Origin of the sequence: Microbacterium hydrocarbonoxydans (assembly GCF_011752045.1) — a bacterium.
Taxonomy (GTDB): Bacteria; Actinomycetota; Actinomycetes; order Actinomycetales; family Microbacteriaceae; genus Microbacterium.
This window is the reverse complement of the sequence record NZ_JAAKXW010000006.1, coordinates 56,929-112,038: the sequence shown is the minus strand read 5'-3', so window position 1 is coordinate 112,038 and position 55,110 is coordinate 56,929. Positions and strand designations below refer to the sequence as shown.

57 protein-coding genes and 1 tRNA gene (2 of these 58 cut by a window edge) are annotated in these 55,110 nt (G+C 70.5%); 12 read left to right on the top strand and 46 right to left on the bottom strand.

Going from position 1 to position 55,110, the window contains the following annotated elements:
• From G6G98_RS16910 to G6G98_RS16860, 11 genes are all read right to left on the bottom strand, one after another.
• On the bottom strand, positions 1–935 hold the 5' portion of the coding sequence (locus G6G98_RS16910) for a proline racemase family protein (RefSeq protein ID WP_164234839.1). The gene continues 67 nt to the left of window position 1, outside the view; only the first 935 of its 1,002 coding nucleotides appear in the window; the start codon lies at positions 933–935; its stop codon lies off the left edge, out of view.
• Positions 936–1,011: 76 nt separating this feature from the next.
• On the bottom strand, positions 1,012–1,944 hold the full coding sequence (locus tag G6G98_RS16905) for a dihydrodipicolinate synthase family protein (protein WP_067357432.1): 933 nt from the start codon (positions 1,942–1,944) through the stop codon (positions 1,012–1,014).
• A complete protein-coding gene (locus G6G98_RS16900) occupies positions 1,941–3,380 on the bottom strand; it encodes an NAD(P)/FAD-dependent oxidoreductase (protein ID WP_164234840.1) in 1,440 nt (479 codons plus the stop codon). The genes G6G98_RS16905 and G6G98_RS16900 overlap by 4 nt, the downstream gene beginning before the upstream one ends.
• Entirely contained in the window at positions 3,377–3,622 is a 246-nt protein-coding gene (locus G6G98_RS16895; protein WP_067357438.1) for a (2Fe-2S)-binding protein, read from the bottom strand. The genes G6G98_RS16900 and G6G98_RS16895 overlap by 4 nt, the downstream gene beginning before the upstream one ends.
• Complete coding sequence (locus G6G98_RS16890; RefSeq protein WP_243842180.1) at positions 3,619–4,779, bottom strand: NAD(P)/FAD-dependent oxidoreductase; 1,161 nt, start codon at positions 4,777–4,779, stop codon at positions 3,619–3,621. Before G6G98_RS16890 ends, G6G98_RS16895 begins: the two co-directional genes overlap by 4 nt.
• Before the next feature lie 80 nt (positions 4,780–4,859).
• Positions 4,860–5,525, bottom strand: a complete 666-nt coding sequence (locus tag G6G98_RS16885; RefSeq protein ID WP_067357444.1) for a GntR family transcriptional regulator — start codon at positions 5,523–5,525, stop codon at positions 4,860–4,862.
• A gap of 57 nt (positions 5,526–5,582) precedes the next feature.
• Positions 5,583–6,338, bottom strand: coding sequence for a GntR family transcriptional regulator (locus tag G6G98_RS16880; RefSeq protein ID WP_067357446.1), 756 nt, complete (start codon positions 6,336–6,338; stop codon positions 5,583–5,585).
• A gap of 9 nt (positions 6,339–6,347) precedes the next feature.
• Complete coding sequence (locus G6G98_RS16875; protein ID WP_164234842.1) at positions 6,348–7,175, bottom strand: inositol monophosphatase family protein; 828 nt, start codon at positions 7,173–7,175, stop codon at positions 6,348–6,350.
• 67 nt (positions 7,176–7,242) lie between these two features.
• The gene (locus G6G98_RS16870) at positions 7,243–8,268 is read right to left on the bottom strand and encodes an extracellular solute-binding protein (protein WP_067357452.1); all 1,026 of its coding nucleotides are present in this window, start codon (positions 8,266–8,268) and stop codon (positions 7,243–7,245) included.
• 60 nt (positions 8,269–8,328) lie between these two features.
• Positions 8,329–10,026 (bottom strand): ABC transporter permease, encoded by a 1,698-nt coding sequence (locus tag G6G98_RS16865; RefSeq protein ID WP_164234843.1) that lies wholly within the window; start codon positions 10,024–10,026, stop codon positions 8,329–8,331.
• Positions 10,023–11,105 (bottom strand): ABC transporter ATP-binding protein, encoded by a 1,083-nt coding sequence (locus G6G98_RS16860; RefSeq protein ID WP_164234844.1) that lies wholly within the window; start codon positions 11,103–11,105, stop codon positions 10,023–10,025. Before G6G98_RS16860 ends, G6G98_RS16865 begins: the two co-directional genes overlap by 4 nt.
• Positions 11,106–11,308: 203 nt before the next feature.
• On the opposite strand from G6G98_RS16860, the gene G6G98_RS16855 reads away from it, so the two are divergent.
• Complete coding sequence (locus tag G6G98_RS16855; RefSeq protein ID WP_164234845.1) at positions 11,309–12,322, top strand: proline racemase family protein; 1,014 nt, start codon at positions 11,309–11,311, stop codon at positions 12,320–12,322.
• Positions 12,319–13,260: an ornithine cyclodeaminase family protein gene (locus G6G98_RS16850; RefSeq protein WP_164234846.1), complete on the top strand. Its 942-nt coding sequence runs from the start codon at positions 12,319–12,321 to the stop codon at positions 13,258–13,260. Before G6G98_RS16855 ends, G6G98_RS16850 begins: the two co-directional genes overlap by 4 nt.
• A gap of 19 nt (positions 13,261–13,279) precedes the next feature.
• Here G6G98_RS16850 and G6G98_RS16845 read toward each other — a convergent pair whose 3' ends face one another.
• The 13 genes from G6G98_RS16845 to infC all read right to left on the bottom strand — a co-directional run bounded on the left by G6G98_RS16845 (position 13,280) and on the right by infC (position 25,024).
• Positions 13,280–14,245 (bottom strand): NAD-dependent epimerase/dehydratase family protein, encoded by a 966-nt coding sequence (locus G6G98_RS16845; protein WP_164234847.1) that lies wholly within the window; start codon positions 14,243–14,245, stop codon positions 13,280–13,282.
• Between the two features lie 68 nt (positions 14,246–14,313).
• Entirely contained in the window at positions 14,314–15,030 is a 717-nt protein-coding gene (locus G6G98_RS16840) for a DUF402 domain-containing protein (RefSeq protein ID WP_164234848.1), read from the bottom strand.
• 47 nt (positions 15,031–15,077) lie between these two features.
• Complete coding sequence (gene pheT / locus G6G98_RS16835; protein WP_164234849.1) at positions 15,078–17,582, bottom strand: phenylalanine--tRNA ligase subunit beta; 2,505 nt, start codon at positions 17,580–17,582, stop codon at positions 15,078–15,080.
• Positions 17,582–18,622, bottom strand: a complete 1,041-nt coding sequence (gene pheS, locus G6G98_RS16830) for a phenylalanine--tRNA ligase subunit alpha (protein WP_164234850.1) — start codon at positions 18,620–18,622, stop codon at positions 17,582–17,584. Before pheS ends, pheT begins: the two co-directional genes overlap by 1 nt.
• Positions 18,623–18,673: 51 nt before the next feature.
• Positions 18,674–19,321 (bottom strand): hypothetical protein, encoded by a 648-nt coding sequence (locus G6G98_RS16825; RefSeq protein WP_067357477.1) that lies wholly within the window; start codon positions 19,319–19,321, stop codon positions 18,674–18,676.
• A 1-nt stretch (position 19,322) separates the two neighbouring features.
• Positions 19,323–20,246 carry an amino acid ABC transporter permease gene (locus tag G6G98_RS16820; RefSeq protein WP_067357481.1) on the bottom strand — a complete coding sequence of 308 codons (924 nt, stop codon included), beginning with the start codon at positions 20,244–20,246 and terminating at the stop codon, positions 19,323–19,325.
• Positions 20,243–20,899, bottom strand: a complete 657-nt coding sequence (locus tag G6G98_RS16815; protein WP_067357485.1) for an amino acid ABC transporter permease — start codon at positions 20,897–20,899, stop codon at positions 20,243–20,245. The genes G6G98_RS16820 and G6G98_RS16815 overlap by 4 nt, the downstream gene beginning before the upstream one ends.
• A 75-nt stretch (positions 20,900–20,974) precedes the next feature.
• The gene (locus G6G98_RS16810; RefSeq protein WP_067357488.1) at positions 20,975–21,889 is read right to left on the bottom strand and encodes a glutamate ABC transporter substrate-binding protein; all 915 of its coding nucleotides are present in this window, start codon (positions 21,887–21,889) and stop codon (positions 20,975–20,977) included.
• 38 nt (positions 21,890–21,927) lie between these two features.
• On the bottom strand, positions 21,928–22,677 hold the full coding sequence (locus tag G6G98_RS16805) for an amino acid ABC transporter ATP-binding protein (RefSeq protein WP_067357492.1): 750 nt from the start codon (positions 22,675–22,677) through the stop codon (positions 21,928–21,930).
• A 113-nt stretch (positions 22,678–22,790) separates the two neighbouring features.
• The gene (locus G6G98_RS16800) at positions 22,791–23,603 is read right to left on the bottom strand and encodes a TrmH family RNA methyltransferase (RefSeq protein ID WP_067357495.1); all 813 of its coding nucleotides are present in this window, start codon (positions 23,601–23,603) and stop codon (positions 22,791–22,793) included.
• 99 nt (positions 23,604–23,702) lie between these two features.
• Positions 23,703–24,089: a 50S ribosomal protein L20 gene (gene rplT / locus G6G98_RS16795; RefSeq protein ID WP_067357499.1), complete on the bottom strand. Its 387-nt coding sequence runs from the start codon at positions 24,087–24,089 to the stop codon at positions 23,703–23,705.
• A 31-nt stretch (positions 24,090–24,120) separates the two neighbouring features.
• Positions 24,121–24,315 carry a 50S ribosomal protein L35 gene (gene rpmI / locus G6G98_RS16790; protein WP_067357502.1) on the bottom strand — a complete coding sequence of 65 codons (195 nt, stop codon included), beginning with the start codon at positions 24,313–24,315 and terminating at the stop codon, positions 24,121–24,123.
• A gap of 73 nt (positions 24,316–24,388) precedes the next feature.
• Positions 24,389–25,024 (bottom strand): translation initiation factor IF-3, encoded by a 636-nt coding sequence (gene infC, locus G6G98_RS16785; RefSeq protein ID WP_084788474.1) that lies wholly within the window; start codon positions 25,022–25,024, stop codon positions 24,389–24,391.
• A 232-nt stretch (positions 25,025–25,256) separates the two neighbouring features.
• Here infC and G6G98_RS16780 point away from each other — a divergent pair, with 232 nt between their 5' ends.
• Complete coding sequence (locus tag G6G98_RS16780) at positions 25,257–25,649, top strand: DUF1844 domain-containing protein (RefSeq protein WP_067357509.1); 393 nt, start codon at positions 25,257–25,259, stop codon at positions 25,647–25,649.
• A 182-nt stretch (positions 25,650–25,831) separates the two neighbouring features.
• Here the strand turns inward: G6G98_RS16780 and G6G98_RS16775 are convergent, their stop codons facing one another.
• The 6 genes from G6G98_RS16775 to G6G98_RS16750 form a co-directional block, all read right to left on the bottom strand.
• On the bottom strand, positions 25,832–26,629 hold the full coding sequence (locus G6G98_RS16775) for an SseB family protein (RefSeq protein ID WP_164234851.1): 798 nt from the start codon (positions 26,627–26,629) through the stop codon (positions 25,832–25,834).
• On the bottom strand, positions 26,613–27,359 hold the full coding sequence (priA, locus tag G6G98_RS16770; RefSeq protein WP_067357516.1) for a bifunctional 1-(5-phosphoribosyl)-5-((5-phosphoribosylamino)methylideneamino)imidazole-4-carboxamide isomerase/phosphoribosylanthranilate isomerase PriA: 747 nt from the start codon (positions 27,357–27,359) through the stop codon (positions 26,613–26,615). Before priA ends, G6G98_RS16775 begins: the two co-directional genes overlap by 17 nt.
• 96 nt (positions 27,360–27,455) lie before the next feature.
• Entirely contained in the window at positions 27,456–28,091 is a 636-nt protein-coding gene (gene hisH, locus G6G98_RS16765) for an imidazole glycerol phosphate synthase subunit HisH (RefSeq protein ID WP_164234852.1), read from the bottom strand.
• The gene (hisB, locus tag G6G98_RS16760) at positions 28,088–28,705 is read right to left on the bottom strand and encodes an imidazoleglycerol-phosphate dehydratase HisB (protein ID WP_164234853.1); all 618 of its coding nucleotides are present in this window, start codon (positions 28,703–28,705) and stop codon (positions 28,088–28,090) included. The genes hisH and hisB overlap by 4 nt, the downstream gene beginning before the upstream one ends.
• A complete protein-coding gene (locus G6G98_RS16755) occupies positions 28,702–29,796 on the bottom strand; it encodes a histidinol-phosphate transaminase (protein ID WP_208321530.1) in 1,095 nt (364 codons plus the stop codon). The genes hisB and G6G98_RS16755 overlap by 4 nt, the downstream gene beginning before the upstream one ends.
• Before the next feature lie 54 nt (positions 29,797–29,850).
• Positions 29,851–30,213, bottom strand: a complete 363-nt coding sequence (locus G6G98_RS16750; protein WP_164234855.1) for a LysM peptidoglycan-binding domain-containing protein — start codon at positions 30,211–30,213, stop codon at positions 29,851–29,853.
• Positions 30,214–30,500: 287 nt separating this feature from the next.
• On the opposite strand from G6G98_RS16750, the gene lexA reads away from it, so the two are divergent.
• Positions 30,501–31,187 carry a transcriptional repressor LexA gene (lexA, locus tag G6G98_RS16745; protein ID WP_067357533.1) on the top strand — a complete coding sequence of 229 codons (687 nt, stop codon included), beginning with the start codon at positions 30,501–30,503 and terminating at the stop codon, positions 31,185–31,187.
• Positions 31,188–31,255: 68 nt separating this feature from the next.
• Here the strand turns inward: lexA and metE are convergent, their stop codons facing one another.
• Both metE and G6G98_RS16735 read right to left on the bottom strand, forming a co-directional pair.
• A complete protein-coding gene (gene metE / locus G6G98_RS16740; RefSeq protein WP_164234856.1) occupies positions 31,256–33,568 on the bottom strand; it encodes a 5-methyltetrahydropteroyltriglutamate--homocysteine S-methyltransferase in 2,313 nt (770 codons plus the stop codon).
• Positions 33,569–33,684: 116 nt separating this feature from the next.
• The gene (locus G6G98_RS16735) at positions 33,685–34,662 is read right to left on the bottom strand and encodes a methylenetetrahydrofolate reductase (RefSeq protein WP_166706147.1); all 978 of its coding nucleotides are present in this window, start codon (positions 34,660–34,662) and stop codon (positions 33,685–33,687) included.
• A gap of 194 nt (positions 34,663–34,856) precedes the next feature.
• Between G6G98_RS16735 and G6G98_RS16730 the strand changes: the two genes are divergently transcribed.
• Positions 34,857–36,716 carry a S9 family peptidase gene (locus G6G98_RS16730; protein ID WP_164234858.1) on the top strand — a complete coding sequence of 620 codons (1,860 nt, stop codon included), beginning with the start codon at positions 34,857–34,859 and terminating at the stop codon, positions 36,714–36,716.
• 16 nt (positions 36,717–36,732) lie between these two features.
• Here the strand turns inward: G6G98_RS16730 and smpB are convergent, their stop codons facing one another.
• The 3 genes from smpB to ftsE are packed head-to-tail and all read right to left on the bottom strand — an operon-like array spanning position 36,733 to position 39,252.
• Positions 36,733–37,209 (bottom strand): SsrA-binding protein SmpB, encoded by a 477-nt coding sequence (gene smpB, locus G6G98_RS16725; RefSeq protein WP_067357542.1) that lies wholly within the window; start codon positions 37,207–37,209, stop codon positions 36,733–36,735.
• 58 nt (positions 37,210–37,267) lie between these two features.
• Positions 37,268–38,182 (bottom strand): permease-like cell division protein FtsX, encoded by a 915-nt coding sequence (gene ftsX, locus G6G98_RS16720; RefSeq protein ID WP_164234859.1) that lies wholly within the window; start codon positions 38,180–38,182, stop codon positions 37,268–37,270.
• On the bottom strand, positions 38,179–39,252 hold the full coding sequence (gene ftsE, locus G6G98_RS16715; protein WP_164234860.1) for a cell division ATP-binding protein FtsE: 1,074 nt from the start codon (positions 39,250–39,252) through the stop codon (positions 38,179–38,181). The genes ftsX and ftsE overlap by 4 nt, the downstream gene beginning before the upstream one ends.
• A 183-nt stretch (positions 39,253–39,435) precedes the next feature.
• On the opposite strand from ftsE, the gene G6G98_RS17260 reads away from it, so the two are divergent.
• Both G6G98_RS17260 and G6G98_RS16705 read left to right on the top strand, forming a co-directional pair.
• Positions 39,436–40,722: a DUF2510 domain-containing protein gene (locus tag G6G98_RS17260; RefSeq protein WP_208321529.1), complete on the top strand. Its 1,287-nt coding sequence runs from the start codon at positions 39,436–39,438 to the stop codon at positions 40,720–40,722.
• Positions 40,723–40,745: 23 nt separating this feature from the next.
• The gene (locus tag G6G98_RS16705) at positions 40,746–41,885 is read left to right on the top strand and encodes a DUF2510 domain-containing protein (protein ID WP_164234861.1); all 1,140 of its coding nucleotides are present in this window, start codon (positions 40,746–40,748) and stop codon (positions 41,883–41,885) included.
• A 56-nt stretch (positions 41,886–41,941) separates the two neighbouring features.
• Here G6G98_RS16705 and prfB read toward each other — a convergent pair whose 3' ends face one another.
• Positions 41,942–43,051 (bottom strand): peptide chain release factor 2, encoded by a 1,110-nt coding sequence (gene prfB, locus G6G98_RS16700; protein WP_067357558.1) that lies wholly within the window; start codon positions 43,049–43,051, stop codon positions 41,942–41,944.
• A gap of 108 nt (positions 43,052–43,159) precedes the next feature.
• Here prfB and G6G98_RS16695 point away from each other — a divergent pair, with 108 nt between their 5' ends.
• Positions 43,160–44,392, top strand: a complete 1,233-nt coding sequence (locus G6G98_RS16695; protein WP_164234890.1) for an MFS transporter — start codon at positions 43,160–43,162, stop codon at positions 44,390–44,392.
• Positions 44,389–44,934: an NUDIX hydrolase gene (locus G6G98_RS16690; protein ID WP_164234862.1), complete on the top strand. Its 546-nt coding sequence runs from the start codon at positions 44,389–44,391 to the stop codon at positions 44,932–44,934. The genes G6G98_RS16695 and G6G98_RS16690 overlap by 4 nt, the downstream gene beginning before the upstream one ends.
• Positions 44,935–44,986: 52 nt before the next feature.
• On the opposite strand, the gene G6G98_RS16685 is transcribed toward G6G98_RS16690, so the two are convergent.
• From G6G98_RS16685 to G6G98_RS16645, 9 genes are all read right to left on the bottom strand, one after another.
• Positions 44,987–46,558 (bottom strand): amino acid permease, encoded by a 1,572-nt coding sequence (locus tag G6G98_RS16685; protein WP_164234863.1) that lies wholly within the window; start codon positions 46,556–46,558, stop codon positions 44,987–44,989.
• Positions 46,559–46,613: 55 nt separating this feature from the next.
• Positions 46,614–47,321: a FadR/GntR family transcriptional regulator gene (locus G6G98_RS16680; protein ID WP_067357567.1), complete on the bottom strand. Its 708-nt coding sequence runs from the start codon at positions 47,319–47,321 to the stop codon at positions 46,614–46,616.
• Positions 47,322–47,403: 82 nt separating this feature from the next.
• Positions 47,404–47,826, bottom strand: coding sequence for a pilus assembly protein TadG-related protein (locus tag G6G98_RS16675; protein WP_164234864.1), 423 nt, complete (start codon positions 47,824–47,826; stop codon positions 47,404–47,406).
• On the bottom strand, positions 47,823–48,278 hold the full coding sequence (locus G6G98_RS16670; protein WP_164234865.1) for a TadE family protein: 456 nt from the start codon (positions 48,276–48,278) through the stop codon (positions 47,823–47,825). The genes G6G98_RS16675 and G6G98_RS16670 overlap by 4 nt, the downstream gene beginning before the upstream one ends.
• A complete protein-coding gene (locus G6G98_RS16665) occupies positions 48,247–48,648 on the bottom strand; it encodes a TadE/TadG family type IV pilus assembly protein (protein WP_164234866.1) in 402 nt (133 codons plus the stop codon). The genes G6G98_RS16670 and G6G98_RS16665 overlap by 32 nt, the downstream gene beginning before the upstream one ends.
• Before the next feature lies 1 nt (position 48,649).
• Positions 48,650–48,847, bottom strand: coding sequence for a hypothetical protein (locus tag G6G98_RS16660; protein ID WP_067357580.1), 198 nt, complete (start codon positions 48,845–48,847; stop codon positions 48,650–48,652).
• A gap of 21 nt (positions 48,848–48,868) precedes the next feature.
• The gene (locus G6G98_RS16655) at positions 48,869–49,807 is read right to left on the bottom strand and encodes a type II secretion system F family protein (protein ID WP_164234867.1); all 939 of its coding nucleotides are present in this window, start codon (positions 49,805–49,807) and stop codon (positions 48,869–48,871) included.
• Positions 49,804–50,661 (bottom strand): type II secretion system F family protein, encoded by an 858-nt coding sequence (locus tag G6G98_RS16650; protein ID WP_164234868.1) that lies wholly within the window; start codon positions 50,659–50,661, stop codon positions 49,804–49,806. The genes G6G98_RS16655 and G6G98_RS16650 overlap by 4 nt, the downstream gene beginning before the upstream one ends.
• A complete protein-coding gene (locus G6G98_RS16645; protein WP_166706145.1) occupies positions 50,658–51,848 on the bottom strand; it encodes a CpaF family protein in 1,191 nt (396 codons plus the stop codon). The genes G6G98_RS16650 and G6G98_RS16645 overlap by 4 nt, the downstream gene beginning before the upstream one ends.
• Positions 51,849–51,959: 111 nt before the next feature.
• On the opposite strand from G6G98_RS16645, the gene G6G98_RS16640 reads away from it, so the two are divergent.
• A tRNA-Leu gene (locus G6G98_RS16640) sits at positions 51,960–52,041 on the top strand.
• Positions 52,042–52,082: 41 nt separating this feature from the next.
• Positions 52,083–52,835 (top strand): DedA family protein, encoded by a 753-nt coding sequence (locus G6G98_RS16635; protein ID WP_067357636.1) that lies wholly within the window; start codon positions 52,083–52,085, stop codon positions 52,833–52,835.
• Positions 52,836–52,838: 3 nt separating this feature from the next.
• On the opposite strand, the gene G6G98_RS16630 is transcribed toward G6G98_RS16635, so the two are convergent.
• The gene (locus G6G98_RS16630; RefSeq protein ID WP_067357640.1) at positions 52,839–53,699 is read right to left on the bottom strand and encodes a Ku protein; all 861 of its coding nucleotides are present in this window, start codon (positions 53,697–53,699) and stop codon (positions 52,839–52,841) included.
• A 58-nt stretch (positions 53,700–53,757) separates the two neighbouring features.
• On the opposite strand from G6G98_RS16630, the gene G6G98_RS16625 reads away from it, so the two are divergent.
• On the top strand, positions 53,758–55,110 hold the 5' portion of the coding sequence (locus tag G6G98_RS16625; RefSeq protein ID WP_164234869.1) for an ATP-dependent DNA ligase. It continues 1,041 nt past the right edge of the window; 1,353 of the gene's 2,394 nt are visible here — the first part of the coding sequence; the start codon lies at positions 53,758–53,760; its stop codon lies beyond the right edge, outside the window.

Genomic DNA, 55,110 nt, shown 5'->3' with positions numbered 1-55,110 from the left:
CAGGCTCGTCCGGTGATCGTCGGGATGACCGCAGGACGGTCGCCCACGGTGGTCTCCCCCACAAGCCGGCCGGTGAACTCCGTGCCGATGAAGGACTCGTTCACGAACGGGGTGTCGAGGGCGAGCTCGCCGCGTGCGTGCAGCTCTGCCATGCGCGCGCTGGTCCCGGTTCCGCAGGGCGAGCGGTCGAACCATCCCGGGTGGATGGCCATTGCGTGGCGCGAGCGCACGGCATCCGATCCGGGGGCGATGAACTCCACGTGGTGGACGTGGTCCGTTCCCTGGATCTGCGGATGCTTCGGCGGCGCCTGAGTGTTGATGGCATCCATGATCCGCAGCCCCGCCTCGAGGATGTCGTCCTTGCGGGCGCGGTCGAACGGCAGCCCGACCTGATCGAGATCGACCAGGGCGTAGTAGTTCCCGCCGAAGGCGACGGAGTAGGTGATCTCGCCGATGCCGGGCACCTCGATGCGCTCGTCGAGCCGGTCGACGAAGCTCGGGACGTTCTCGATCGTCACGTCGACCGCACGGCCGTCCTCGACTCGGACCCGGGCGATCACGAGACCGGCGGGCACCTCGAGGCGGATCTCGGTGATCGGCTCGGTGACCTCGACCATGCCGGTCTCCACCAGCACCGTGGCCGCGCCGATGGTCCCGTGGCCGCACATCGGCAGGAAACCGGACGCCTCGATGAACACGATGCCCCAGTCCGCGTCATCTCGGGCCGGTGGCTGCAGCAGGACTCCGGACATCGCGGCGTGGCCGCGGGGCTCGTCCATCAGGAAGCCGCGAAGTCCGTCGAGGTGCTCCATGGCGTACAGGCGGCGGTCGTTCATCGTGGCACCGGGGATGAGGCCGACGCCGCCGGTCACGACACGCGTCGGCATGCCCTCGGTGTGGGAGTCGACGGCCTGGATGGTGCGTCTCGCGCGCATCAGCTGCCTCCGTTGAAGATGAGGGGACAGCGGGGACGCCGCAGTGCGGCGCCCCCGCCGAGAATCGTCACATGCGTCACGCGACCGCCGCCGAGCGCGCGGCGAGTGCGGCGAGCGCGCGCTCGGTGTCGGCCGTCACCTGGGCTCGCTGCTCATCCGAGAGCGGACCGCGCGGGGGACGCGTCGGTCCGCCATAGGAGTTGCCGCAGATGTCCATCGACAGCTTGATCGCCTGGACGAACTCGGTGCGCGAGTCCCAGCGGAACACCGCGACCAGCTGCTCGTAGAGCGCCTTGGCCTCGTGCCACTTCCCGTCGCGGCAGAGGTTGTAGAGCTCGACGGCCTCACGCGGGAACGCGTTCGGGTAACCGGCGAACCAGCCGACGGCTCCGTTGACCATGAGCTCGAAGAGCACGTCGTCGGCACCGGCGATGATGTCGATGTCGCAGAGCTCCTTGATCTCGTAGACGCGGCGCACGTCGCCGGAGAACTCCTTGATCGCGACGACCTCCGGGATCTCGGCGAGCCGCGCGACCAGGGACGGCACCAGGTCCACCTTGGTGTCGAACGGGTTGTTGTAGGCCATGATCGGCAGGCCGACCTTCGCGACCTCCTCGAAGTGCGCGATGACCTCGGAGTCGTTCGCGCGGTAGATGGTCGGCGGCAGCAGGAGCACCCCGTCGGCGCCGTCCTCGCGGGCGTGCTCCGCCCAGGTGCGCGCCTGGTGGCTGCCGACGCCGTGCACGCCCGCGATCACGATGCCGCGGCCGTCGACCGCCTCCACGGCGACCTGGATCACCTTGCGGCGCTCCTCGTCGGTCAGAGAGGAGTACTCGCCGAGGGAGCCGTTCGGCCCGACGCCGCGGCATCCGTTCGCCATCAGGAAGTCGACGTGCTCGGCGAATCGGTCGTAGTCGACGGCGAGGCCGGCCGGCGCGGATGCGTCCTCCTTGAACGCGAGGGTGGTGGCAACGACGACGCCGCCGAGGTCCATGGTCTGCTCAGTCATATCTGCTCCTGTGTGCTGTGAGCCTGTGTGGGGTGAACTGCTTCGGCGTGTGTGGCCGATTCGGCCGCATGCCCGGGGTCGAGGGCGGCGGTGGTGCAGTGCGCGGCGAGTTCGCCGATGCGCACGGAAGACAGGACCGGTCGGCGGTCGATGCCGATCGGGGTGCCGAGGATCTCCTCGACGCTGCGGCCGCAGGTGCGGCCCTGGCAGGCGCCGAGACCGGCGCGGGTGGCGAGGCGCATGCCCCGCGAGGAGGCGTGCGCGTACTCCCGGACGGTCGCCTTCGTCACCGATTCGCAGCGGCAGACGACGGTGTCCTCGTCGAGCCACGCCGTCCAGCCCTGGTGGATGCGGTGCACGCCCAGCCGGAACGCGAAGGCGCGCATCCGGCGTCGCGCCGCCAGCGGCGCGCGATAGCGCAGGTCGGCCTCGGCGACGCCCGCCGCAGCGAGCCCGGCGATCTCGCCCTCGGCGAGCGCGGCATCGGCTCCGCCGATCCCGGTGACCTCTCCCGCGGCGTACACGCCGGGGACGGAGGTGAGCTGCTGGGAGTCGACGCGCACGAAGCGGTCGGAGGTGATCTCGCAGCCGAACTGGATCGCGGTCTCCAGGCGCGGCGTGAACCCGTGCCCGAGGGCGACGGCGTCGCAGTGCACCGTCCGCTCCGTGCCCGCGATCGGGCGCCAGCGCGCGTCGACGCGCTGCACCGTGACCGCCTCGACCGACGACACGCCGTGGATGCGCGTGACGGCGCTGCCGAAGCGGTAGGGCGTGCGGGAGCGCACCAGGGAGGCCAGATACGAGCCGAGCTCGCCGGCCTTGCCCGCCGCTGCCGTGAGCTCCCAGGGCCGCGCACCCCAGCCCCGCAGGACGGTGCCGGCGGATGCCGCCTCGACCACCTCCGCCACTTCTCCGCCGAGCAGGGAGATGCTCTGCGCCACAGGAAGCAGGAACGGCCCCGCTCCGGCGACGACGGTGCTCCTGCCGAGCGCGATGCCGTCGCGCTTGGCCAGCGCCTGCGCCGCGCCGGCGGAGGTCACGCCGGGAAGCGTCCAGCCGGGCACGGGGAGCACGCGGTCGTGCGCGCCGGTGGCGACGACGACGGCATCCGCCTCGAGGATCTCGCCGCGGCGATCGGCGGCATCCGCCGGGCCGATCAGGGCGTAGACGCGCAGGGGCGACCCGGGTTCGACGCGCCACACGCTCGCCGACGACAGCACCCGGACGCGGTCGAGGCCTCGCCGGAGCTCGTCGAAGCGACCGAGCTGGTGCTGGAGGCGGCGGTCGGTGAACCGGGGATGATGACGCCAGAACTGCCCCCCTGCCCGCTCGCCCTCGTCGACCAGCACGACGTCGGCCCCGCCTCCCGCCGCCGCGGCAGCAGCGGCCAGGCCCGCAGGCCCGGCGCCGATCACGATGACGCGCGCGCCGCTCATGCCCGCGTCTCCCGCTCGACCACGTCGCCGTCGCACGCGGTGCGCTGACAGGCCCGCACGCCTTCGACGCCGTTGACGGTGACGATGCAGTCCTGGCAGATGCCGATGCCGCAGAAGATGCCGCGCTCCTGCCCTGCCGCGTCCCGCCACGTCCGATGCCCGCCGGAGAGCAGGACGCCGGCGATCGTCTGGCCCTCGCGTCCGGTGAGCGCTTCGCCGTCGAAGCGGATGCCGACGCTCATGCGGCCGCTCCCTGGAGGCTGCTGCGCGAGGGCAGGAAGGGGGTCGGGTCGAGCGGAGCCGCGGTGCCCAGGACGGCGTGCGCGATGAGCGCGCCGGTGGTCGGGGCGAGGCCGATGCCCGCCCCCTCATGCCCTGCGGCGTGGAAGAGGCCGGCGACGCCGGGGTCCGCGCCGATCGCGGGCAGGTGGTCGGGCGCGTAGGGGCGGAAGCCGAAGTAGGTGCGCAGCAGCATCGTGTCCCGCAGAAAGGGGAAGAGGCGGGTGGCCTTCGCGGCGATCTCGGAGAGCGGCGGCAGCAGACCCTCATCGGAGAAGCCGACCCGCTCCCGGCTCGAGCCGATCAGCACCGTTCCCGAAGGGGTCGACTCCACCACGGTGGACGTCTGCAGCGCCGCATCCCCCGATCCGACGGCGCTGACATAGTCCGCGTCGTACACCTTGTGGAACACCCGCTGGGGCATGGCCGTTGTCACGAGGATCGTTCCCCGCCGAGGGCGGATGTCCAGGCGCGCGCCGAACAGGTCTGCGGTGGCGCCCGCCCAGGGCCCTGCGCAGTTCACCACGGCGTCGGCGTCGATCCGGCCTCCGGACGTGAGGACCGCGCGCACGCGGCCGCCGTCGACCACGGCGCCGGTGATCTCCGCGATGCGGAGCCGGGCGCCGAAGTGACGGGCACGGGCGAGCATGGCCTGCGCGGCCAGGCTGGGCTGCACCTGCGCGTCGTCCGGGTAGTGCACGCCGAGGGCCACGTCGGGCGCGAGGTTCGGCTCCGCCGCGCGCAGCGCCGCGTCGTCCAGCACCTCGGCGCGGATGCCGATCTCACGCTGCTTCTTCGCGAACCGCTCCAGTGCCGCGGCACCCCCGGCGAAGGCGACGACCACGCCGCCCTTCGCCTCGAACTCGGTGGCGGGCTGACCGGGCACCCGGTCGGCGTCCAGCCGGGCGGCGAGCTCACGCCAGGCACGATTTGCCTCGATGGCCATCAGCGCCTCGGCGCCGGGCTCCTTGTCGGAGACGAGGATGTTGCCCTCGCAGCGGCTCGAGGTCTCGCCGGCGACGCCGACGCGGTCGACCACGATCACCTCGGCGCCGGCCTCGGTCAGCGCGAGCGCGCAGGCCGCGCCGATCGCACCCGCACCGATCACGACGATCCTCATCGTCCGCCCTTCCTCATCGAAAACCATGTGACACGTGACATATTACTCTCCCGGAGCGATGATCACCACCCCCAGCGGACTCAGCGCTCGTCGCGCCCGCTCCACACTCCTCCGACGTGGCGGATATGGCGGCGCATGAGCTCCTCGGCGGCCTCCCCGTCACCCGCCACCAGCAGGTCGACGAGCTCGGCGTGCTCCAGCGCCGTGGACATCAGCTCGTCCGATTCGGCCAGGTGAGCCAGGCCCAGGAGCCGCGTCTGCTGACGCAGCTCGCGCACGACCTCGACGAGCCTACCGTTGCCTGTGGCCTCCAGCGTGCACAGGTGGAAGGCCGTGTCGGCCGCCAGATACTCGGCGAAGCGGCCTTCCCGGCCGGCGGCGACGATCTCTTCGGCGAGTCCGCGCAGCCGGGCGACGGTCTCGGCATCCAGTGTTCCGGCGATCTGCCGCATCGGCGGCGCCTCGAGGAGCAGGCGGACCTCGCACAGCTCCTTCAGCTCCTGATCCGAGACCTCCGTGACCTCGAAGCCGCGGTTGCGGAGCGGACGCAGGAACCCGCGCCGCGCCAGGTTGAGCATCGCCTCCCGCACGGGCGTGGCGCTCACCCCGAAGTCGCCCGCGAGTGTCGGCACCGTCAGCACGTCTCCTGGCGGGATCTCGCCGGAGACGATCCGTGACGCCAGCTGCTCCTCCACCTGCTCGCGGAGGCTCTCCGCCGGCGTGGTGATCGCCGTGAACCCGCTCACCGCTCTCGTCCCTGGAATGTCATGTGGCACATGCTACTCTCGCGCGACCGGCGCTTCTCAGGCGCCCTCGGGCACCTGGGTGGTGAACGGGCTGGGGCTGGCCGCGGCGTTCTCCACGACGAAGGTCGCTCGCTCCGGCAGATAGCGATTGTCGGTGACGTCGATGATGCGGCCGCCCTGATCGAACGACGTGCGCCGCACCCGGAGCAGCGGCCCCCCTTCCGGCACCTCGAGCCAGCGCGCGTCCAGCTCGTCGGCCGCCACCGCATCGATGACGTTGCGCGAGCGGGTCGGGACGACCCCGTGCTCGCGGAAGATCCGATAGATGCTGCTCGATTCGAGGTCGGCCGCGAGCAGCTGCTCGCCCACCTCCTTGATGTAGACGCTCCGCTCGAGCATGACGGGCTCGTCCCCGAAGCCGCGCATGCGCACGACCGCCACGACGGGGCTCGCCTCGGGCACATCCAGCGCGAGGGCGAGGGACGGATCAGCGAGCTTGCGACTCACCTCGATCACCCGCCCGCTCGGGACCCGGCCCATCGACTCCGCCCATTCAGTGAAGGAGATGTAGGTGTCGAAAGGCTGGGACGGCACGATCTTGCGGATCCTCGGCGGCGCCCCGCGCCCGCCGGTGATGAGCCCCTCCGCCCTGAGCAGGCCGAGGGCCTGACGCACGGTGCCGCGGGAGGCGTCGAACTCGTCGCGCAGCTTCTCCTCGCTCGGCAGCCGCATCCCCTCGGCCCACTCCCCCGACCGGATGCGGTCGGCCATCACCGCGTAGATCCGCGAATAGAGGGGATGCTGCGACGCCATGCCGTTACCCTACCGTCCGGCTCCGGACGGCATCGGGCCGGCAGGCGTCGGAGTGTTGAGGACGTGGATCACCCGGGCGTGCAATGCCGGGGTCGCCGCGGCGACGCAGCCGCGGGGCGGTGCGAGCGTGAGCGGGGAGCCGTCGGCATCCGTGATCCGCCCCCCTGCGCCCTCGACGATCGGCACGAGCGCGCACACGTCGTAGGCTCCGATCCCTCCGCTGTACGCGGCGACATCGATCGCACCGGCGGCGAGGCGACCGAATCCGTAGGACGCAGCGCCGAACACGCTCCAGGCTGCGAGCGCGCTGAGGCTCCGGAATCCCTCCCGGTGCTCATCGAGCACGTTGTCCGGCTGGCTCCAGCTCAGTGTCGCCCCGGAGAGGTCCTTGCGCCCGCTGGTGCGCACCGGCTGCCCGTTGAGCGTCGTCGCCCGCCCCTGCACGCCCACCCAGCGCTCGCGCGACACCGAGGCGTCGATCATCCCGATCACGGGGACCCCGTCGCGGCACAGGGCGACGAGCGTCGTGAACACGGGGACGCCGGCGACGAAGGACTTCGTGCCGTCGATCGGGTCCATGATCCAGACGAACTCCGCGTCCGCCTGCTCCGGCTCGAACTCCTCCCCGATGATGCCGTGCTCGGGGAAGCGCCCGCGGATCATCGAGCGCAGATCCGCCTCCACGCCGCGGTCGAACTCCGTGACCGGGCTGCGGTCGGCCTTCGTCTCGAACCGTCCGTCGTCGTGCCGCTCGGTGAGGACGCGGCGCGCCGTGTCGCCGAGTTCCTGGATGAACTCGAGGAACTCGGCGAGCTGGGGGTGCTGGGCGAACGTCATGCCCTGCCTTTCGATCGTCGTCGTTGCGGCGGTGCGGGACCTGTCCGGTCCCGCACCGCCAGGGGTCTCAGAGCGCGGACCAGTAGGAGAGGAAGTCCTGACGGCCCTGGACGTCCTCCTCGCCGTGGATGTCCACGATCTCGAGATCGTCGAGAGGCGTGAACTCGACGAACTCGGTCACGTCGATGTCCTCCCGACTGGGGCGGCGGAACGACTGCGCGAGGTTCTCCTCCTGCGTCTCCTTGGCGAGGATCACGTCGACGAGCGCCTTGGCGCCCTCCGGGTTCGGGCCGCCCTTGACGATCAGCACGGCGTCGTGCTCGACGAAGGTGCCGTCCTCCGGGTACACCATCTCGATGCCGGCCTGACCGCCGGCGACGTAGGGGTAGATGTTCGACTCGTAGCCGATCGACACGGCGTACTCGCCCTGCGCGACCGCGGGGTACACGTTGCTCGAGCTCTCGGTGATCTCGAGGTTCGCCGCCAGTTTGGCGAAGTCCTCCTCGCCGAGCACCTTGTAGGCGCCGTAGAGGGCGGTGAGCGCCGTGGACGACTGCGCGGGGTCGGCGGAGATGATCTTCCCCTTCCACTCCGGCTCCGTGAGCTCCTGCCAGGTGGTCGGCGGCTCGCCGCCCTCGATCTGGTCGGTGTTCACCATGAGAGCGACGACGTGGGTGTTCGTCGCCGTCCAGCGCTCTTCAGGGTCGACGAGCTCCTCGGGGATCGCGTCGGCCTCGGGCGACCGGTACGGCTCGATGAAGTCGGCATAGGGCTCCAGCACGGCCGCGGGAGCGCTGTAGAAGACGTCGGCCGCCGGCTCGGCCGCCTCGGACTCGATGCGCTGCAGAAGCGGGCCGGAGCTTCCGGCGACGGCGTCGACCTTCAGAGCCGGGTCGTGCGCCGAGGCGGCGTCCGTGACCACGCCGATGACGGTCTCGTTGTTCGAGCTGTACATCACGGCGGAGAGCGGGCCGGTCTCGCCGCCCCCTCCGGAGCCGCCGGCGTCGCCGGCGTCACCGGACGCGCAGCCGGCGAGAAGGAGCGCCGTCGCGGTGGCCAGGGCGCCGAGGGTGGTGATTCGTCGAATGGGCATCATTGCTCCAATGTGTCGGGATTCGGGTGTTCGGGATGTGAGGATTCGATGCTCGGGGGGTCAGGTGAAGAGCCGGATCTTGAAGACCTTGGTCGCGATGGCGATCGGCACGATCGCGAGGAGGATCAGGATCAGTCCGTAGGCGGCGGCCTGGGCGTTCAGCCCGGTGTTCATGAGCTGGAACACCTTGATCGTGATCGTCTCCCTGCCCGCCGAGTACACGACGAGCGACGCCGAGAGCTCGCCGATGATGGTGACCCAGGTGAGGACCGTGGCCGCGGCGATGCCGGGGATCATGAGCGGGAGCACGACGTTCAGGAACGAGCGGAACGGCGGCACGCCGAGGCTGACCGAGGCGTCCTCGAGGGAGTCCGGGATCGCGTGCAGCGTCGCCGAGGCGTTGCGCACGCCGTGCACGAGCCGGCGGATCACGAACACGAGCACGATGATCGCGGTCGTGCCGGAGAGCGTGAAGATCCCCCCTGGGCCGAACGCCGTGATCATGCCGATGCCGAGGACGGTTCCGGAGAGTGCCATCGGCAGCATCACGAGGTAGTCGAGGAAGGGCGTGAGGAAGGTCTTCTTCTTCACGATCAGGACGGCGACGATCACGCTGACGAAGACGCCGATGAGGCAGGCCATGGCGCCGAACCCGATGGTGTTGAGGATCGGCTGCGGTTCGCGGGCCAGCACCTTGGTGACGTTGTCGAGCGAGAACTCGCCCCAGCGCAGCACCGGTCCGGTGCTCTTCGTGAACGCCATCGCCGCGACCATCGCCAGGGGCAGCGTGGAGGCGATGAGGATGAGCGCCGCGATCGTCGCGAGGACCGCGCCGGAGGCACCGCGCAGGCGGATCGGTACCCAGGAGCGCCCCTGGACCATCTCGTACTTGCGCTTGCCGACGGTCATCCGCTGGACGAACAGCACCAGCGCGACGATGGCGATCGCGACGGTCGCGAGCGTGGACTGCATGAGCGGGTCGCCGCCGGTCTCGGCGAGGAAGGCCCGGTAGGTGAGCGGGGCGAGCAGCTCGACCTTGCCGCCGATGATGGTGGAGGTCGCGAAGTTGCCGATCGTGAGCGTGAACACCACCATCGAGGTGCTCGCCACGGCGGGGAAGATCGCGGGGATCATCACGTTCAGCCGCGCGGCCAGCGGCGAGGAGCCCAGGCTCATCGCCGCCTCCTCCAGCAGCGAGTCGAATCCCTTCAGCGCCGCGAGGGTGCCGAGGTAGACGTACGTGTAGTACAGCAGCGGCAGGATCAGGATGAGCCCGCTCCAGCCGTACAGCGTCGGCAGCTGGATGCCGAGGACGTCGCGGACGAACCTGGTCAGGAACCCGTTGTTGCCGAGGAACATCAGCCAGGCCTGGGTGACGATCACCTCGGGCACGAGGATCGCGGTGACCGGCAGCACCGCGACGGCGGCCTTGCCCCAGAACGAGAAGCGCGCCGTGAAGTAGGCGAGGAAGACGCCGAGGGCCGTCGCCAGCAGGGTGACGATCGTGGCCAGGAGCAGGGTGTTGCCGACGGCGGTGAGATACGTCGGGTCCGCGAAGAACTCCGCCCAGCCGGCGAGCGGGTCCCCGGAGCTTCCTGAGAACGACTTCATCAGCACGTTCAGGATCGGCCAGGCGACGAAGAGCAGGGCCAGCAGCACGGCGCCGATCGTGAGCGCGAGCCAGGGCGAGAACTCCCGCCGGCGCTTCTCCTGGACGATGCGGTACGCCTGGGTCTGCGGCTCCGTGGATCGGCTCATGATGCCAGGACCAGCGTCTCGTGCTCGGGGAAGAGCACCACCACGCGGTCCCCCGCCGAGAATCCGCGGCTCGTCGCCGGCTCGGAGGTCTCGACCTCGGCGCCCGTGGAGAGGCGGATGCGGTGCTGCTGACGGTGTCCGAGATACTGCTGCCGCACCACCTCCCCCGCGAGCGCCGTCACCCCCTCGCCTGTTCTCTCGTCGGCGGCCAGTACGCGCAGGTGCTCCGGACGTGCGATGGCGAAGGCGTCGCCCGCCGCGAGGTCGGTGCGCCGCAGACCGCGCAGGGAGACGTCTCCGAGCGCGACGGTGATCCCGCCGCCGGCCGGGCCCGCCGACGCCTCGGGAACCGTGACGCGCAGCACGTTGGCGGCGCCGATGAAGTCGGCCGCATAGCTGGACACCGGCACCCGGTAGATCTCAGACGGCGTGCCGAGCTGCTCGATGTTCCCGGAGCGGAAGAGCGCGATCCGGTCGGACATCGCCAGCGCCTCCTCCTGATCGTGCGTGACGAACACCGTCGTGATGCCGACCTCGCGCTGGAGATCCATGATCGATTCCCTGATCTGGAGGCGCAGCTTGGTGTCGAGCGCCGACAGGGGCTCGTCCATCAGCAGCACGCTGGGACGGATCACCAGCGCCCGCGCGAGGGCGACCCGCTGCCGCTGACCTCCTGAGAGGGCGCCGGGGTGACGCTCGGCGAATCCGGCCATGCCCACCCGTTCGAGCGCCTCCATCACCCGCGTCCGGATCTCCGGCTTCGGCGTCCTGCGGGCCTTCAGCCCGTAGGCGACGTTGGCGGCGACCGTCTTGTCGGGGAACAGAGCGTAGTCCTGGAACATCATCCCGATGTTCCGCCGGTGCGTGGGGACCTGCGTGACGTCGCGGTCACCGAAGGCGATCCGCCCGGAAGCGGGAGTGATGAAGCCGGCGATCGTGCGGAGCAGCGTCGTCTTGCCGCACCCGGACGGACCGAGGAGCGTGAAGAACTCGCCGTCCTCGACCGTGAGGTCCATGTCGGAGATCACGGTGTTGTCGCCGTACGTGACCGTCAGGCGGTCCACATGAATTGCCGTCATGTCTTTCCTTCGCAGCTCCATCGCCGGGGTACCTGTTCGCACAGCGTAGCAAGGAATCAGCGATCTTGTACAGATAACTTTGCCATTATGACGAGGGAATCAGAAGGATCTGACGCCAGCCGCTCCGAATCCACCATTTCAGTATGTATTACTTTGCCCAGCTACCGGCTAGTGTTGTTGCCATCGCACCGAGGGAGAAGCCCATGAACGAGCGCTACGCGACCGTCGACTACCACACAGCCGGCGAGCCCTTCCGGATCGTGGCCGAGACGCCCTTCGAGATCCTGGGGGACGACGTGCCCGCGAAGCGCCTGTTCGCCATCGGCTCCCCCGAGGTCCAGCGGGCGCGTCAGATCCTCTGCTTCGAGCCGCGCGGCCACGCCGACATGTACGGATGCTTCCTCGTCGAGCCGGATGACGACGGAGCGCACTTCGGCGTGCTGTTCTGGCACAAGGACGGGTTCTCGACCGCCTGCGGCCACGGCACCATCGCGCTCGGCGTCTGGGCGATCGAGACGGGAAGAGTCGCCGTCGATCCCTCCGGCAGCACCGACGTCGTGATCGACGTGCCTTCCGGGCGCGTGACCGCCCGCGTGCACACCGACGACGAGGGCGCCGTCGTCGCGGTCGACTTCATCAACGTCCCGAGCTACGTGCTCGCCGAAGACGTCCCGGTGTCCACCTCCCGCGGCGACCTGCAGGTCGACATCGTCTTCGGCGGCGCGATCTACGCCCAGATCGACGCACGCTCCGCCGGTCTCTCGGTCGTCCCAGGGCAGGCCGGCGAGATCATCGCGCTCGGCCGGGAGATCAAGCAGGCTCTCGACGGCGGGGCGCACGCCGCGCACCCCGAAGACGACCGTCTGAACGGCATCTACGGAACCATCGTCTTCGAGGACCTCGGCGGTACGGATGCCGTGCACCAGCGCAACGCGACCGTCTTCGCCGACGGCGAGCTGGACCGGTCGCCGTGCGGTTCGGGCACCTCGGCGCGGGTGGCCGCGCTGACCGAGTCCGGCGTCCTTCCCCCCGGAGGGACACTCCGGCACGGTTCGATCGTGGGCTCCGAGTTCACGGCGTCCGTCGTCGGCTCGGCTCGCGTCGCCGGCCGCGACGCCGTCGTGCCTCAGGTCACCGGCATGGCGTTCCGCACCGGCGAGCACGTCTTCGTCGTCGATGAACGCGACGCCCTGGTACCCGGGTTCGTGCTGCGATGAACACGCTGCCGTTCCTCGACGCCGACGCGGTGAGCCGCGCGCTGCGTCCCGCAGAGGCCGTGCAGGTGCTCCGCGACGCCCTCGCCGGAGGACTCGCTCCCGAGCACGATCTCAGGCGCACCGCCGCTTCCGTCGCCAGCGGAGAGTTCCTGCTCATGCCGTCGCAGACCCCTTCCGCCGCGGGCGTCAAGGTGATCACGGTGGCACCCGCGAACCCGGCGCGACAGCTGCCCCGCATCCAGGGCGTCTACATCCTCTTCGACGCGGACACCCTCGCTCCCCGCGCGGTCATCGACGGCCCCGCACTCACCGACCTGCGCACCGCCGCGGTGTCCGTTGCTGCCGTGCGCGACGTGCTCCGCGCCCGCCCTGCGCCGCTCAGGGCGGTGTTCTACGGCGCAGGCCCTCAAGCCGCCGCTCACCTGCGCACCATCGTGGACGTCGTCGGCGATGTCGCATCCGCGACCGCCGTCGTGCGGAATCCTGCAGCGCTCCCATCCGGCCACGCCTTCGACGACGTGCTCAGGGCGGGGAGTCCCGAGGCCCGGGAGAGGACCGCCTCCGCCGGGGTCATCGTCTGTGCGACCACGGCGCGCGTCCCGCTCTTCGAATCGGAGCTCGTCGCCGACGATGCGGTGGTGATCGCGATCGGCTCGCACGAGGCGGACGCGCGGGAGCTGCCGTCGGCGCTGCTCGGGCGCGCCGACGTCATCGTCGAGGACGTCGGCACCGCCCTGCGCGAAAGCGGTGACGTCGTGATGGCCGTCGCCGAGGGCGCGATCACCGAGGACTCGCTGATCCCGCTGGGGCCGCTGGTGCGCGGCGAGGCCGCTGTGCGGGGTGATCGGCCGGTGGTGTTCAAGAGCTCCGGGATGTCCTGGGAGGACCTCGTTCTGGCCGAAGCCCTGCTCGGACGGTCGCCACAGCCCGGATCGTGACCTCTCGGTCCCGTCGTCGTCATTCCAGTTCCCGGAGCAGGGCGAGCTCCTCGTCGCGGCGCAGACCTGCCCGGCGCTCGCGATCGACGCCGCGCTCCCGCTCGTCGTCGACCACCCGCGCGATCGTCTCCGTGAGCGGGCGCGGCGCGCCCCCGCTCCGCAGGAACAGCGCGTTCGAGCGGGTCATGAACCCGGTCATGTCCGCCGGCAGCCACAGCGGCAGCGACCGGTCCCCCGCCCAGAACTGCACGCCTCGCTCGATGAGCCGGTCCTCCTCTCCGACGAGGACGGCACCCGAGTGCCCCGCAGCCGCGCGGACGCGAGCGAGCACGTCCCCGAGCGGGTGCACATCGCCGATCGCGTTCACGGCTCCGGTGAGCGTCGTGCGCACGATGTACGCGGCGAGATCCTCGACGTCGATCACCTGCACGGAGCGCCCGTCGAGCGGCGGGAGGAGCACCGGCCCCTCGCCGGCACGGAGGAACGCCGCCGCCCAGTAGCCGAAGCGGTCGCTGGGGTCGCCGTCGCCGACGATGAGCCCCGGACGGACGACGAGGGCACGGTCGCCGAGGGCCCGCACGGCATCCTCTGCGGCCGACTTCTGCGCACCGTACTCGTACGGGTCCCCAGGAACGGCGGGCGGATGCCGAGGCGAGGACTCGTCCGCATCGACCGACGCATCGTCGGAGTAGACGGACATCGACGAGACGTACGTCCAGCGTGCCGCCCGGTCGCCGAGGGCCGCCACGGCCGCGGCGACGTGGTCGGACCGCGAGGAGATGTCCACCACGTGGTCCCAGTCGCGGCTCGACAGCGCGGCGTAGGCGCCGGGATCGTCGCGATCTCCGACCACCAGTGCGGCGCGCTCCGGCGCGGGACGGCCGCCGCGGGCGAAACAGGTCACGTCCGCGCCCGCCTCCAGCCAGTGCCGGGCGATGCGACCGGAGAGCCAGCCGGTGCCGCCGAGGATGAGAACCTTCGTCATGCGTCCATGTCAGCAGCATCCGGGCAGCGCGGGAAGCGATTCCGCCGTGAGCAGAGCGGACGCCGGCGTCAGAGCGTCCGCAGCTCGTGGATCCAGGCGAGTTGCGGCACGGTCCACGACGGATCGGGGCGCCATCGCACCCACTCCTCGTCGAAGGGCCAGTCGCCGTCCCGGAACGACGCGATCGCGGCATCCGCGTGCCTCTCGATCTGCGCGGCCTGCGCCGAGGTGAGCCGTCCCTGCGCGATCGCGGCGACGACCTCGTCCTCGTCCTTCAGGTGGGCCGACCCGTCGGGTTCGATCCACACGTCCAGGATGTGGTCGGACGAGTAGGTGGCGTGCTCGGTGCGCAGGTGCGCGTTCTCCAGGTTCACGTACCACCCGGAGAAGTCCCAGTCCGCTCCGTCGGCGTGGTTCCAGAACAGCCACACCGACCAGGCGACGCCTGCCGGCGCGATGCGCAGGATGCCGCCACCCCACCACTCCTCGACGATCCGGGTGCGCGGATCGACCCAGCGGCGATCGAGCGGCACGGTCCGCACCCGCTCCCCTGCCGGCGTCCCCTGTCCTTCCTGCAGCGTGCCGGGTGCGAGCCACGCGACGAGGCCGCGCTCGTCGTCGCGAACGACGCGCATCGGTGAGATCGTCGAGGCGTCCCCCGGCTGCCATCCGGGCGCCCGGTAGTGCCAGTCGATCTGATCGCCGGGCGCGAGGAAAGGCCCGGCGCCCATCGGCCGGCTCCCCTCCGGCACGGCCGCCGGGGTGCTCTGCGGGAGGATTCTCATCCCGTCACGCTACCCCGGCGTCCGCGGATGCCGAAGGATCCGGCCGATCAGTCCCGCAGGGTCGCCCCGAACCGCTCAGACGCGACGGCGACGCCGGCGAGCTTCGCCTCCGTGCCCTCGGCGGCGGTGAGGGTGCGGTCCTCTGCGCGGAAGCGCAGCGCGAAGGTCAGGCTCTTCTGCCCCTCGGGAACGCCTTCGCCGCGGTAGTCGTCGACAAGACGGATGGACTCGAGCAGCGCGCCGGCGCCGTCGGCCAGGGCCGCACGCACCTCGGCGGCGGCGACCTCGGCCGGCAGCACCAGCGAGACGTCCTGCGTGGCCGCCGGGTAGGTCGACAGCGAGGCCGCGACGCTCCGGGGACCGGCGAGTTCGAGGATCCGGTCGAGATCGAGCTCGACCACGACGGCACGGCCCGGGAGGTCTGCCGATTCCGCGACCGCCGGGTGCAGCTCGCCGACGTACCCGACCTCGACACCAGCGGCCGTCAGGGAGCCGGCGCGTCCGGGGTGCAGGGCCGCGCGCTGCGTCTGCACGACGTCGATCTCGACGCCCGCGGCCGCGGCGATGACGCGCACGGCGTCGAGCGCCTCGGAGAGACCTGCCGCCTCGGCCGGGCGGCCCGGCTGGCGCGCGCTCACGTTGCCGGTGAAGAGCGCGGCGACGTGGCGATGCTGCGGCGGGATCGAGGCGTTCAGCTGCGCGAGAGTCTCATCCGACGGACGCACCCCGAGCGGGGGCACCTCGTCGGTGCCGTAGACGACGCCGGGCTCCGGGAGGAACACGATGCCGGTCTCGAAGATCGCGAGGTCGGTGAGACCGCGCGAGATGTTGCGGTGCGCGGTCTGGAGAAGGCCCGGGATCAACGAGCGACGCAGGTACGGCGCCGCCCCGTCGAGGGCGTTCGCCAGGCGGATGCTCGGCAGGTGCTCGCCCGAGGCCGATCCGTGCAGGTCGTTCTGCGCCTCGGTGGTGAACGGGAAGGCCGGGGTCTCCACGAGGCCGGCGGCGGCCAGGGCGTTCGCGACGCGGCGACGGCCCTCCTGCAGCGCGGTCAGCCCCCGACCGGACGGCGGTGTCGGCAGGACGGAGGGGATGCGGTCGAGCCCCTGGATCCGCGCGACCTCCTCGGCCAGCGTCCACTTGTCGGTCAGGTCGGGGCGCCAGGTCGGCGGGATGACCGTCCAGCCGGCATCCGTCGCGGTGACCTCGGCGCCGATCGTCGCGAGCGAGCCGGCGATCTCGGCATCCGTGTAGTCGACGCCGATCAGGCCCTGCACGAAGCCGGCGGGGAGCTCGATCTCGGAGACGAAGACCTCGGAGAACAGGGCGCCGCCCTCGTCGGTGAGCGTGCCACCGGCGAGCTCGACCATGAGGTCGGCGACGCGACGGGCGGCCACGAACGGGATGAGCGGGTCGACGCCGCGCTCGAAGCGCTTGGAGGCCTCGCTGGGCAGCTTGTGGCGACGCGCCGAGCGCGCGATCGTCGTCGGGTCGAAGGTCGCGGCCTCGATGAGGACGTTCCGGGTCGTCTCGGTCATCTCGGTGGTGCCGCCGCCCATGACGCCGGCGAGACCGATCGGACCGGACTCGTCGGTGATGAGGAGGTCCTCCACGTGGAGCGCGCGCTCCTGCCCGTCGAGCGTGGTCATCTTCTCGCCGGGCAGCGCACGACGCACGGTGATGGAGCCGGTGAGCTTGTCGAGGTCGTAGCCGTGGATCGGGTTCCCGAGCTCGAGCATCACGTAGTTCGTGATGTCGATGAGGATGCCGAGCGAGCGCATGCCCGCGAGCGTGAGCCGCGCGACCATCCACGGCGGCGTCGGGCGGGACGGGTCGACACCGCGCACGACGCGGGTGACGAACTCGCTCGCGCCGACGCGGCCCCGGACGGGGGCGACGTCGTCGACGACCGCGGTGTGCCCGGCGCCCGGCTGCAGCTCCGCGAAGTCGCGCTCGGCCGGATCGCGAAACGCGGCCCCGGTGGCGTGCGAGTACTCGCGGGCGACACCGCGCACCGAGAACGCGTAGCCGCGGTCCGGCGTGACGTTGATGTCGACCGCCACGTCGTCGAGGCCGAGCAGCGCGATCGCATCGGCGCCGACCGGCGCGTCGACGCCGAGCTCGGACAGGATCAGGATGCCGTTGTGCTCGTCGCCGAGACCGAGCTCGCGCGCCGAGGCGATCATCCCGTCGGACACGTGGCCGTAGGTCTTGCGCGCGGCGATCGGGAACGGCCCGGGGAGCACGGCGCCGGGCAGGGTCACCACGACCTTGTCGCCGACGGCGAAGTTGTGCGCGCCGCAGACGATGCCGCGGACACCGCCCTGCGCCTCGCCGACGTCGACCTGGCACCAGCGGATGGTCTTGCCGTTCGACTGCGGCTCGTCGTCGAAGGACAGGACCTGCCCGACGACCACGGGACCCGTGATGTCGAAGCGGTGCACGTCCTCCTCCTCGAAGCCGACCGACACCATCGCCGCGAGGACATCCTCGGGCGTGGCATCCGCTGCCAGATCGACGTACTCACGCAGCCACGAAAGCGGGACGCGCATCACACCACCATCCCGTACTGCTCGCTGAATCGGACATCGCCCTCGGCCATGTCGCGCATGTCCTGGACGTCGCTGCGGAACATGAGTCCCCGCTCGATGCCCATGCCGAACGCGAAGCCGCTGTACACGTCGGGGTCGATCCCGGCCGCGCGGAGCACGTTCGGGTTGACCATGCCGCAGCCGCCCCACTCGATCCAGCGTGCGCCGCCCTTGAAGGTCGGGTGCCAGAGGTCGAGTTCCGCGGACGGCTCGGTGAAGGGGAAGAAGTTCGTGCGGAAGCGGGTCTTCGCCTCCGGGCCGAAGAGCTGCCGGGCGACGTGGTCGAGCGTGCCCTTCAGGTGCGCCATGGAGATGCCCTTGTCGACGACGAGGCCCTCGAACTGCGTGAACACCGGCAGGTGCGTGGCGTCGAACTCGTCGGTGCGGTACACGCGCCCAGGGCAGAGCACGTAGATCGGCACCTCGCGGTCGAGCATGGAGCGCACCTGCACGGGGCTGGTGTGCGTGCGCATGACGAGGTGGCGCGAGGCGGGGTCGACGTAGAAGGTGTCCTGCTCCTGGCGGGCGGGGTGGTCGACGTCGAAGTTCAGGGCGTCGAAGTTGAACCACTCGTGCTCGAGCTCGGGTCCCTCCGCGATCTCCCAGCCCATGCCGACGAAGATGTCGGACACCTGGTCCTGCAGGAGGGTCAGCGGATGCCGGGCGCCGACACGCGTGCGCGAGGGCACGGCGGTGATGTCGACGCGCTCGGACTCGAGCCGGGCGGCGACCTCCGCCTCGGCGAGCTCGGCCTCCTTGGCGGTGAGCGCCTGGTTGACCCGGCCGCGGCCCTGGCCGACGAGCTTGCCGAACGCGGCTTTGTTCTCGGGCGCGACCTGGCGCATCGACGCGTTCAGGACGGCCAGCGGCGACCCCTCGGCGACGTGCGCGGCGCGAGCCGCCTTCAGTTCGGCGGTGTCGGCGGCGGCGGCGATGGCTTCGAGCGCCGCCGCGACGGCGGCTTCGACCGCGTCAGGGGTGATTTCGAGAGACTCAGACACGAGAGTCGAGTCTACCGGGGACGACGTGCCCCTCTTCCCCGTGAAGCGGCGTCAGAGCGGGCCGAACATCGGTACGCCGGGCGTGGGCGTCCACGTCTCGCGCTCCCGCTCGAGCGCGGCGGCGAGCTTCTCGTCGGCCATGGCGGCGCGGCGCAGCGAGACCCGTGCGTCGCCCATCACCGCCGCGGGCACGACCAGCACCGAGGCGAGCAGCAGCACCATGCCGGTGTCGACGAGGATCACGGTGCGGATGCCGCCCCATCCCATCAGGATGCTCGGGAGCAGTAGGAGATTGAGGGCGAGCAGCACCGCTCCGGCGAGGCCGAGCGCCGCGGGTAGGGATCCGGGCCCGCGGGTGGTCGTCGTTCGCCCGCTGGGAGGGACCCGGCTTCCGGCGCGACGCATCATGACGACGCTCACAGCGGCGAGCAGGGTGCCGCCGAGCGCCCAGGCCAGCGTACGGGAGTTCCCGTTGAGGCTGTACAGGCCGAACGCTGCCATGACCGCCGAGATCCCGATGCCGAGGAACGCGGCCCAGAGTCCGCGGCGAGCGGCGCGGTCCCGGGCGATCTCCCGGAGCCGCGTCGGCGCCTCGGGCGGGGTCTGCGCCGCATACTCCGCGTCGAGCCACTGCTCGAGCGTCCGGCCGGATGCGGACGGGAGCCCCGTGACGGGCTCGACGCGGTAGGGGTCGGTCATGTCAGCTGCCTGGACCGCTGGTGCTGTCGAACCTGCCTGCGCCCTTCTGCATCGCGATCGCCTCGGTCAGCGTGGACTCGTCGTCCGCCGCGATGTTGCCGCCGGCGGCGGCGATCGCCTGCACCTTCGGCGAGCGGCGCGTCCGGATCTCGACCCAGCGGGCGATCCCGGAGAGGATGAGGCACATGAGGATGTAGATGCCGCCGATGACGAACGCCGACTGCAGGATCGGACGGCCCTGCTGCGAGGTCAGCTGCTTGGCGTAGTACAGCAGTTCGGGGTAGGTGATGATGAAGCCGAGCGCCGTGTCCTTCATCGTCACGACGAGCTGGGCGACGATCACCGGAAGCATGGCGCGGATCGCCTGCGGCAGCAGGATGAGGCGCATGACTCCGCTCTTGCGGAGGCCGATCGCGTAGCCGGCCTCCTTCTGCCCTCGAGGCAGAGACTCGACGCCGGCTCGGAGCACCTCGGCGAGGACGGATCCGTTGTAGACCATCAGCGCGATGACGACGGCGTGATACGGCTCCATCTTGATGCCGACGACCGGCAGGCCGTAGTACAGGAGCATCATGAAGACGAGCACGGGCACGGCCCGGAAGAACTCCGTGATCACCGTCACCGGGATGCGCACCCAGGCGTGATCGGACAGGCGCCCGATGGCGAGCACGAATCCGAGGACGACGCTCAGAACCGCCGCGGCGGCGAATGCGGCGAGGGTGTTGCCGAGAGCCTTGAGGATTCCCATCCAGACGGCGGAGAACGTGAAGACATACCACTTCTCCGGCGAGAACTGGCCTGTCTCGACCATGCGATACACGACGAAGCCGATGACGGCGAGCACCGCGATGATCGTGACGACCGCGAGGATGCGGTTGCGGGCGATCGCCCGCGGACCGGGAACGTCGTACAGTACTGAGCTCATCGGGCGATCCTCCATCGGTTCTCGAGATGCCGCTGGAGCCAGCTCATCAGCATGACCAGCGCGACGAAGACGACGGCCACCCAGAGCAGGACCTCCATCGGGTTGCCGGGGCGATCGGCCGAGTCGTTGATGGTGGAGCGGAGGGCAGCGAGCTCCGCCACGGAGAAGCCGGCCGCGACCGTGGTGTTCTTCAGCAGGGCGATGAACACGCTCATCATCGGCGGGACGACCGAGCGGAACGCCTGCGGCAGGATGACCAGCGTCATCACCTGGCCGAACGGCAGCCCGATCGCCCGTGCCGCCTCGGCCTGTCCGACCGGCACCGTGTTGATGCCGGCCCGGAGCACCTCGGCGACGTAGGTGGCGGTGTAGATGCCGATCGCCAGGATGCCGAGGACGAGATTCGACAGCTTCGGCAGACCCAGCTGGGGATAGCCGAAGACGAAGAAGAAGAAGACGAGGGTGAGAGGCGTGTTGCGGACCGTGTTCACGTACAGGGTGCCGACGCCCCTCGCGATCGGCACCGGCGAGACTCGCATCGCGCCGACGACGATGCCGAGCACCAGCGCGATGATCCCGCCGAAGGCGAACACGAGCAGCGTGTTGCCGATCGCCTCGCCCCACAGGTCGAGATTGCCGAAGATGACGTCCACGCCACCCTCCCCTTCTTCAGGCTGATTGGTGAGACTGCGCGGGGTGGCCTCCGAGCGGAGGCCACCCCGTGCCGATCAGTACGCGTCGACCTCGGGCTGCTCGACCTCGATGCCGGATTCTCCGAGGTTCTTGTCGAAGATCGCCTGCCAGATGTCGCCGCCCTCCGTGAAGAGGTCGTTGATGTGCGCGCGCAGCACGTCGTCGCCCTTCGTCAGGCCGACGCCGTAGCGCTCCTCCGTGAACAGGCCGCCGGTGACCTTGACGTCGTCGGGGTACTGCGCGGCGTAGCCGATCAGAATCGCCTGGTCGGTGGTGACCGCGTCGACCTTGCCGTCGATCAGGTCCTGCACGCAGGCCGAGTAGAGGTCGTACTCCTGCGTCTTGATGTCAGGGAAGTTCGCCTTGATGTTCTGGATCGGCGTGGAACCGGTCGCGGAGCAGACGGTCTTGCCGTTGAAGTCCTCCAGCGCCTCTGCGTCCTCAGCGTCGGCCGCGACGAGGAGGCCCTGACCCGTGATGAAGTAGGGTCCGGCGAAGTCGATCAGCTCCTTGCGCTTGTCGTTGATCGAGTACGTCCCGACGTAGTAGTCGATGTCGCCGTTGGTGATGGCCTGCTCGCGGTTCGCCGAGGCGATCGGCTTGAACTCGATCTTGTCCTCGTCGTAGCCGAGCGACGCGGCGATCCAGCGCGCGATGTCGATGTCGAAGCCGGTGCGCTCGCCCGTCGTCACGTCGAGGTAGCCGAGACCCGGCTGGTCCTCCTTGACGCCGACGACGACCTTGTCGCGCTCGGTGATCGCGTCGAACGTGGGGCTGCCTTCGAGCTGGACGTCTTCGGCGACCTCGAACCAGGTCGACTCCTCGCCGCCCTCTTCTCCGCCTCCGGTTCCGCCGCCGGGGTTCGCCGGGCTGCCGCTGTTGCAGGCGGTCAGCGCGAGCAGCGCCGCCGCCGCGATGCCGATACCGGCCAGGGTCCGTGTGCGTCGCATGTGCGTCTCCTTCGTGTGCTGTGTGTGCGGGATGTGAGTCAGTGGGTGAGGAGCTTCGAGAGGAAGTCCTTGGCTCGGTCGCTCTTCGGGTTCGTGAAGAACTCCTCGGGCGTGGCCTCCTCGACGATGCGGCCGTCCGCCATGAACACGACGCGGTTCGCGGCCTTGCGGGCGAAGCCCATCTCATGCGTGACGACGATCATGGTCATGCCCTGGCGGGCGAGTTCGACCATGACGTCGAGGACCTCGTTGATCATCTCCGGGTCGAGGGCACTGGTCGGCTCGTCGAAGAGCATGACCTTCGGATGCATCGCGAGGGCGCGGGCGATCGCGACGCGCTGCTGCTGTCCGCCGGAGAGCTGGGCGGGGAGCTTGGAGGCCTGCTTGGCGACGCCGACGCGCTCGAGGAGATCCATCGCCTCCTTCTCCGCATCCGCCTTCTTCATGCCGCGCACCTTGATCGGACCGAGCGTGACGTTCTCGAGGATCGTGAGGTGGGCGAACAGGTTGAACGACTGGAACACCATGCCGACGTCGGCGCGCAGATGCGCGAGGCCTTTGCCCTCTGCGGGCAGGGCCTTGCCGTCGATGCTGATCGTCCCGCTCGTGATCGTCTCGAGGCGGTTGATGGTGCGGCACAGCGTCGACTTGCCCGAACCCGACGGGCCGATCACCACGACGACCTCGCCGGCGTTGACGGTCAGGTCGATGTCGGTCAGCGCCTGGAACTCGCCGTAGTGCTTCTGAACGTTCTCCACCACCACAAGGGGCGTGCCGGTTTCTGCCATGCCCCCCACACTAGGAGTACGCGCCGATGTGAGCGAGAACATCGCGCGCTGTTATCGACTTGTGACCGGGTAAAAACCCGATGAGTTACGGGATTGGCCGGCGCGTCGGGGGGTCAGAGGCCGTCGCCGGCCCGCTGGGCGAAGGCACTCTCGTACAAGCAGACGCTCGCGGCGGTGGCGAGGTTCAGCGATTCCGCACGGCCGAAGATCGGCAGCCGGAGCACACGATCGGCAAGCGCCAGCGCGTCGTCCTCCAGGCCGCGCGCCTCGTTCCCGAACAGCCAGGCCGTCGGCTCCGCCAGCACCCCCTCGGCACGCGCACGGAGCAGATCGTCGCCCTTGACGTCCGCCGCGAGGATCCTCAGACCCGCGGCGTGCGCGCGGTCGATGACGTCGGACAGTTCGCCGCCGACCGAGACCGGCAGGTGGAACAGGGATCCGGTCGTCGCGCGGACGACCTTCGGGTTGTACGGGTCGACCGTTCGTCCCGTCAGCACGACGGCATCCGCTCCGGCCGCATCCGCCGCCCTGATGATCGTGCCGAGGTTGCCGGGATCGCGGATCTCCTGACAGATCGCCACGAGGCGGGGCGACGCGGCGAACACCTCACGAAGCGACGTCGGCGTCTGCCGGACGACGGCGACCAGTCCCTGCGGGGTGACCGTGTCGGCCATCGCGTTCAGGACGTACTCGGTCACGTACTCGACGTCCACGTCGGCGTCCGCCGCCTTCGCGCGGATGTCGGGATGCTTCTCCCAGCCGGCCGGCGTCGCGAACAGTTCGACGATCGCCTCCGGCCGATAGGTGAGCGCTTCGCGCACCGCCTGCGGACCCTCGAGGAGGAACAGGCCGGTCTCGGTGCGCGCACTGCGCTTCGTCAGCTTCGCGACGGCACGGACTCGGGGGGACCGGGGGTTCTCCAGCACGCTCTCAGTCTAGGGAACACCGGGGTTCCACCGCGCCAAAGGGCGGGTGAACGACACAGGGCGCCCTCCCGGAGGAGAGCGCCCTGTGCGAAGAGATGCTTACGCAGCCGACTTCGGAGCGTTGACGTCAGAAGGCAGAGCCTTCTTGGCCGTCTCGACGAGCGACGTGAACGTCGCCGCGTCGTTGACCGCGAGGTCCGCGAGGATGCGGCGGTCGACCGTGACGCCCGCGAGGCCGAGGCCCTGGATGAAACGGTTGTACGTCATGCCGTTCTGGCGTGCAGCGGCGTTGATGCGCTGGATCCAGAGGCGGCGGAAGTCGCCCTTGCGCTTGCGACGGTCCCGGTACGAGTAGACCAGGGAGTGGATGACCTGCTCCTTGGCCTTGCGGTAGAGGCGCGAACGCTGACCGCGGTAGCCGGAGGCGCGCTCGAGGATGACGCGACGCTTCTTGTGGGCGTTTACCGCCCGCTTGACTCTTGCCATTTTCCTGTGTTCCTATCCTGCGTTCGGGCGCTCAGCGACCGAGGAGCTTCTTCGCGACCTTGAAGTCTGCCTTCGACAGAACCTGGTCCTGGTTGAGGCGACGGGTGCGACGGCTCGACTTGTGCTCGAGGTTGTGGCGCATGTTCGCCTGCTGCTTCTTCAGCTTCCCGCTGCCGGTGATCTTGAAGCGCTTCTTGGCACCCGAGTGGGTCTTCTGCTTCGGCATCTTCTCTTCCTTCGTATGGCGCCTTCTCAGGCGACGGTGTCAACCCGCTGTGCGGGAGTCTGTGGGGCGGACGTCACTCCGCTGCGGCCTCGGCCGCGGCATCGGTGGATCGCGCCTCGCGCGCGGCCTGCTTCTTGGCATCGCGAACCGCGTTCTGCTCGGCCTTCGCCTCGGACTTGTTCTTCAGCGGCGCGATGACCATGACCATGTTGCGTCCGTCGATGGTCGGGTTCGACTCGACGGTGCCGAACTCGGCGACGTCCTCGGCGAACTTGCGGAGCAGGCGCACGCCCTGCTCGGGACGCGACTGCTCGCGACCGCGGAACAGGATCATCGCCTTGACCTTGTCGCCCGCCTTGAGGAAGCCCTCAGCGCGCTTGAGCTTGGTCGTGTAGTCGTGAGCCTCGATCTTCAGACGGAAGCGAACCTCCTTGAGGATCGTGTTCGCCTGGTTGCGACGGGCTTCCTTCGCCTTCTGGGCAGCCTCGTACTTGAACTTGCCGTAGTCCATGATCTTGACCACGGGCGGCTTCGAGTTGGGTGCCACCTCGACGAGGTCGAGGTCGGCCTCCTGCGCAAGGCGCAGCGCCGCCTCGATGCGGACGACGCCGATCTGCTCACCCGCAGGGCCGACGAGGCGGACCTCGGGGACGCGGATGCGCTCATTGGTGCGGGGATCGCTGATGCGGAACTCCTTAGACGATGGGATTCGGCCACCAGGATGCTGTCAGCATCCCGGGCGAAATCGGAATCGTCCCCACCCGCCGGCATTCAGACGCCGGCTTCGCACCCTGTCTACCGGACCCGTCTTTACGACGCGATCCGGCGGAGTGCAAGACCCGGTAGCCTTGAACGGCAAGCGCGGGTGGGAAGTGAATCCTCTTTCGTGCCGGAGCATGATGCTCCGGAGCCCGACAAAGTCTAACAGAAGGCAAGGCGAAGTGACGAACCAGGCAACGGACGAGGCTGCACGCGAGCGCGAGGAGCGCTGGGCACGGCAGGAGGAGGCGGCCGCGTCCGCCACCAGGGACATCGCCGACGTGCCCGCCGTCGAGGTGATCACCACCACCGCCGTGCACCTCATGAGCGCGGCCGCCGTGAAGCTCGGCCTCGCAGACGACCCCGAGGCGCAGCTCGACCTCGACGAGGCCCGGAAGCTCATCAACGCGCTCGCCGGCCTCATCACCGCCGGCGCACCCGAGATCAGCGACATGCACGCGCGATCCCTGCGCGACGGCCTGCGCTCCCTGCAGCTCGCCTTCCGCGAGGCGTCGACCATCCCTGACCCGATCGGCAAGGGGCCGGGCGAGAAGTGGACGGGGCCGGTCAACTAGTCCGCATCTCGTGGGGTCCGGTCCTCCGGCTCCGGGATGTCCTCGTGGGGCAGAGAGCGGGAACCCTCCCGCTTCGCGGGCCCCTCCCGATCTGCCCCACGAGGACATCCCTCCGCCTTCCGGGCCTGGGCCCTTGCGTCCCGTAGACGGCGGCTGGAGCAAGAAGAGGCGGCGGGCTGGAGTCAGGCGGAGCGGCGGAGCTTGACGGTGAGGGAGTCGGCGAGGACGGCGATCCGGTCGTCGGCGGCCCAGCGCTGAGCGAGGCGGGCCAGCACGGCATCCAGGACCTCCCGCTCGAGTCCGTCGACGAGCTCGAGGACGACGACGAGCTCCGGACCGCGCAGCCGCGCATCGGGATCCCCCGGCGCGACCGCGACGTCGATGACCGCGAGCTCGTGCGCCACGCTCTCCTGAAGAGCGGCGAAGACCTCGGGCGAGAGGAAGCTCGGCTCCCAGTCGTGCTCCTGCGCGACCGCCCACACAGCGGGTCGGCGTATCACGAACTCGGTGTCTGACGTCGGGTCGAGGACGATGAGATCGGTGTCCTCGGCGGATGCCGCCAGCGCGGCGCGCACCGCCTCGACGGGGATCGGGCGGGCCTTCGGATCCCAGCGCTGCATCGTCTCGACGGACGAGAACACGGGCTGCACGCGGCGTCCGTCCGGGGCGGCGACCGTGACGATGGACAGCTCCTGCGTCTTGTCGACCGCGAGTCCGGTCGGACCGATCCCCTCGTCGCCCCTCTCCGCGACGAGGGGGATCAGCACGCGGGCGGAGCGGAACGCGTCGACGACCTCGGCCTGCGAGCCCTCCCCTGCCCGGAAGCGCAGGAGCGCAGCGAGCAGCGCCGGGTCGGCGGAGCCGTCGTCCGCGGCGTGCGGGTTCGATTCGAAGCTGCGCCCCTGCCACGGGACGCCTGCGGAGTCGCCGCGGCTGTGCGGTTCCGGTCCGCAGGAGTGCGCGTCAGTCTCCGGCGACATCCAGAGCCTCTGCCAGCGTGAACGCGCCGGCGTAGAGGGCCTTGCCGACGATCGCACCCTCGACACCGAGCGGCACGAGCTCCCGGAGCGCGGCGATGTCATCGAGGCTCGCGATGCCGCCGGAGGCGACGACGGGCTTCGGGGTGCGCGAGGTCATCTCGCGGAGCAGCTCGAGGTTCGGGCCCTTCAGGGTGCCGTCCTTGGTGACGTCGGTGACGACGTAGCGGCTGCAGCCTGCGTCCTCGAGGCGCGCGAGCACCTCCCAGAGGTCGCCGCCCTCCTTGGTCCAGCCGCGGGCGGCGAGGGTGGTGCCGCGCACGTCGAGACCGACCGCGATGGCCTCGCCGAAGCGCCCGATCACGTCGGCCGCCCACTCCGGGTTCTCCAGCGCCGCGGTGCCGAGGTTGATGCGGCTCGCGCCGCTCTCCAGCGCGGCCTCGAGCGTGGCGTCGTCGCGGATGCCGCCCGACAGCTCGACGTTCACATTGCGGTACTGCTTGATGACCTTGCGCAGGATCGGGGCGTTGCTGCCACGGCCGAACGCCGCGTCGAGGTCGACGAGGTGGATCCACTTCGCGCCCTGGGAGACCCACTCCCCTGCCGCGTCGAGCGGGTCGCCGTAGCTGGTCTCGGTGCCGGCCTCGCCCTGGGTCAGGCGGACGGCCTTGCCGCCCGCGACATCGACGGCCGGGAGCAGGGTGAGCGAGGGGGACTGCGCGAAGTCGTTCATGACGTCCTTGGGTGAAGAGGATGCGCCCTTAGAGGCACGAGAACCGAGGGTACCCCCGTGTCCGGCGTCACTCAAATGCGTGACGCCCCGCGGACCTCAGAGACTGGACACCCAGTTGCGGAGCAGGCGGATGCCGGCGTCACCCGACTTCTCCGGGTGGAACTGGGTCGCGGACAGCGGACCGTTCTCGACTGCGGCGAGGAACGGGTCGCCGTAGGTCGTCCAGGTCAGGACGGGCTGCGGGAAAGGCGGGATCACGTCGAGCTCCCAGGACTGCGCCGCATAGGAGTGCACGAAGTAGAAGCGCTCGTTCTCGATGCCTTTGAACAGCACGGTGTCCGCGCCGGGCTCGACGGTGTTCCAGCCCATGTGCGGAAGGACCGGAGCGTTGAGCTCGGTCACGGCGCCGGGCCACTCCCCCAGCCCCTGCGTGTCATGACCGCGCTCGACGCCGTGCTCGAACATGACCTGCATGCCGACGCAGATGCCGAGCACCGGGCGGCCGCCGGCGAGCCGCCGGTCGATGATCTCGTCACCGCCGTGGGCGAGGAGCGCATCGCGGACGGCCTGGAACGCGCCGACGCCCGGGACGACGAGGCCGTCGGCCTCGAGCGCCTGCTTCTTGTCGCGCGTGAGCACGGCATCCGCGCCGGCGGCGACGAGCGCCTTCACGGCGGAGTGGACGTTCCCCGACTCGTAGTCGAAGACCGCGACCCGGGGTGCGCTGCTCACAGCGCGCCCTTGGTCGAGGGGATGCCGTCGACCAGCGGGTCGAGCGCCTTCGCCTGCCGGAACGCACGGGCGAACGCCTTGTACTCCGCCTCGGCGATGTGGTGCGGGTCCCGGCCGCCGATGACGCGGACGTGCACGGTGAGTCCGGCGTTGAACGCGATCGCCTCGAAGGTGTGCCGGACCAGCGATCCGGTGAAGTGTCCGCCGATGAGGTGGTGCTCGAAGCCCGCTGGCTCGCCCTCGTGCACGAGGTACGAACGGCCGGAGATGTCCACGACGGCCTGTGCGAGCGCCTCGTCCAGCGGCACGAGCGCGTCGCCGTAGCGGGAGATGCCCGCCTTGTCGCCGAGCGCCTCGCGGATCGCCTGTCCGAGCACGATGGAGATGTCCTCCACGGTGTGGTGCGCGTCGATGTTCGTGTCGCCCGAGGCGCGGACGGTGAGGTCGGTGAGCGAGTGCTTCGCGAAGGCCGTGAGCATGTGGTCGAAGAACGGCACCGAGGTGTCGATACGGCTGGCGCCGGTCCCGTCGAGGTTCAGCTCGAGCTCGACGGTCGACTCCGAGGTGCTCCGGACGCGTCGTGCGGTGCGCGGGGCCTGTGCGGGGGTGCTCATGATGCCGATCCTATCGAGGCCAGCGCGTCCAGGAACGCGGTCGTCTCCGCCTCGGTGCCGGCCGTGACGCGGAGGTGGCCGGGGATCCCGACGTCGCGGATCAGCACGCCGCGGTCGTACAGCCGCTGCCAGGTGGACTTCGGGTCGGAGACGCCGCCGAACAGCACGAAGTTCGACCAGGACTCGTGCGGCGTGTAGCCGAGCGCCTCGAGGGTCGCCGAGATGCGGTCGCGCTGCTCGACGATCTCGTCGACCATCGCCAGCATCACGTCCGAGTTGCGCAGCGCCGCGACGGCGGCGGCCTGAGTGAGCGCGCTCAGGTGGTACGGCAGCCGGACGAGACGGAGCGCGTCGATGAATGCCGGGTCGGCGGCGAGGTAGCCCACCCGGGCGCCCGCGAACGCGAACGCCTTGCTCATCGTGCGGGAGACCGCGAGCCGAGGCCGCCCCTCGAGGAGGGTGAGCGCTGAGGGCGCATCCTTCGGGGCGAACTCCTGATAGGCCTCGTCGACGACGACCACTCCCCTGGCCGCCTCGTAGACGGCCTCCACGACGTCGAGTCCGAGCGGCGTGCCCGTCGGGTTGTTCGGCGAGCACAGCAGGACGATGTCGGGATCGGCCTCCTGCACCTGCGCCACCGCATCCTCGGCGGTGAGGGTGTAGTCGGGCTCGCGTACGCCGGCGATCCAGCGCGCACCGGTGCCCTGCGTGAGCAGCGGGTACATCGAATAGGTCGGCGCGAAGCCGAACGCGGTGCGCCCGGGACCACCGAAGGCCTGGAGGATGTGCTGCAGCACCTCGTTCGAGCCGTTGCCAGCCCAGATCCGGTCGGCGGTCAGCCCGTGGCCGAGGTAGTCGGCGAATCCCTCGCGAAGAGTGGTGAACTCACGGTCCGGGTAGCGGTTCACGTCGCGGAGGGCGACGGCGATGTCATCCAGGATGTCGCTCGCCACGGCATCCGGCACCGGATGCGTGTTCTCGTTGACGTTGAGGGCGATGGGGAGCGGCGCCTGCGGGGCGCCGTAGGGCGTCAGCCCGCGAAGGTCGTCGCGAAGGGGGAGATCGGCGAGGGAAGCGGTCACCCTTCCCATGCTAGGACGCCAGGCCCCGGGGCTCACGCCGAGTGACGGCGCATTGCGTCCCGTTCAGTTCGAGTACTGCGCCGGAATCGCCAGCTCCTGGCCGATCTGCAGCGCCCCGCCCTGGAGCATGTTCAGACGGCTGATCTCGCCGATCACGTCACGCGGGTCGGACTCCGGGGCGATGCCTTCGGCGATCGACCACAGGGTGTCGCCGGGCATCACCGTCAGCGTCTCGAAGGTGGCCGTCGCGACATCCTCACCCGAAGCGACGGCGCTGCCGCCGCTGATCGCGGCGAAGCCGATCCCCAGCGCCAGCGGGACCGTCGCAAGTGCCAGGAGCACACGACGACCGCGTGCCGTCAGCCGGAAGCGCGTGACCGGAGGTGCCGGGACGACCGCTGCGCTGCTGAAGGTGATGGTGCTCATCCTCTGCTCCTTCTGTGCTGAGACCCCCGCCGAGCGGAGGAAGTTGGCGTAGCGTTCGCATCCGCGACTCGGCCGGGAGCCGTGAATGCGAAGCTACGTTCCGAAGATATCTTCGAGTTCGAACATCTGTCAAGGATTCTTCGAAACCTGATCCGAGAATCCGGCGACACGCTCGAACAGATCTTCCAGATCTGCCGGATTCTCGGATACGGTTTCGACAGGAACACCCCATCACGGGCCTCCGACATTCGAACCGAGACGCCGGCATCGCACCGCAGAGGAGCACCATGAGCGAGAACTCCGCCCCCGAGTCCGAGGCTCCGCGCACCCGTCGCCGGAAGAGCCTCAGCCCGAAGCAGATGGCGATCCTCGAGGTCATCCAGAGCTCGATCAGCCGTCACGGCTACCCGCCGAGCATGCGGGAGATCGGCGACGCGGTCGGACTGAAGTCGCTCTCCAGCGTCACGCACCAGCTGGGTCAGCTGGAGCTCAGCGGCTATCTGCGCCGGGACCCGGGCAAGACCCGCGCGATGGAGGTCCTCATCGACCTCCCCGGCACGAGCGGTGAGAACCCGGCCGACGTCTCGACCCCCGTGGGCGATGCCGCCCTGGTGCCCCTCGTCGGTCGCATCGCGGCCGGCGTCCCGATCACGGCGGACCAGCAGGTCGACGAGATCTTCCCGCTCCCCCGGCAGCTCGTCGGCAAGGGCGAGCTGTTCATGCTCAAGGTGTCCGGCGAATCCATGATCGACGCGGCCATCTGCGACGGCGACTGGGTCGTCATCCGCGCGCAGAGCAGCGCCGAGAACGGTGAGATCGTGGCGGCGATGCTCGACGGCGAGGCGACCGTGAAGACGTTCCGCCGGCGCGACGGCCACACCTGGCTCCTGCCGCGCAACTCGGCCTTCGAGCCGATCCTCGGCGACGAGGCGGTCGTGCTGGGCAAGGTCGTGGCGGTGCTGCGCGCCGTGTAGACCGCGCGCCGGACGACGAAGCCGCCCTCCTCGCAGAACGGGGAGGGCGGCTTCTTCCATACCGGGGCTCAGACCGCGACGGCCACGTCCTCGCGCACCCGCCTGGTCGCCTCGACGATGTTGCGCAGGGACGCCGTGGTCTCGTCGTAGCCGCGGGTCTTCAGCCCGCAGTCCGGGTTCACCCAGAGCTGACGCGTCGGGATCTCGTCCACGGCGCGGCGCAGCAGCGACTCGACCTCCTCCACGGTGGGCACGCGCGGCGAGTGGATGTCGTAGACGCCCGGGCCGATGCCGTGGTCGAAGCCGGCCTCGGCGATGTCCGCGACGACCTCCATGCGGCTGCGCGCCGCCTCGATCGAGGTGACGTCGGCGTCCAGCGCACGGATCGCATCGATCACCACGCCGAACTCCGAGTAGCAGAGGTGGGTGTGCACCTGGGTGCCTGCCACCGCGCCGCCGGTCGCGAGGCGGAACGAGTCGACGGACCACTTCAGGTACGCCGGCTGGTCGGCGGACTTGAGCGGCAGCAGCTCCCGCAGCGCGGGCTCGTCGACCTGGATGATCGCGATGCCGGCCTTCTCGAGGTCGGCGATCTCATCGCGCAGCGCCAGGGCCACCTGGTTGGCGGTCTCCCCTAGCGGCTGGTCGTCGCGCACGAACGACCAGGCGAGGATCGTCACCGGTCCGGTGAGCATGCCCTTCATGTGCTTCGTCGTGAGCGACTGGGCGTACGCGGACCAGTCGACCGTGATCGGCGCCGGACGCGAGACGTCGCCCCAGAGGATCGACGGGCGGGTCGCCCGGGAGCCGTAGGACTGCACCCATCCGTTCTCCGTGACGGCGAAGCCGTCGAGGTTCTCGGCGAAGTACTGCACCATGTCGTTGCGCTCCGGCTCGCCGTGCACGAGCACGTCGAGGCCCAGGTCCTCTTGCAGCGAGACGACGCTGGCGACCTCCCGGCGCAGGAACTCCTCGTAGTCCTCCGCCGGGATCTCGCCGCGGGTGTACTGGGCCCGGGCGCGGCGGATGTCGCCGGTCTGCGGGAACGAGCCGATGGTGGTGAGCGGCAGGGCCGGGAGCCCCAGCGACTCCTGCGCGGCCTCGCGCTCCTCATACGAGACCCGGGAGAAGTCGGCCTCGGTGAGTGCGCGCTCGCGAACCGCACCGTCGCTGACACCGGGCGCCGACAGCCGGTCGGCGAGGGCGGCGGATGCCTCGGTGAGGTCGTCCGCGATCGCCTCGCGCCCCTCGGCGAGGCCGCGGGCGAGCGTGACGATCTGCTCCACCTTCTGGTCGGCGAACGCGAGCCACGACACCAGCCGGGCGTCGAGCTTCGACTCGTCGGCGACGTCGTGCGGGACGTGCAGCAGCGAGGTGGAGGTGGACGCCGAGACGGATGCCGCGCCGAGACCGCGCAGCTCCTCGAGCCTCTCGAAGGCTGCTGCGAGGTCTCCGCGCCAGATGTTGTGGCCGTCGACCACGCCGCCGACGAGGGTCTTGCCCTCGAGGCCGGCGGCGGCCGCGGGAACGGCGCCGCGGACGAGATCCACGGCGATGGCCTCGACCGGAGCGGCGGCGAGCACCGGGAAGACCTCGCCGAGGTCGGCGTACGGCGCGGCCACGAGGATCGCCGGGCGCTCGGAGGCGCCGCCGAGCACGGCGAGCGCACGGGTCGCCGCATCCGCCAGCTGCGCGACCGAGGCGGGCAGCGACTCGCTGACGAGCGCCGGCTCGTCGAGCTGCACCCACTCTGCGCCGGCTGCCTTGAGCGCCGCGAGCAGCTCCGCATACACCGGGAGCAGGTCGTCGAGGCGGGACAGCGGGTCGAAGCCCTCAGGGGCGTCGTCGGACGCCTTCGCCAGGGCGAGCAGCGTCACGGGGCCGACGACGACCGGACGTGTGACGAAGCCGGCGGCGACGCCCTCGGCGACCTCGCGGACGAGGCGGTCGCTGGAGAGGGAGAACGCGGTCTCGGGACCGATCTCGGGCACCAGGTAGTGGTAGTTCGAATCGAACCACTTGGTCATCTCCAGCGGGGCCCGCTCACCCTCGCCGCGGGCGATCGTGAAGTAGGCGGGGAGGCCGATCGTGCCGTCCGCGTCGCGAAGGTCCTCGAAGCGGGGCGGGATCGCGCCCACGGTTACCGCGGCGTCGAGCACCTGGTCGTAGTAGGAGAAGGACTCGGGGATCGCCGAGTCGGTGCGGCCGAGGCCGAGCGCGGCCAGCCGGTCGCGCGTCGCCGCACGGAGTCCGGCGGATGCCGCCTCCAGCTCGGCTTCGCCGATGCGGCCGGCCCAGAACGCCTCGACGGCCTTCTTCAGCTCACGGCGTCGGCCGATGCGGGGGTATCCGAGGATGGTGCCTGCGGGGAGAGCGGACATTGTCTTTCCTTTCAGCGGGGGTTCAGCGGGGTTCAGCGGGGTCGGTTCACGGGTTTTCGGCGTCGACGAGCACCGCTGCAGCGCGGGCTGCGTGCGGTGGTGTCGACCGGGCGGGGTCAGCGCATTCGGGCGGCGGGGAGGACGCCGGCCTCCTCCAGCACGGTGAGCACGGTGTCGTGCTGGTTGAAGGCGTAGAGGTGCACGCCGGGCGCGCCGCCGGCGACGACCTCGCGGGCGAGGCGGGCGGCCCATTCGACGCCGATCTCGTGACGTCCCTCCGGGGTGGGCTCGACGTCGAGGGCGATCGCGAGCTCGCTGGGGAGCTCCTCGCCGGTGAGCTCGAGCACCCGTGCGAGGCGCACCGGCGAGACGATCGGCATGATGCCGGGGAGGATCGGGATCGTCACGCCGGCGGCGCGGGCCCGCTCCACGAAGGCGAGGTAGTCGTCGGAGTGGAAGAACAGCTGCGTTATCGCGGAGGTGGCGCCTGCCGCCTGCTTCGCGAGCAGCGCGTCGACGTCCTGCCAGCGGTGCAGGGAACGCGGATGCCCGTTCGGGAACGCGGCCACGGCGATCGAGGCCTTGCGGCGCGGCGCCACGCGGGCGGCTCCGGGGAAGCCCGGTACCGGCGACTCCTCGTACGGCGCGCGCTCGGCCTGCACCCGGTCGATGAGCTGCACGAGCTGCGCGGCGCTCTCCAGGTCGCCGAGGAACGGCTCGTCCTGGCCGGCGGGCGGGTCGCCGCGGAGGGCGAGGAAACTGAGGATGCCGGCGTCCAGGAACTCGCGGATGAGCGCGGCGGCGCCGGCATAGGTGTTGCCGACGCAGGTGATGTGGGCGAGCGGCTCGACGTCGGTGTTCTCGCGGATGAAGCGGAGCACCTCGAGGGAGCGGCCTCCCGTGGATCCCCCGGCGCCGTACGTCACCGAGATGAAGTCGGGCCCCGCCTCGGCGAGCCGTCGCACGGTCTCGTGCAGGGCTTCCTCGCTCGACGCCGAGCGCGGCGGGTAGAGCTCGAAGGAGAACGGCACGCGGCCGCGCGAAGGCACGGCGGCGTTCGACGATTCGGTGGGGTTCAGCGTCTCGAAGGACATCTGCATCTCCTGGGGACAGGGCGGGCACGGGGCCGCGACGAGGCACACAGGTGCTTCATTCGCGGGCGGGTGCCGGGCTCGGCTGTCGCTCCACGCTCCGGGGCGAATCGGGGCGTTTCCAGCACGGTAGAACACGGCGACGGGTGCCCGCATCCTGTGTGACGCCGTGTGTCGCCGGGCCATAGGCTCGAGGCATGTCGTCGCCGTTCGGCTCCTGGCCTTCCCCGTTCACCGCCGCGTCGGTCGCGGCATCCGCCCCGCGCATCGACGGCGCGCGCTTCGCCGGTGAGGAGATCTGGTGGGGCGAGTCGGTTCCCTCGGAGGGCGGACGCGTGACGGTGCGCAGCTCGACCGGTCGCGAGGTGCTCCCGGCACCGTGGAGCGCGCGCTCCCGTGTGCACGAGTACGGCGGCGGCGCGTGGACGGCGGATGCCGACGGCACGCTGTTCTTCGTCGACGCGGCGGATCAGCGCATCCACCGGCTGGATCCGGGTTCCGCCCCCGTGCCGCTCACGCCGGCCGGGCCCGCCCACGGCGGGCTGCGGCTCCAGCAGGGGCGCCTGCTCGCTGTGCGCGAGGACCTGACGTCCGAGCCGCACCTCCGGGCGATCGTCGAGGTGCCGACGGACGGCTCCGCGGCAGAGGACGCCGGCGCCGTCATCGTGATCGCCGAGGACGGCGGCTTCCATGCGCACCCTGCCCTCTCCCCCGACGGCTCACGCGTCGCCTGGGTGCGCTGGGGCGCCGACCGGATGCCGTGGGACGCCGCACGACTCGCGATCCGCGACGCCGACGGCACCGTCAGCGAGCTCCCGGCCAGGGCCGCGCTGCAGCCGGAGTGGACGGGCGATGACGAGCTGCTGTACGCCGACGATCCGTCGGGGCGGTGGGCGCTGCACCGCATCCGTCCGGGATCAGGCGCCGACGCGGAGCCGGTCGCCCCGGCGGACGCCGACACCGGCTACGGGCTCTGGGTGCTCGGCAACCGCTGGTACCAGCCGCTCGCCGACGGCCGCATCGTCGCGGTGCGCACGAACGGACGCGACGAGGTCGTCGTGATCGCGCCCGACGGGGCGGTCTCCCCGCTCGCCGTCCCCTGCGACGGGCACGTGAGCGTGGACGACGTGTCCGGCTCCCGCGTGCTGCTCTCGGGGAACGGCTCCGAGTCCACACCCGGCGTCTGGTGCGCCGACCTCGACACCGCCACGATCACGACGATCACCGGGGGCGACCGCGTCGACGCCGCATGGATGCCGCCGGCCCGGCAGCTCGTCGTGAACGGTCCGCACGGACCGGTGCACGCCTTCGCGTACGCCCCTGCGAACCCCGAGGTCTCCCCGCCGGCGGGCGAGCTGCCTCCGTACGTCGTGTTCGTGCACGGCGGGCCCACGGCTCACGTCACGGGGGCCGTCTCCGCCGCCGTCGCGTTCTACACGAGTCGCGGCATCGGGGTCCTCGACGTCAACTACGGCGGCTCCACCGGGTACGGCCGCGCCTATCGCGAGCGGCTTCTCGGGCAGTGGGGCGTCGTCGACGTCGACGACGTGATCGCCGCCGCCCGCGGACTCGCCGACGCCGGGCTCGCCGACCCCGCCCGTCTCGCCATCCGCGGCAGCTCGGCGGGCGGCTGGACCGTGCTCTCGGCGCTCGTCCGCGGCGGCGCGTTCTCCGCGGGAGTCGATCGCTACGGCGTGACCGATCTGCGCGCCCTGGCCGAGCACTCCCACGACTTCGAGGCCTCGTACATCGAGGGGCTGGTCGGACCTCTCCCCGCGTCCGAGGCGCTGTACCTCGAGCGCTCACCCCTGACCCGGGTCGACCGGATCGACGTCCCGGTCCTGATCCTTCAGGGCGCAGACGATCGCGTGGTCCCGCCGTCGCAGTCGGAGGCCATCCGCGATGCGCTGGCCGCGCACGGCATCGATCACGAGTACGTGCTCTACGCCGGAGAGGGGCACGGCTTCCGCCGCGCGGAGACGATCGTCGACGCGCTGGACCGTGAGATCGCGTTCCTCGGCAGGGTGTTCGGCTTCACACCGACCCCGGCTCCCTGAGCGAGCGCCCCGAGCGTCACTCCCCCATGCGGTTGCGGGTGCGCATCGCGCGCTCGGCCTCGCGGGTGTCCTGACGCTCGCGCAGGGCCTGGCGCTTGTCGAACTCGCGCTTGCCCTTGGCGAGGGCGATCTCGACCTTCGCGCGACCGTCGGAGAAGTACAGCTTCAGCGGGATCAGCGTGTAGCCGCCGGCGGAGACGGCGTGCTGCAGCTTGGCGATCTCCTCGCGGTGCAGCAGCAGCTTGCGGATGCGCTTGGCCGAATGGTTGGTCCAGTGGCCCTGCGAGTACTCCGGGATGTGCACGGCATCGAGGAAGACCTCGCCGCCCTTGACGAAGGCGTAGCCGTCGCTGAGGTTGGCGCGCCCCTGGCGCAGCGACTTGACCTCGGTGCCGGTGAGCACCATCCCCGCCTCGTACGACTTCTCGATGTTGTAGTCGTGACGTGCGCGACGATTGGTCGCGACGACCTTCTCCCCGCGTTCCCTGGGCATGATGCTCCTGCTCTCTGCTGATCCGGCCGGCTCTTCTCGGCCAGCCCATCAGCCTACCTCAGGTGCGCAGCCAGCGACGGATCGCGAAACCGGCGGACAGCGCGGCGAGCACGACGCCGATGCCGATCAGCACCGGGACGACGTAGGTCGCATCCTGCATGCTCACCCAGGTCGTGATGAAGGGCACGCGTCCGCGGAGGTAGCCGTCGACGCCGAAGTGGATGCCGGCGACCACCGCCGCGCTGGCGAGCACCGAGCCGAGGAAGGCCGCGAAGACGCCCTCCAGCACGAACGGCGTCTGGATGAAGCGGTTGGAGGCGCCCACGAGCCTCATGATGCCGATCTCCTTCCGCCGCGCGTACGCGGACAGCCGGATGGTCGTGCCGATGAGGAGGATCGCCGCGATGAGCATGAGCGCCGCGATGCCCACCGCGATGTACGTGGCGACGGTAAGGGCCGAGAACAGCGGCTCGAGGTACTGCAGCTGGTCCTGCACCTGCTCGACCCCGGCGACCCCGTTGAACGCCTCCGCGATCACCTGGGACTGACCCGGATCCTTCATCGTCACGAAGAAGACCTCGAACGCCTGGTCGGCCGTGATGACGCTGGCCTGTTCCTCGCCGAGCTGCTCGACGAGCTTCGCGTAGGTGTCCTCCTTGGAGTCGAAGGTCACCTCGCTGATCAGCGGCGCCAGCGCCTCTCCCTCCAGCTGCGCACGGACGGCGCTCACCTGGTCCTCGGTGGCCCCGCCGTCGAGGCAGGTCGTCGATTCCGAGATCGCCGAGCACATGTAGACCGCGACCTGCGCGCGCTCGGTCCAGTAGCCGCGCATGGTGCCGATCTGCGCCTGCATCAGCATCGCCGCACCGACGAACGTGAGCGAGACGAAGGTGACCAAGACGACGGAGATCACCATCGAGATGTTGCGGCGGAGGCCGCCCAGCGCCTCCATGAGGATGAGCCCGATTCTCATGAGGTCGGCCCCACTTCCTCTTCGCCGTCGTCGGAGAGCCCCAGCCGGTCGGCGACCCCCAGCTCGGCGACGTCCACCTGCGGGAGGACGATCGGATGCGTGCGCGGACCGACCGGCTTCGCCGTCTCGGCGGGCGCCTGCTCGGCCTGTGCCTTTTCGTCGGCGGGCGCGGTCTTCTCCGCCGGTGCGGCCTGCGCCTCCGGGAGCTCGGAGGCCGCGGGCACGGCGTCGGCGGCAGCAGCGCGCTGAGCGCTCAGCTCCGCCGCGAGCTCGGCGCGGACGGTGGAGAGGTCGGCGGTCTGGCGCTGGACCTCCTGCACCGCCGTGAGTGCGGCCGCCGCGGCGGCGCCGCGGACCTCCTCCGGCACCAGGCGCGGGATGTTGGAGGTGTCGCCGTATCCGCCGTGCACCTCGTCGCGCACCATGACGCCGTCGCGCAGCTCGATGACTCGTCGCCGCATCTGGTCGACGAACCCGGCCTCGTGAGTCGCCATCAGCACTGTCGTGCCTCCGGCGTTGATCCGGGCGAGCAGCTGCATGATGTCGACGGATGTCGCGGGGTCGAGGTTTCCGGTCGGCTCGTCGGCGAGCAGGACCTGGGGACGGTTGACGAGCGCCCTCGCGATCGCGACGCGCTGCTGCTCTCCGCCGGAGAGCTCGTGCGGCATCCGCTTCTCCTTGCCGTCGAGGCCGACGAGGGCGAGCGCCTCGGGGACGGCCTGCTGGATGAACCCGCGGGAGGAGCCGGTCACCTGGAGCGTGAACGCGACGTTCTGGAACACCGTCTTCGACGACAGCAGGCGGAAGTCCTGGAACACGGACCCGATGTGGCGCCGGAAGTAGGGCACCTTGCGGTTCGCGAGCGAACGCAGATCACGGCCGAGCACGGCGACACGCCCCGAGGTGGGCACGTCCTCGCGCAGGATCAGCCGCAGGCAGGTCGACTTGCCGGAACCCGAGGCGCCGACGAGGAAGACGAACTCTCCTCGCTGGACCTCGAAATCGACGCCGGACAGGGCGGGCCTCGAGGTCCCGCGGTAGCGCTTCGTGACGTTCTCGAACCGAATCATGGCGCTACGAGCCTATGCGCGGCACCGGGCCAGTGCGCCAGCGACACCCCTCGGCGCCGACACGCCGCCGAAGGTGGTGAGCTCTGCCCATGCTCGGGGCCTGTGGGCGTCCCTCCCCGCTGATATACATGAGAGTGCCAGGTCCGTGCCACCCGCGGACGCCGAGCTTCCGAGGGGGACATGATGACGACGCCTGCAGGCTGGTACGACGACGGCTCCGGCCGCCAGCGATGGTGGGACGGCCAGCAGTGGACCGAGCACTTCGCGCCCGTGGCCGAGCCCGAGACGCCGGCCGAGCCCGAGTCTCCCGTCGTGCCCGAGACCCCGACCGGTCACGAAGCCCCGACCGAGCCCGGCGACGCCACCACCGAGCCTGGCGAGCCCGGCGAACCCGACGTTCCCGCATCCGGGACCTCGGAGCCTGCATCCGAGACCGTGATCACGCCGGACGCACCGGCCGAGACGGTCGTCGCGCCGGAGCCCGCACCGTCGTGGTCGGCACCCGGAGCGACCGCTCCGACGACGCCGCTGCCCGGCGAGGTGCCGCCGTATGCTGCCGCCGCGGCCGCCTACCCGTCGCAGCCGCAGCCCTACCCCGCTCCGGCGGCACCCGCGTACCCGGGCGCCTCCGCGGGTTACCCCGGCACGACCGGCGCCTACCCGCCGGCAGCTCAGAGCTACCCTGTCGCCGGCTACGCGGCGCCGTACGGCGCCGCAGCGCCGGCCGGCCCCGCTCCCCTGTCGGTCGTCGGCCTCGTCGGCCTCGGCCTCGCGGTGGTCGGCACGATCATCGCGTGCATCCCTGTCATCGCCGCCATCGGGTGGGTCATCCTCGGCGCGGGGTTCATCGTGTCCCTGATCTCCCTGTTCCTGAAGGGCCGGAAGTGGCCCGGCATCACCGGCCTGATCGTCTCGGTGGTGGGCACGATCATCAGCGTGGTCGTCATCGTCGTGTGGTTCGCCACGAGTCTCGGCCAGGCGATCGAATCCGGCCCGGATGCGCCGCCCTCCATCGGCATCGAAGAACCTGAAGAGGGCGAGGACGGCGGGACCGGGTTCGGCGCGCCCGCCGAGGTCGTCGAGGGCAAGCTCGGCGAGAAGCTCACGGTCCAGCAGATCTCGGGCAGCGCCGACGTCACGCTGACCGCGGCCTCCTGGAGCGCGACGAACGGCACGGATTTCCCCCCGGTGAACGGCGGCTTCCTCACCGTGCAGCTGACGTGGACCGGCGTCGATGGCGAGACCTACGTCGATCCGCTCTACTTCTCGGCGGAGACCGCCGAGGGCACGGAGGGCGACTACGACTTCTTCACCGACGGCCAGATCGAGGGCGACGGCATCGGGGCCGGCGAGACCGTCGAGGGCTTCGTCACGTTCGACGTCGCGCAGAGCGCCTCGTACGTGGTGATCATCCAGAACGAGTTCTTCGAGGAGATCGCGCGCATCTCCGTCGAACCGGCCGTCGGCTGACGGCCGAGAGAGCTGAGGACCACATGACCACCCCTGCCGGCTGGTACGACGACGGATCCGGCCGCCTGCGCTGGTGGGACGGCACCGCGTGGACCGAGCACGTCGCTCCGGCGCCGACCGCGGCAGCCGCCGAGCCGGGATCGTCCGGCACGGCGGAGACGCCCCCGGCGACCGACCCGTCATCGGAGACGGCACCCGCCGCGGAGCCGTCGCCCGTCGACACCGCGACCGTCGACGGCTCCACTCCTCGGTCGTCCGAAGCGACGACCGAGGCCGAGGCCTTCACGCCTCCCTACGCGATGCCGGCCGGCACGTCGGCAGCCACGTCGGCGCACGAGCAGTCCACCGCCCCCGGCCAGCCTCCGTCGCAGGGGTATCCGCCGTCGCAGGGGTATCCTCCGTCGCACGGCTACGCTCCGGCCGGCGGCTATCCGCCCGGCGCCGCCGCGGCCCCGGCTCGCAAGACGTCGGTCCTCGGACTGATCGGCCTCGGCGCGGCCGTCGTCGGCGTCGTACTCGCCTGCATCCCGCCGATCGCCGTCGCGGGCTGGGTCGTGCTCGGCCTCGCGCTCGTGGCTTCGCTGGTCTCCCTGTTCCTGCCCGGCACGAAGTGGCCGGGGATCACCGGACTGGGCGTCGCCGTTCTCGGCGGCGTGCTGGCCGTGGCCGTCTCGCTGATCTCGCTCGGGTTCGACCGTGCACAGGAGGCGGACGACGGCCCCGTGGTGGCGCCGAGCGAGCAGCCGTCGTCGGAGGACGACCCGGCGACCGAGGATCCCGCCGACATCGAGGGCGCGGAGCTGATCGCCGTGTCGGAACTCGAAGTGGGCGACTGCCTGCCGCTCGTCGAGGACTGGGAGGAGGAGGTCTCCGAGGTCCCGGTCGTGCCGTGCGATCAGCCGCACACCGACGAGGTGTATCTCGTGACGGAACTCCCCGACGGCGACTTCCCCGGAGACGACGAGATCCAGTCCCAGGCCGACGAGCTGTGCATCGCCGAGTTCGAGAACTTCGTCGGCAAGAGCTATGAGGATTCCGAGCTCGACTACTACTGGTACGTGCCGACCAAGGGCTCCTGGAACCGCTGGGACGACCGGAAGATCCAGTGCGTCGTCTTCAGCTACGAGGACGTCATCGGCACGCTCGCCGGCGCCGCCCGCTGAGCAGCCCACCCGGCACGAAGAAGGCCCCGGATCGCTCCGGGGCCTTCTTCGTGTCCTCAGTCCTCTTCTTTGCGCTTGCGCCAGCGGATGCCGGCCGAGATGAAGCCGTCGAGGTCGCCATCGAAGACCGCGGCCGGGTTGCCGGACTCGTGTCCGGTGCGCAGGTCCTTCACCAGCTGCTGGCCGTAGAGGAAGTAGGAGCGCATCTGGTCGCCCCAGCTCGCGGTGATGTTGCCCGCGAGCTCCTTCTTCTTCGCCGCCTCCTCCTCCTTCTGCAGCAGCAGGAGGCGGGTCTGCAGCACGCGCATGGCGGCCGCACGGTTCTGGATCTGCGACTTCTCGTTCTGCATCGAGACGACGATGCCGGTCGGGAGGTGCGTGATGCGCACGGCGGAGTCGGTCGTGTTGACCGACTGGCCGCCGGGGCCGGAGGAGCGGAACACGTCGACGCGGATGTCCCCCTCGGGGATGTCGACCTCGGTGGCCTCCTCCATGAGCGGGATGACCTCGACGGCCGCGAACGACGTCTGCCGCTTGTCGGCGGAGCCGAACGGGCTGATGCGCGCGAGCCGGTGCGTGCCGGCCTCGACCGACAGCGTGCCGAACGCGTACGGGGCGTCGATCTCGAAGGTGGCCGACTTGATGCCGGCGCCCTCCGCGTAGGACGTGTCCATGACCTTGACCGGGTACTTGTGCTGCTCGGCCCAGCGCAGGTACATGCGCATGAGCATCTCGGCGAAGTCGGTGGCGTCGTCGCCGCCGGCGCCGGAGCGGATCGTGATGATCGCGCTGCGGTCGTCGTACTCGCCGTCGAGGAGCGTCTGCACCTCGAGCTGGTTGATGATCTCGGTCAGCGCGGCGAGCTCGGCCCTCGCCTCGATCGCCGAATCCTCGTCGCCCATCTCGTTCGCGAGGTCGACCAGCACCTCGAGGTCGTCGAGACGGCTGCCGATGCCCTCGATGCGGGCGAGGGCCGACTGACGGTGGCTGAGGGCGCTGGTCACCTTCTGGGCGCGCTCGGTGTCGTCCCAGAGGTCGGGAGCGCCCGCCTCCTCACTGAGCCGGGCGATGTCGGAGCGGAGCGCATCGACATCGACGACCTCGCGGATGTCACCGTAGGTGACGCGGAGGGCCTGGATGTCGGCGGAGAGATCGAGTTCGAGCATGGCCCTCCCAGCCTAACGTGCCGCCTGTCCGCGCGGATACGCGATCGGAACGGGAGTAGCGTGAACCAGGTGAGCAGCGCATCCACGGTCCTCAGGCGGTTCGGGCCGATGGTCTACCTGCCGACGATCCTGTTCTCCCTCGGCGAGGGCGCGGTGATCCCGCTGATCCCGGTGCTCGCCGCCTCCATGGGCGCGGATGTCGCCTTCGCCGCGCTCGTCGCCTCGGCCCTCGTCGTCGGGCAGCTCTGCGGCAACCTGCCGTCCGGCTGGGCCGTGGCACGGATCGGCGAGCGCCTCACGATGGTGATCGCCGGCGTCGTCGCGATCGCGGCGGGCGTCGGCATGGTGTTCGCCCCCTCCCTCGCGGTGCTCGCCGCATCCGTCTTCCTGCTGGGCTTCTGCGCCGCGGCGTTCGGGCTGGCCCGCCACGCCTTCATGACCACCCGGGTGCCGCTCGACTTCCGCGCCCGCGCCCTGTCGCTGCTGGGCGGCAGCTTCCGCCTGGGCATCTTCATCGGACCGTTCGTCGCCGCAGGTCTCCTGCAGCTGTTCGGAACGGAGACGGCGGCGATCTGGTTCTTCCTCGGATGCCTCGTCGTCATGGTGCTGCTCGTGCTCCTCGGTCCCGACCCGGAGAAGGCGCACCCGGCGGCGACGACGCGGACGACTCCGATCGTCGAGGACTCCGGCGAGGCCGTCAGCGGCTCGATCCCGACGATCGAGCGCGCCGGGCTGTTCCGCACGATGTGGCAGCAGCGCGCCGTGCTCAGCCGTCTCGGCCTGGCGGCGGCGTCGCTGTCGGCCGTGCGCTCGGCCCGCCAGGTCGTCCTCCCGCTGTGGGGTCTGTCGCTCGGCCTGGACGCATCGACGATCGCCCTCGTCGTCGGCGTCTCCGGTGCGATCGACTTCGCGCTGTTCTATGCGAGCGGGCAGGTGATGGACCGGTTCGGCCGGCTGTGGGCGGCCATGCCGGCGATGGTGCTCATGGGCGCCGGGTTCCTCGCCCTCTCGGTCACGCACGACCTCGAGGCCTCCGTGCTCTGGTTCGGCATGTTCGCGGCCATGCTCGGGGTCGGCAACGGACTCTCCAGCGGCATCCTGCTCACCCTCGGCGCCGACGTGGCGCCCAAGCGCGAGCCGGCTGCGTTCCTCGGGTCCTGGCGGACGCTGACGGATGCCGGCGGCGCGGTCGCCCCGCTGCTGGTGTCTGCGATCACCGCGGCCGCGTCGCTCCCGGTCGCGGCCGCGGTGATCGGCGCGGTCGGGCTCATCGGCGCAGCCGGATTCCTCCGCTGGATCCCGCGGTTCGCGCCGCGGCCCTCGGCGGAGGGCGGGAAGTGAGCCTCGGCGCCGACGTGCGCAGGCTGGTCTCGGCGTACGAGCCGCGGTCGGAGCGCGAGCACGCCGAGAAGGCGGACTTCCTCGCGTTCTTCGCCGACGACCACGGCCCGGTCGCCCGCGAGGACGGCCCCGATCACGCGACCGCCTCTGCGCTCGTGTTCGATCCGTCGCTCACCCGCACCCTGCTCGTCTTCCATGGCAAGGGGCGGTTCTGGGTGCAGCCCGGCGGGCATCTGGAGCCCGGCGACGCATCGATCGCGGATGCTGCGCTGCGCGAGATGCAGGAGGAGACCGGTGTCGCGGGTTCGGTGCCGGCATCGTTCGCCTACGACCTGGACCATCATGCGCTGTCGGCGGCGTTCGGGCGCTGCTCGTCTCACCTCGACATCGGCGTGGCCGTGGTCGTGGAACCGGGATCGCCGCTGCTGGTGAGCGCGGAGTCCGAGGATGTGCGGTGGTGGCCGATCGACGCTCTGCCCGCAGAGGTGCCGGACGGCTTCGCCGGGCGGGTGGAGCGGCTGCGGGGGCGCCTCCGGGGATGAGGTCGCCGAGCGCGGTCAGGCGGGCGGCGAGTCGCCCCGCCGCCCGCCCTGGTCACTTCCGCTTCCGCAGCGCGTCGGTCGCGGCGCGCTCGGCGATGATGGGTGCTGCGCCGGTGTAGCCCTCCCGTGCGCGAGCGGCGGCGGCGATCCGCCCTCGTGCCGCGAACCACCCGATGACGAGCGCGGGGATGAGCACGAGGAGCGATGCCAGCACCCAGCGCCCGGTCTCCGAGAAGCCCATCGTCACGAGGACGAAGGCGAGGAAGGCCAAGGTCAGGTACGAGGTGTAGGGCGCGCCGAAGAGGCGGAACGACGGCCGGGTGACCTTTCCCTCCTTCGCCCAGCGCTGGAGCCGGATCTGGCAGAGCATGATCGTCGCCCATCCTCCGATGATCCCGATCGCGGAGATCTCGAGGACGATCTCGAACGCCTGCGACGGCCACAGCGCGTTGATGCCGACGCCTGCGAGGGTGATCACCGCCGTGAGCAGGATGCCGCCGTACGGCACGCCGTTCCTGCTCATCGCCGCGGTGAACGCGGGGGCCGAGCCGTTGACGGACATGGAGCGCAGGATCCGGCCCGTGGAATAGAGACCGGCGTTGAGGCTGGAGAGCGCCGCGGTGAGCACGACGAAGTTCATCACGGAACCGGCGACCGCCCCTGTCTGCGGTGAGCCGATGTGGGAGAAGAACGTCACGAAGGGCGACTGCCCGGCCTGATAGACGTCGAACGGGAGCAGCAGCGACAGGAGCAGGACGGATCCGACGTAGAAGATCGCGATGCGGATGACGACCGTGTTGATCGCCTTCGGCATCACCTTCTCGGGATTCGCCGTCTCCCCGGCCGCGGTGCCGACGAGCTCGATCGCTGCGTAGGCGAAGACGACGCCGCTGACCGCCAGCAGAGGTGCGACGAAGCCCATCGGGAAGACTCCCCCGTTGTCGCCGATCACCGAGAAGCCGGTGACGCCGATGTCCGTGGTGCCGTTGAAGACGATGAAGCACGTCCCCACGATGAGGAAGATCACGAGGGCAGCGACCTTGATGAGGGCGAACCAGAACTCCATCTCACCGAACAGCTTCACGCTCACGAGGTTGAGGGAGAGCACGACGACGAGCGCGACGAGCGCGATCACCCACTGCGGGACGTCCTGCAGCGGCTCCCAGTACTGCGCCCAGAACTTCACGTACAGGGCGGCGGCCGTGACGTCGACGATCGACGTCATCGCCCAGTTCAGGAAGTACAGCCAGCCGGCGCCGAATGCGAGCTTCTCGCCGTAGAACTCCCGCGCGTAGGAGATGAACGAGCCGGAAGAGGGTCGGTGGAGCACGAGCTCGCCGAGGGCTCGGAGGATGAGGAAGGCGAAGAAGCCGCACACAGCGTAGACCAGGATCAGCGCGGGGCCGCTGGAGGCGAGCCTGCCGCCCGCGCCCATGAACAGGCCGGTGCCGATCGCACCCCCGATCGCGATCATCTGGATCTGCCGTGGTCTGAGCGTCTTGTGGTACCCGGCCTCCTCGCTGGAGAAGTCCTCGACGGCGGCGGTGCGGTCGCCGACGAGTTCGCGGTCGTTCTCGAGCGCGTCCTCGGGGTCGAGGGAGGGAACGGTGTGGTTGTCGGTCATGACAGTTGCCTTTCGAAAGGTGGTGCGTGTCGACCGCTCGTGAAGCGCGACGCCATCAGCGCTGCTCGTCGAGCGCGGTGATCTCGAGAAGAACCTCCTTCACCTGATCGAGATGGAAGCTCATGCTGTCCTCGGCCTCCGTGACCGAGCCACGTGCGATCGCGGCGATGATCGCCCGATGCTCGCTGTCGGACTGCGCCCGTCTTCCCGGCGTGAGGTTGATCACGGAGGACTGGTGCGCGAGCGCGAAGCGCACGTGGTCGAGCACGTCGGCGAACACCGGGTTGCCGGATGCCGTGGCGATCTCGGCGTGAAGGGCGGAGTCCAGTTCGACCCATCTCTCGGCGTCCTGCTCGGCCTCGAGCTGCTCCTGGAGCTCCTGCAGCCGGGCGATCTGGCGTTCATCGCGCCGCACCGCGGCCAGCCCCGCCGCGGCCACCTCGATGTGCGGACGCGCCTCCATGAGATCTGCCGCCGAGTAGCCGCCGAACCTCAGTTCGCGGGCCGGCTGACGGGCGGTGACGAAGGTGCCTCGGCCGGTGCGAGTGACCGTCATGCCCCGGGTCTCCAGCACGCGCAGCACCTCGCGCACGACGGTTCGGGAGACCCCGTAGCGTGCGGCGAGCGCCTGCTCGGACGGCAGCCGGTCGCCGACGCGGACCACCCCGGCGGTGATCGCCTCCCGCAGGTCGCGCAGCACGTACTCGACCGCGCCGACGCGGCCGCCCGGCTGGGCTGTCCAGCTGTCTGACAGGTCGTTCATGGAGTCATGATCCCGCCCGGGTGTTTCCCCTCTGTTACCGTCCGGGACAGGGTCTGTAACAACCTGCCCGCCCGTGACGGGACTACTGCAACGCGGTGCGGCTGGTGCCGGTCGCCTCGAGGGGAACCCCGTCGGGGACGAACGGCGAGAACAGCGGCGGGTGCCAGGCGCCGGCGACGGTGACGCGTGCGGAGACCCCGTCCGGCGTCTGCGCCGAGACGAGGACAGCGTCTCCGGGCAGCGCCGCGAGGAGCGCCGCGGCCTGCTCCTGCACACCGGCATCGGTGAGCTCGGCGCGGACGACCTCCCCATCGACCTCGAGAGTGAAGCCGTCGGCGCCGGCGAGCGCGGCGGAGTCTGCCAGGGCGTCGAGCCGCTTCTGCGCGATGTAGAGGTCGGTCGCGCACACGCAGACGAAGACCACGGCGAGGGCGAGCAGCGCGTAGCCGAGGGTGAGCAGCAGGATGCTTCCCTCGTCCTCCGCCCGTCCGCTCTGCACGGTCATCCTTCTCCCCACAGCCGGGACACCTTCTGCGCCGCCGCGGCCTCGACGGGGATCGCGGCCGCCCTGTCCAGCCCGAACAGGGGCGGCATCAGGGGAAGCGTGACGCGCGTGGTGACGGTGACGACGAGCGTCGCGCCGGCCGACGGGCACTCCGGCACCGACGGGGCGCAGGTCAGCGTGACGTCGACGGCATCCGCGGCGAGCCCGTACTCGTCGACGATTGCCGCGATCACCCGCTCGCTGCGCGCGTCGGCGGTCGCGGCATCGGGGGCGAGCGCGATCACTCGCGCGGTGTGGCGGGCCGCGGCCTCCACGCCGAGGGTCTGCTCCTGGATCACGCCGAGCGCGACGACGAGGTACACGAGAGGGACGAGCAGGATCACTCCGACGGCGATGAACTCGAGCGCCGCCGAGCCCTCGTCATTCCTCGCCCAGCGACTCCACCGGTGCATGTGCCTCCACCTCCAGCGCGTACGGGATGCCGACGAGCCCGATGACGGGCAGCGTCGTGCGGACGTGGACCTCGATCGTCGGATGCCCCTGCTCCTGGGACTGCCCCACCATGACGTCCTCTGCGTACGCGGCGCCGACGGCCCGGCTGATCGCCTCCCTGGTGCGCTCGGCGCCCTCCTCCGGTGAGGTGTCGGCGAGCGCCGCGAAGTACGCGCCCTCGACGGCCGCGTCGTGGACGACGTTGCGCACGTACACGGCGAGCGCGAGCTGCAGCACGGCGAGCGTCAGCACGGTGAGCAGCGTGCCGACCAGCACGAACTCGACCGGGCTCGATCCGCGATCATCCGCGAGCGCACGACGCAGGCTCATGTCAGAGGCCGGACACCCGCTGGATCGCCTGCTCGAAGAGGGCGGTGAGGGCGGGACCCGCCACCGCCCAGATCACGACCACCAGACCGGCGGTCATCAGGGTCACGAGGACCCATCCTGGTACGTCCCCTCGCTCGTCGTCCGCGAGATCGCGCACGCGCGCGGCGAGGTCCCTCCAGCATCGTCGGAGTGTCGTCATGGTCGTCCTTTCGTGGAGCGCTCAGCCGATGCCGAGTCGCAGGATGAAGAGTCCCGGATAGATCGCGAAGAGCACGCTCAAGGGGAGGATCAGAAAGACGAGCGGGAGGAGCATGAGGATCTCCTTCCGCCCTGCCTGCTCGATCAGCACCCGCTTCGCGTCTTCGCGGGCATCGCCTGCCTGTGCGTGCAGCACTCCGGCGAGCGGGGCCCCGTGCTCGAGGGCGGCGACGACCTGGTCGACGGCGCGCGAGAGGCCGGGGAGCTGCAGCCGGGCGGCCATCTCGCCCAGCGCCTCGGCGAGCGGCGACCCGGTGCTGACCGCCAGCACGACCTGCCGGAGCTCGCCGGTGAGCTCGCCGGAGCCGATCGCCGCGACCCGGCGCAGCGCGTCGAGGAACCCCTCCCCCGCCGACAGGCACAGCGCGAGGAACTCCAGGATGGTGGGCAGCTCATCGGTGAGACGGGCACGCCGCGCCTTCGCGCGCGTCGTCAGCAACATGTCGTAGCCGACGGCAGCCAGGGCGCCGAAGACGATGGGAAGGAGCGCGACCGGCGCCGTCATCCTTCCTGTCAGCACGAGGGCGATGAGCACCACCGCGCCGCCGCCGATCCCGGCGATCGCCCAGCCGAGCTGGCGCGCCCGGAAGGTCGCCGGCGCCATCGTCAGACCGGCCTGGGCCAGCCGCTGCCGAAGGATCTCGCCGCCGCCGAGCATCGCGTCGAGCGCGCCCTGCGCCCGCTGCCACAGCGTCCGCCCGCTCGTGGGCAGCGGCGAGAGCCGAGGCAGCGCGCTTCGGGGCAGATCCTGGTCGGAGACCACGTCGCGCACGTAGGGAGCGATCCTCGTCATGAGCGAGGCGGCACGCCAGCGCGGGAGGGCGGCGAGGACGCTGAGGACTCCGGCCGCGAACGTCCCGCCGATCAGCACGGCCGTGGCCAGCGCGCTGATCCCGCTCATCCGAACCACCGCCCGGGCTCCGGCAGGCGCCCGATCCGGATCATGATCCGGTACGCGACGACGGACACGACGGCGCCGATGCAGATCACCAGCACGCCCTCCGGGGTGCCGTAAGCGTCGGCGCCCTCGGGGCGCATCACCAGGAGGCCGAGGATGACCCACGGGGCGACGGCGCCGAGGACCGCCGCGCCGCGGATCCACGACTGCCGCGCCTCGACCTCGCCGCGCAGCGCGGCGTCGGCGCGCACAGAGGACGACAGCGCCCTCAGCACGCTCGTCAGCTCGGTGCCGCCCACCTGCCTGGCCATGCGGAGCGTCTCGATGATGCGGTCGGCGATCGGATCGGCGAGCGACGCCTTGAGCCGGTCGAGGCTCGTCTCGAACCGCCCGGTGGCGCGGAGGTCGCGGGCGAACACGATGAACGCCGGGCGGAGCATCGACGGCGCGGACTCCGCCAGGCTCGCGACCGCATCGGGAAGCGAGAGACCCACGCGGATCGACGCGATAAGGAGGTCGCACACGTCCGGCCACAGCTGGCGCCGCACCTTCCGCAGCCGCAGCCGGCGCGCGCGCAGCAGCAGCACCGGCGCCGAACCTCCGGCGAGCGCCGCCAGCACGGCGAGCACCGGGATGCCCGTCAGCAGCCACACGACGGATGCCGCCACCAGTGCGCACGCGATCATCGTCGTGACGACGAGGCGGGGCGCCAGGGCTCCGTAGCCGGCCTCCTCGATGAGGCGGGTCAGCGGGCCTCGTCGTGCGACGCGCTCCTGCATGGTGCCGGCAGGCCAGAGCCACGGCGCCGTGCAGAGGAGCAGTCCGGCGGCGAGGAGAGCGCCGAGCAACAGGGTCATGACCCGACCTCGATGCGACGCAGCCCGCCTCGGGTCGCGGGCGCAGATCGGTGCGCGGCATCCGTGAAGATCTGCCGCGTGATGATGCGTCCCTCGACGACCTCCCCCGTCGGGGCGATGACCTCGCGCACCCTGCGCACGCCGTCGGCGCCGCGCGCGCAGTGGACCACGAGGTCGACGGATGCTGCGAGCGCGGGAGCGATGAAGTCCCGGTCGATGTTGCGGCCGGCCAGCAGCGGAAGCAGGGCGAGCTTGTCGAGCGCCTCGACCGCCGAGTTCGCGTGCACCGTCGCGGCACCGGGCACGCCGGTGTTGAGCGCGAGCACGAGGTCGAGCGCTTCGGCATCCCTCACCTCGCCGACCACGAGCCTGTCGGGGCGCATCCGCAGCGCCTCCTTCACCAGTCGCCGCAGCGTGATCTCGCCCGTGCCTTCGAGGCTCGCCTGGCGACCCTGCAGCGCGACGAGGTCCGGACCGTCGACCGCGAGCTCGAACGTCTCCTCCACCGTGATGATGCGCTGCGCATCGGCGCAGGAGGCCAGCAGGGCACCGAGCAGGGTCGTCTTCCCCGCGTGGGTGGCCCCCGACACGATCACGCTCCGCCCCTCGCGCATCGCGTCGCGGAGCATCGTCGCGACGTCGGCGGGCATCGCCCCCTGCGCGGTCAGCGCTTCGAGGGAGCGATAGCGCGGGAGGAACTTCCGGATGTTCACCGCCCACGAGCCGCGCACCACGTCGGCGATGGCCACGTGCAGCCGCGAGCCGTCAGGCAGCGAGGCGTCGACGAAGGGCTGGCTGATGTCCACCCGTCGGCCCGTCGACTGCAGCATCCGCTCGACGAGGTCGCGGAGCATGACTTCCGTGAGGCGCAGGTCGATCCGCTCGGCGACGCCTCCGCGGGCGACGTGCACGCGCTCGGGGCCGTTCAGCCAGATCTCCTCGATCTCCGGATCGTCGAGCAGCGGCTGCAGGGCGCCGAAGCCGCTCACGGCCGCGAGCACGTCCCGCACGCACCGCGGCTCGTCGTCGATCGTGGCGTCGCCGCGCGAGAGGGCGCTGTCGTTGAACCGGCGCACCTCCGCGATCGCGACCCGCCGTGCGGACTCGGCATCAGCCGAGGGGTCGATGCCGTCGGCGCGCAGCCGCAGGCGCACGCGCTCGGCGACGACGACGGACGGATGACTCACCCGAGCATCCTCGCAAGAATCGCGGAATCGCCGCGGAAGTTATCCACAGCCCAAGCCGGGGCGGATGCTCAGGATCGTCCTGCGCGCCGGTCAGTAGACTGAATCCACCGCGCGGGAGTGGTGAAATCGGCAGACACGCAGGATTTAGGTTCCTGTGCCCTAGGGCGTGTGGGTTCAAGTCCCACCTTCCGCACTCAGAACTGACCGCCGCACGACATCTACGACGGGAAACCCATGCACCACGCCGCTCTCATCCCCTGGCTCGACCCCGCCACCATCATCGGCACGGCCGGCCCCTGGGCGCTCCTCGTCGTGTGCTTCATCGTCTTCGCCGAGACCGGCCTCCTCGTGGGGTTCCTGCTTCCCGGCGACACCCTCCTCGTGATCTCGGGGCTCCTCTCGCACTCCTCCGCGGCTCTGCCGAACGGCGTCTTCGGGGTCAACGTCTGGATCGTCGCGCTGCTGATCGGACTCTCAGCCTTCGTCGGCGGCGAGGTCGGCTACCTCATCGGCCACAAGGGCGGGCCCGCCGTCTTCGAGCGCAAGGAATCGGGCGTCTTCAGCCGCAAGAACGTCGAGCGCACGAATGCGTTCTTCGAGCGCTTCGGCGGCATCACCGTCATCCTCGCCCGCTTCGTGCCGATCGTGCGGACCTTCGCCCCGGTCGCCGCGGGCGTCGGCCACATGCCGTGGCGCCGCTACACGCTCTACAACTTCATCGGCGCGGTGATCTGGGGCTTCGGTCTCACGGTCTTCGGGTACCTCATCGGGTTCATCCCGCCGGTCGCCGAGTTCGTGGAGAGCTACATCGACCTCATCCTGCTCGCCGCCGTCGGCGGCACCGCGATCGTCACCCTGTGGCACTACCTCTCTGAGCGCTACAAGGCGAAGAAGGCCGCGGCCGCCGGCGAGGACGTCGTGACGGATGCCGCCGAGGCGCAGGCTCTCGCGCTCGACCTCGACGGCGACGAGCACAAGAAGAAGTAGGGCTCAGCCGGCCTTCTTCTTGCCGGCGCTCTTCTTCTTCGGCTTCTCGCCTTCGGCATCCGCGCCCCCCGAGCGCGCCGCCTTGGATCGCGCGACGCTGGCGCGCAGCGCCTCCATGAGGTCGATGACCTCGCCGCCCTTGGCCCCGGCATCCTCCTCGGCGAAGGTCTCGGAGACGTCGAAGGTGTCGCCGGCCTCGATCTTCGCGTCGATGAGGGTGCGCAGCTCCTTCTGGTACTCGTCGACGTACTCCTCGGGGTCGAAGTCGCTGGAGTAGCTCTCCACGAGCGACGACGACAGCTCGAGCTCCTTCTTCGAGATCGTCACGTCCTCGTCGAGGATCGGGAACTCCGCCTCGCGCACCTCGTCGGACCACAGCAGAGTCTGCAGCACGAGCACCTTGCCCCGCACGCGGAGAGCTGCGAGCCGGGTCTTCTGCCGCAGAGTGAACCGGACGATCGCGGTGCGGTCGGTCTGCTCCAGCGTCTTGCGCAGCAGCACGTAGGCCTTCGGCGACTTCGAGTCCGGCTCCAGGTAGTACGGCTTGTCCAGGGTGAGCAGGTCGACCTGTTCGGTGGGCACGAACTCGACGACGTCGATCTCGCGGCTCTTCTCCGCCGGCAGCGCGGCGAGGTCCTCCTTGGTGAGCACCACGGTCTGCCCGTCGTCGACGTAGGCGCGATCGATGTCGGCGTAGGCGACCGTCTCGCCGCACACCTCGCAGGTGCGCTGGTAGCGGATGCGACCGCCGTCCTTCTCGTGCACCTGATGCAGCGGCACGTCGTGGTCCTCCGTCGCGGAGTACACCTTCACCGGCACGTTCACGAGACCGAAGGTGAGCGCGCCCTTCCAGATCGTCCTCATCACACCAGTAGACACCAGTCACAGTCGTCACGACCAGCCCCTTGACTACGCTGTGGTCATGGTCGGTGAGGCGCAGATCGTGCAGGTGGAGGGCCGCCGCCTGCGCGTGACCAACCTCGAGAAGGTCGTCTATCCCGAAACCGGCACCACCAAGGGCGAGATCATCGCCTATTACACGCAGATCGCGCCCCTGTTGCTTCCGCTGCTCGCCGGCCGCCCGGTGACCCGCAAGCGCTGGGTCGAGGGGGTGGGCACGGCGGATGCTCCCGCCGACGCGTTCTTCACCAAGCAGCTCGAGCCCGGGGCGCCCGACTGGATCCCCCGGCAGGCCATCCAGCATTCCGACGGGCCGAAGGACTATCCCCTCGTCGTCGACGTGCCGACGCTCGTCTGGCTCGCCCAGGTCGCGGCGATCGAGCTGCACGTGCCGCAGTGGCGGTTCGCCCCCGACGGCAGCCCCGGCAACCCCGACCGCCTCGTCCTCGACCTCGACCCCGGCCCTGGCACCGCTCTGGCCGAGTGCGCCGAGGTGGCGCGCATCGCCCGCGGCATCCTCACCGGCATCGGCCTGGACCCGGTGCCGGTGACGAGCGGCAGCAAGGGCATCCACCTCTACGCCGCCCTCCCCGGCGCGCAGACCAGCGACGAGATCTCCGCCGTGGTGAAGGAGATGGCCAGGCTCATCGAGAACGACCACCCCGACCTCGCCACCAGCGTCATGGCGAAGGCGCAGCGCACCGGCAAGGTGTTCCTCGACTGGAGCCAGAACAACGGGAAGAAGACGACGATCTCCCCGTACTCGCTGCGCGGCCGCGCCCGCCCGTGGGTCGCCGCTCCCCGCACCTGGGAGGAGCTCGACGATCCGGACCTGCGGCACCTGGAGATGGACGAGGTGCTGGAGCGGATGGCCGCCGGCATCGATCCCTTCGCCTCGCTGCATCCGCACGACGGGCAGCTGCTCGCGCCGTATCTCGCCAAGCGCGATGCCGAGCGCACGCCCGAGCCGATGCCCGAGCGCATCAGCGGCGCCACCTCCGGCATGACCCGCCGCTTCGTGATCCAGGAGCATCACGCCCGGCGGCTGCACTACGACCTGCGCATCGAGGACCGCGGCGTGCTCGTCAGCTGGGCCGTGCCCAAGGGCGTGCCGGAGACAACGGACCGCAACCACCTCGCGGTGATGACGGAGCCGCACCCGATGGAGTACCTCACGTTCGCAGGGGAGATCCCGGCCGGGGAGTACGGCGCCGGGGAGATGACCGTCTGGGACACCGGCACCGTGGAGCTGGAGAAGTGGCGCGAAGACGAGGTCATCGGCACCTTCACCGGCCGCGAGGGCGGGCCGCTCGGCAGCGCTCGGCTCGCGCTGATCCGCACGCAGGGATCCGGGGAGAAGTCCTCGTGGCTCCTG

Bases quoted from the DNA above. Each gene is read 5' to 3' on its own strand.
- G6G98_RS16680 (WP_067357567.1), bottom strand. From the start codon at position 47,321: ATGAACGACCTGTCAGACAGCTGGACAGCCCAGCCGGGCGGCCGCGTC.
- G6G98_RS16875 (WP_164234842.1), bottom strand. From the start codon at position 7,175: ATGACGTTCGCCCAGCACCCCCAGCTCGCCGAGTTCCTCGAGTTCATC.
- G6G98_RS16895 (WP_067357438.1), bottom strand. From the start codon at position 3,622: ATGAGCGTCGGCATCCGCTTCGACGGCGAAGCGCTCACCGGACGCGAG.
- G6G98_RS16635 (WP_067357636.1), top strand. From the start codon at position 52,083: ATGCACCACGCCGCTCTCATCCCCTGGCTCGACCCCGCCACCATCATC.
- ftsX (WP_164234859.1), bottom strand. From the start codon at position 38,182: ATGAGAATCGGGCTCATCCTCATGGAGGCGCTGGGCGGCCTCCGCCGC.
- G6G98_RS16880 (WP_067357446.1), bottom strand. From the start codon at position 6,338: ATGGCGTCGCAGCATCCCCTCTATTCGCGGATCTACGCGGTGATGGCC.
- G6G98_RS16670 (WP_164234865.1), bottom strand. From the start codon at position 48,278: ATGCACCGGTGGAGTCGCTGGGCGAGGAATGACGAGGGCTCGGCGGCG.
- G6G98_RS16820 (WP_067357481.1), bottom strand. From the start codon at position 20,246: ATGAGCTCAGTACTGTACGACGTTCCCGGTCCGCGGGCGATCGCCCGC.
- G6G98_RS16735 (WP_166706147.1), bottom strand. From the start codon at position 34,662: ATGTCCTTCGAGACGCTGAACCCCACCGAATCGTCGAACGCCGCCGTG.
- G6G98_RS16685 (WP_164234863.1), bottom strand. From the start codon at position 46,558: ATGACCGACAACCACACCGTTCCCTCCCTCGACCCCGAGGACGCGCTC.
- rplT (WP_067357499.1), bottom strand. From the start codon at position 24,089: ATGGCAAGAGTCAAGCGGGCGGTAAACGCCCACAAGAAGCGTCGCGTC.
- G6G98_RS16825 (WP_067357477.1), bottom strand. From the start codon at position 19,321: ATGACCGACCCCTACCGCGTCGAGCCCGTCACGGGGCTCCCGTCCGCA.
- G6G98_RS16805 (WP_067357492.1), bottom strand. From the start codon at position 22,677: ATGGCAGAAACCGGCACGCCCCTTGTGGTGGTGGAGAACGTTCAGAAG.
- G6G98_RS16865 (WP_164234843.1), bottom strand. From the start codon at position 10,026: ATGAGCCGATCCACGGAGCCGCAGACCCAGGCGTACCGCATCGTCCAG.
- G6G98_RS16650 (WP_164234868.1), bottom strand. From the start codon at position 50,661: ATGACCCTGTTGCTCGGCGCTCTCCTCGCCGCCGGACTGCTCCTCTGC.
- G6G98_RS16840 (WP_164234848.1), bottom strand. From the start codon at position 15,030: ATGAGAATCCTCCCGCAGAGCACCCCGGCGGCCGTGCCGGAGGGGAGC.
- rpmI (WP_067357502.1), bottom strand. From the start codon at position 24,315: ATGCCGAAGCAGAAGACCCACTCGGGTGCCAAGAAGCGCTTCAAGATC.
- smpB (WP_067357542.1), bottom strand. From the start codon at position 37,209: ATGCCCAGGGAACGCGGGGAGAAGGTCGTCGCGACCAATCGTCGCGCA.
- G6G98_RS17260 (WP_208321529.1), top strand. From the start codon at position 39,436: ATGACGACGCCTGCAGGCTGGTACGACGACGGCTCCGGCCGCCAGCGA.
- priA (WP_067357516.1), bottom strand. From the start codon at position 27,359: ATGAACGACTTCGCGCAGTCCCCCTCGCTCACCCTGCTCCCGGCCGTC.
- prfB (WP_067357558.1), bottom strand. From the start codon at position 43,051: ATGCTCGAACTCGATCTCTCCGCCGACATCCAGGCCCTCCGCGTCACC.
- G6G98_RS16630 (WP_067357640.1), bottom strand. From the start codon at position 53,699: ATGAGGACGATCTGGAAGGGCGCGCTCACCTTCGGTCTCGTGAACGTG.
- metE (WP_164234856.1), bottom strand. From the start codon at position 33,568: ATGTCCGCTCTCCCCGCAGGCACCATCCTCGGATACCCCCGCATCGGC.
- lexA (WP_067357533.1), top strand. From the start codon at position 30,501: ATGAGCGAGAACTCCGCCCCCGAGTCCGAGGCTCCGCGCACCCGTCGC.
- G6G98_RS16870 (WP_067357452.1), bottom strand. From the start codon at position 8,268: ATGCCCATTCGACGAATCACCACCCTCGGCGCCCTGGCCACCGCGACG.
- G6G98_RS16850 (WP_164234846.1), top strand. From the start codon at position 12,319: ATGAACACGCTGCCGTTCCTCGACGCCGACGCGGTGAGCCGCGCGCTG.
- G6G98_RS16860 (WP_164234844.1), bottom strand. From the start codon at position 11,105: ATGACGGCAATTCATGTGGACCGCCTGACGGTCACGTACGGCGACAAC.
- G6G98_RS16845 (WP_164234847.1), bottom strand. From the start codon at position 14,245: ATGACGAAGGTTCTCATCCTCGGCGGCACCGGCTGGCTCTCCGGTCGC.
- G6G98_RS16695 (WP_164234890.1), top strand. From the start codon at position 43,160: ATGGTCTACCTGCCGACGATCCTGTTCTCCCTCGGCGAGGGCGCGGTG.
- G6G98_RS16660 (WP_067357580.1), bottom strand. From the start codon at position 48,847: ATGACGACACTCCGACGATGCTGGAGGGACCTCGCCGCGCGCGTGCGC.
- G6G98_RS16750 (WP_164234855.1), bottom strand. From the start codon at position 30,213: ATGAGCACCATCACCTTCAGCAGCGCAGCGGTCGTCCCGGCACCTCCG.
- ftsE (WP_164234860.1), bottom strand. From the start codon at position 39,252: ATGATTCGGTTCGAGAACGTCACGAAGCGCTACCGCGGGACCTCGAGG.
- pheT (WP_164234849.1), bottom strand. From the start codon at position 17,582: ATGCGCGTCCCGCTTTCGTGGCTGCGTGAGTACGTCGATCTGGCAGCG.
- G6G98_RS16775 (WP_164234851.1), bottom strand. From the start codon at position 26,629: ATGTCGCCGGAGACTGACGCGCACTCCTGCGGACCGGAACCGCACAGC.
- G6G98_RS16810 (WP_067357488.1), bottom strand. From the start codon at position 21,889: ATGCGACGCACACGGACCCTGGCCGGTATCGGCATCGCGGCGGCGGCG.
- G6G98_RS16675 (WP_164234864.1), bottom strand. From the start codon at position 47,826: ATGACCGTGCAGAGCGGACGGGCGGAGGACGAGGGAAGCATCCTGCTG.
- G6G98_RS16655 (WP_164234867.1), bottom strand. From the start codon at position 49,807: ATGAGCGGGATCAGCGCGCTGGCCACGGCCGTGCTGATCGGCGGGACG.
- G6G98_RS16755 (WP_208321530.1), bottom strand. From the start codon at position 29,796: ATGGGAAGGGTGACCGCTTCCCTCGCCGATCTCCCCCTTCGCGACGAC.
- G6G98_RS16665 (WP_164234866.1), bottom strand. From the start codon at position 48,648: ATGAGCCTGCGTCGTGCGCTCGCGGATGATCGCGGATCGAGCCCGGTC.
- G6G98_RS16900 (WP_164234840.1), bottom strand. From the start codon at position 3,380: ATGAGCGGCGCGCGCGTCATCGTGATCGGCGCCGGGCCTGCGGGCCTG.
- G6G98_RS16890 (WP_243842180.1), bottom strand. From the start codon at position 4,779: ATGAGGATCGTCGTGATCGGTGCGGGTGCGATCGGCGCGGCCTGCGCG.
- G6G98_RS16905 (WP_067357432.1), bottom strand. From the start codon at position 1,944: ATGACTGAGCAGACCATGGACCTCGGCGGCGTCGTCGTTGCCACCACC.
- G6G98_RS16705 (WP_164234861.1), top strand. From the start codon at position 40,746: ATGACCACCCCTGCCGGCTGGTACGACGACGGATCCGGCCGCCTGCGC.
- hisB (WP_164234853.1), bottom strand. From the start codon at position 28,705: ATGAGCACCCCCGCACAGGCCCCGCGCACCGCACGACGCGTCCGGAGC.
- G6G98_RS16855 (WP_164234845.1), top strand. From the start codon at position 11,309: ATGAACGAGCGCTACGCGACCGTCGACTACCACACAGCCGGCGAGCCC.
- G6G98_RS16730 (WP_164234858.1), top strand. From the start codon at position 34,857: ATGTCGTCGCCGTTCGGCTCCTGGCCTTCCCCGTTCACCGCCGCGTCG.